Origin of the sequence: Pseudomonas sp. C32 (assembly GCF_030417915.1) — a bacterium.
Classification (GTDB): domain Bacteria; phylum Pseudomonadota; class Gammaproteobacteria; order Pseudomonadales; family Pseudomonadaceae; genus Aquipseudomonas.
This window is the reverse complement of the sequence record NZ_JAUHUK010000029.1, coordinates 1-56,474: the sequence shown is the minus strand read 5'-3', so window position 1 is coordinate 56,474 and position 56,474 is coordinate 1. Positions and strand designations below refer to the sequence as shown.

At 58.1% G+C, this 56,474-nt stretch carries 52 protein-coding genes and 2 pseudogenes; 32 read left to right on the top strand and 22 right to left on the bottom strand.

All coding sequences use genetic code 11. From position 1 onward, the window contains the following. Nucleotides 1–336: 336 nt before the first annotated feature. The 3 genes from QYH43_RS25145 to sthA all read left to right on the top strand — a co-directional run bounded on the left by QYH43_RS25145 (nt 337) and on the right by sthA (nt 4,609). A complete protein-coding gene (locus QYH43_RS25145; protein WP_095061161.1) occupies nt 337–1,800 on the top strand; it encodes a glyceraldehyde-3-phosphate dehydrogenase in 1,464 nt (487 codons plus the stop codon). A 262-nt stretch (nt 1,801–2,062) separates the two neighbouring features. Then, on the top strand, nt 2,063–3,007 hold the full coding sequence (locus QYH43_RS25140; RefSeq protein ID WP_256580387.1) for an FAD:protein FMN transferase: 945 nt from the start codon (nt 2,063–2,065) through the stop codon (nt 3,005–3,007). A gap of 207 nt (nt 3,008–3,214) precedes the next feature. Next, on the top strand, nt 3,215–4,609 hold the full coding sequence (gene sthA, locus QYH43_RS25135; RefSeq protein ID WP_095061165.1) for a Si-specific NAD(P)(+) transhydrogenase: 1,395 nt from the start codon (nt 3,215–3,217) through the stop codon (nt 4,607–4,609). 42 nt (nt 4,610–4,651) lie between these two features. Here sthA and QYH43_RS25130 read toward each other — a convergent pair whose 3' ends face one another. Together QYH43_RS25130 and QYH43_RS25125 are read right to left on the bottom strand one after the other, a co-directional pair. Beyond that, the gene (locus QYH43_RS25130; protein WP_095061167.1) at nt 4,652–5,374 is read right to left on the bottom strand and encodes a glycerophosphodiester phosphodiesterase; all 723 of its coding nucleotides are present in this window, start codon (nt 5,372–5,374) and stop codon (nt 4,652–4,654) included. Between the two features lie 14 nt (nt 5,375–5,388). Beyond that, entirely contained in the window at nt 5,389–5,970 is a 582-nt protein-coding gene (locus QYH43_RS25125; protein WP_095061169.1) for a PilZ domain-containing protein, read from the bottom strand. 94 nt (nt 5,971–6,064) lie between these two features. Here QYH43_RS25125 and QYH43_RS25120 point away from each other — a divergent pair, with 94 nt between their 5' ends. The 3 genes from QYH43_RS25120 (at nt 6,065) to QYH43_RS25110 (ending at nt 9,317) form a co-directional block, all read left to right on the top strand. Next, a complete protein-coding gene (locus tag QYH43_RS25120) occupies nt 6,065–7,315 on the top strand; it encodes a lipoprotein-releasing ABC transporter permease subunit (protein ID WP_095061171.1) in 1,251 nt (416 codons plus the stop codon). A 7-nt stretch (nt 7,316–7,322) separates the two neighbouring features. After that, nucleotides 7,323–8,006: a lipoprotein-releasing ABC transporter ATP-binding protein LolD gene (gene lolD / locus QYH43_RS25115; RefSeq protein WP_301158346.1), complete on the top strand. Its 684-nt coding sequence runs from the start codon at nt 7,323–7,325 to the stop codon at nt 8,004–8,006. A gap of 66 nt (nt 8,007–8,072) precedes the next feature. Next, complete coding sequence (locus QYH43_RS25110; RefSeq protein WP_095061175.1) at nt 8,073–9,317, top strand: lipoprotein-releasing ABC transporter permease subunit; 1,245 nt, start codon at nt 8,073–8,075, stop codon at nt 9,315–9,317. A 93-nt stretch (nt 9,318–9,410) separates the two neighbouring features. Here the strand turns inward: QYH43_RS25110 and QYH43_RS25105 are convergent, their stop codons facing one another. Both QYH43_RS25105 and QYH43_RS25100 read right to left on the bottom strand, forming a co-directional pair. After that, on the bottom strand, nt 9,411–10,760 hold the full coding sequence (locus QYH43_RS25105; RefSeq protein WP_301158345.1) for a heavy metal sensor histidine kinase: 1,350 nt from the start codon (nt 10,758–10,760) through the stop codon (nt 9,411–9,413). Continuing rightward, nucleotides 10,760–11,440: a heavy metal response regulator transcription factor gene (locus QYH43_RS25100; RefSeq protein ID WP_095061177.1), complete on the bottom strand. Its 681-nt coding sequence runs from the start codon at nt 11,438–11,440 to the stop codon at nt 10,760–10,762. Before QYH43_RS25100 ends, QYH43_RS25105 begins: the two co-directional genes overlap by 1 nt. Before the next feature lie 155 nt (nt 11,441–11,595). On the opposite strand from QYH43_RS25100, the gene QYH43_RS25095 reads away from it, so the two are divergent. Further along, nucleotides 11,596–12,132, top strand: coding sequence for a plastocyanin/azurin family copper-binding protein (locus QYH43_RS25095; protein WP_095061179.1), 537 nt, complete (start codon nt 11,596–11,598; stop codon nt 12,130–12,132). Nucleotides 12,133–12,193: 61 nt separating this feature from the next. Then, complete coding sequence (gene queF / locus QYH43_RS25090) at nt 12,194–13,024, top strand: NADPH-dependent 7-cyano-7-deazaguanine reductase QueF (protein ID WP_301158344.1); 831 nt, start codon at nt 12,194–12,196, stop codon at nt 13,022–13,024. Between the two features lie 109 nt (nt 13,025–13,133). Here queF and QYH43_RS25085 read toward each other — a convergent pair whose 3' ends face one another. Then, a complete protein-coding gene (locus QYH43_RS25085) occupies nt 13,134–13,397 on the bottom strand; it encodes a DUF4404 family protein (RefSeq protein WP_008053327.1) in 264 nt (87 codons plus the stop codon). A 109-nt stretch (nt 13,398–13,506) separates the two neighbouring features. After that, the gene (locus QYH43_RS25080; protein ID WP_095061183.1) at nt 13,507–14,127 is read right to left on the bottom strand and encodes a phosphatase; all 621 of its coding nucleotides are present in this window, start codon (nt 14,125–14,127) and stop codon (nt 13,507–13,509) included. Nucleotides 14,128–14,326: 199 nt separating this feature from the next. On the opposite strand from QYH43_RS25080, the gene QYH43_RS25075 reads away from it, so the two are divergent. Then, the gene (locus tag QYH43_RS25075; RefSeq protein ID WP_095061185.1) at nt 14,327–15,016 is read left to right on the top strand and encodes a VacJ family lipoprotein; all 690 of its coding nucleotides are present in this window, start codon (nt 14,327–14,329) and stop codon (nt 15,014–15,016) included. Nucleotides 15,017–15,076: 60 nt separating this feature from the next. Here QYH43_RS25075 and QYH43_RS25070 read toward each other — a convergent pair whose 3' ends face one another. After that, complete coding sequence (locus QYH43_RS25070) at nt 15,077–15,376, bottom strand: PilZ domain-containing protein (protein ID WP_301158343.1); 300 nt, start codon at nt 15,374–15,376, stop codon at nt 15,077–15,079. Between the two features lie 276 nt (nt 15,377–15,652). Here QYH43_RS25070 and rssB point away from each other — a divergent pair, with 276 nt between their 5' ends. Next, a complete protein-coding gene (gene rssB / locus QYH43_RS25065) occupies nt 15,653–16,834 on the top strand; it encodes a two-component system response regulator RssB (RefSeq protein ID WP_301158342.1) in 1,182 nt (393 codons plus the stop codon). Further along, a complete protein-coding gene (gene rssC / locus QYH43_RS25060; RefSeq protein ID WP_056857042.1) occupies nt 16,834–17,316 on the top strand; it encodes an anti-sigma factor antagonist RssC in 483 nt (160 codons plus the stop codon). The genes rssB and rssC overlap by 1 nt, the downstream gene beginning before the upstream one ends. Nucleotides 17,317–17,525: 209 nt before the next feature. On the opposite strand, the gene tal is transcribed toward rssC, so the two are convergent. Together tal and QYH43_RS25050 are read right to left on the bottom strand one after the other, a co-directional pair. Next, on the bottom strand, nt 17,526–18,452 hold the full coding sequence (gene tal / locus QYH43_RS25055) for a transaldolase (protein ID WP_301158341.1): 927 nt from the start codon (nt 18,450–18,452) through the stop codon (nt 17,526–17,528). Nucleotides 18,453–18,638: 186 nt separating this feature from the next. Beyond that, nucleotides 18,639–19,604 carry a cellulase family glycosylhydrolase gene (locus QYH43_RS25050; protein WP_301158340.1) on the bottom strand — a complete coding sequence of 322 codons (966 nt, stop codon included), beginning with the start codon at nt 19,602–19,604 and terminating at the stop codon, nt 18,639–18,641. Nucleotides 19,605–19,892: 288 nt separating this feature from the next. Here QYH43_RS25050 and QYH43_RS25045 point away from each other — a divergent pair, with 288 nt between their 5' ends. From QYH43_RS25045 to QYH43_RS25010, 8 genes are read left to right on the top strand one after another with little or no spacing between them, the layout of a single operon-like run. After that, a complete protein-coding gene (locus tag QYH43_RS25045) occupies nt 19,893–20,333 on the top strand; it encodes a low molecular weight protein-tyrosine-phosphatase (protein WP_095061197.1) in 441 nt (146 codons plus the stop codon). A gap of 39 nt (nt 20,334–20,372) precedes the next feature. Beyond that, nucleotides 20,373–22,598, top strand: a complete 2,226-nt coding sequence (locus QYH43_RS25040) for a polysaccharide biosynthesis tyrosine autokinase (RefSeq protein ID WP_301158339.1) — start codon at nt 20,373–20,375, stop codon at nt 22,596–22,598. Between the two features lie 40 nt (nt 22,599–22,638). Next, nucleotides 22,639–23,721: a glycosyltransferase family 4 protein gene (locus tag QYH43_RS25035; RefSeq protein WP_301158338.1), complete on the top strand. Its 1,083-nt coding sequence runs from the start codon at nt 22,639–22,641 to the stop codon at nt 23,719–23,721. Nucleotides 23,722–23,736: 15 nt separating this feature from the next. After that, on the top strand, nt 23,737–24,849 hold the full coding sequence (locus tag QYH43_RS25030; RefSeq protein ID WP_301158337.1) for a polysaccharide pyruvyl transferase family protein: 1,113 nt from the start codon (nt 23,737–23,739) through the stop codon (nt 24,847–24,849). Further along, complete coding sequence (locus QYH43_RS25025) at nt 24,846–26,075, top strand: polysaccharide biosynthesis C-terminal domain-containing protein (protein ID WP_095061205.1); 1,230 nt, start codon at nt 24,846–24,848, stop codon at nt 26,073–26,075. Before QYH43_RS25030 ends, QYH43_RS25025 begins: the two co-directional genes overlap by 4 nt. Further along, nucleotides 26,066–27,169: a hypothetical protein gene (locus QYH43_RS25020; protein ID WP_095061207.1), complete on the top strand. Its 1,104-nt coding sequence runs from the start codon at nt 26,066–26,068 to the stop codon at nt 27,167–27,169. The genes QYH43_RS25025 and QYH43_RS25020 overlap by 10 nt, the downstream gene beginning before the upstream one ends. A gap of 12 nt (nt 27,170–27,181) precedes the next feature. Continuing rightward, nucleotides 27,182–28,219 carry an acyltransferase family protein gene (locus QYH43_RS25015; RefSeq protein ID WP_301158336.1) on the top strand — a complete coding sequence of 346 codons (1,038 nt, stop codon included), beginning with the start codon at nt 27,182–27,184 and terminating at the stop codon, nt 28,217–28,219. A 27-nt stretch (nt 28,220–28,246) separates the two neighbouring features. Then, entirely contained in the window at nt 28,247–29,413 is a 1,167-nt protein-coding gene (locus QYH43_RS25010) for an SGNH/GDSL hydrolase family protein (RefSeq protein ID WP_301158335.1), read from the top strand. A gap of 70 nt (nt 29,414–29,483) precedes the next feature. Here QYH43_RS25010 and QYH43_RS25005 read toward each other — a convergent pair whose 3' ends face one another. Together QYH43_RS25005 and galU are read right to left on the bottom strand one after the other, a co-directional pair. Further along, nucleotides 29,484–29,900, bottom strand: a complete 417-nt coding sequence (locus QYH43_RS25005; protein WP_301158334.1) for a mannose-1-phosphate guanylyltransferase — start codon at nt 29,898–29,900, stop codon at nt 29,484–29,486. A gap of 47 nt (nt 29,901–29,947) precedes the next feature. Further along, nucleotides 29,948–30,781, bottom strand: a complete 834-nt coding sequence (gene galU, locus QYH43_RS25000; protein ID WP_301158333.1) for a UTP--glucose-1-phosphate uridylyltransferase GalU — start codon at nt 30,779–30,781, stop codon at nt 29,948–29,950. Between the two features lie 386 nt (nt 30,782–31,167). On the opposite strand from galU, the gene galE reads away from it, so the two are divergent. From galE to QYH43_RS24970, 6 genes are all read left to right on the top strand, one after another. Then, the gene (gene galE, locus QYH43_RS24995) at nt 31,168–32,184 is read left to right on the top strand and encodes a UDP-glucose 4-epimerase GalE (RefSeq protein WP_095061219.1); all 1,017 of its coding nucleotides are present in this window, start codon (nt 31,168–31,170) and stop codon (nt 32,182–32,184) included. A 232-nt stretch (nt 32,185–32,416) separates the two neighbouring features. Then, complete coding sequence (locus QYH43_RS24990) at nt 32,417–32,653, top strand: hypothetical protein (RefSeq protein ID WP_095061221.1); 237 nt, start codon at nt 32,417–32,419, stop codon at nt 32,651–32,653. 144 nt (nt 32,654–32,797) lie between these two features. Further along, a complete protein-coding gene (locus QYH43_RS24985; RefSeq protein WP_095061230.1) occupies nt 32,798–33,859 on the top strand; it encodes a polysaccharide biosynthesis/export family protein in 1,062 nt (353 codons plus the stop codon). Between the two features lie 14 nt (nt 33,860–33,873). Further along, complete coding sequence (locus tag QYH43_RS24980; RefSeq protein WP_095061223.1) at nt 33,874–34,539, top strand: YjbF family lipoprotein; 666 nt, start codon at nt 33,874–33,876, stop codon at nt 34,537–34,539. Next, nucleotides 34,536–35,297 carry a capsule biosynthesis GfcC family protein gene (locus QYH43_RS24975; protein WP_301158332.1) on the top strand — a complete coding sequence of 254 codons (762 nt, stop codon included), beginning with the start codon at nt 34,536–34,538 and terminating at the stop codon, nt 35,295–35,297. Before QYH43_RS24980 ends, QYH43_RS24975 begins: the two co-directional genes overlap by 4 nt. Beyond that, nucleotides 35,294–37,372, top strand: a complete 2,079-nt coding sequence (locus tag QYH43_RS24970; protein WP_301158331.1) for a YjbH domain-containing protein — start codon at nt 35,294–35,296, stop codon at nt 37,370–37,372. Before QYH43_RS24975 ends, QYH43_RS24970 begins: the two co-directional genes overlap by 4 nt. Before the next feature lie 608 nt (nt 37,373–37,980). Here the strand turns inward: QYH43_RS24970 and QYH43_RS24965 are convergent. The 3 genes from QYH43_RS24965 to QYH43_RS24955 all read right to left on the bottom strand — a co-directional run bounded on the left by QYH43_RS24965 (nt 37,981) and on the right by QYH43_RS24955 (nt 41,425). Continuing rightward, entirely contained in the window at nt 37,981–39,375 is a 1,395-nt protein-coding gene (locus QYH43_RS24965; RefSeq protein WP_095060985.1) for an undecaprenyl-phosphate glucose phosphotransferase, read from the bottom strand. 377 nt (nt 39,376–39,752) lie between these two features. After that, the gene (locus tag QYH43_RS24960; RefSeq protein WP_095060982.1) at nt 39,753–40,412 is read right to left on the bottom strand and encodes a winged helix-turn-helix domain-containing protein; all 660 of its coding nucleotides are present in this window, start codon (nt 40,410–40,412) and stop codon (nt 39,753–39,755) included. 272 nt (nt 40,413–40,684) lie between these two features. After that, complete coding sequence (locus QYH43_RS24955) at nt 40,685–41,425, bottom strand: winged helix-turn-helix domain-containing protein (protein WP_095060981.1); 741 nt, start codon at nt 41,423–41,425, stop codon at nt 40,685–40,687. Between the two features lie 550 nt (nt 41,426–41,975). Here QYH43_RS24955 and QYH43_RS24950 point away from each other — a divergent pair. After that, nucleotides 41,976–42,812, top strand: a complete 837-nt coding sequence (locus QYH43_RS24950; protein ID WP_095060979.1) for an undecaprenyl-diphosphate phosphatase — start codon at nt 41,976–41,978, stop codon at nt 42,810–42,812. Nucleotides 42,813–42,867: 55 nt separating this feature from the next. Here QYH43_RS24950 and dusA read toward each other — a convergent pair whose 3' ends face one another. Beyond that, the gene (dusA, locus tag QYH43_RS24945; protein WP_095060977.1) at nt 42,868–43,863 is read right to left on the bottom strand and encodes a tRNA dihydrouridine(20/20a) synthase DusA; all 996 of its coding nucleotides are present in this window, start codon (nt 43,861–43,863) and stop codon (nt 42,868–42,870) included. A 210-nt stretch (nt 43,864–44,073) separates the two neighbouring features. Here dusA and QYH43_RS24940 point away from each other — a divergent pair, with 210 nt between their 5' ends. Beyond that, nucleotides 44,074–44,292 carry a hypothetical protein gene (locus QYH43_RS24940; RefSeq protein WP_095060975.1) on the top strand — a complete coding sequence of 73 codons (219 nt, stop codon included), beginning with the start codon at nt 44,074–44,076 and terminating at the stop codon, nt 44,290–44,292. A gap of 90 nt (nt 44,293–44,382) precedes the next feature. Here the strand turns inward: QYH43_RS24940 and QYH43_RS24935 are convergent. The 5 genes and pseudogenes from QYH43_RS24935 to QYH43_RS24915 form a co-directional block, all read right to left on the bottom strand. Next, a pseudogene (locus QYH43_RS24935) lies at nt 44,383–44,754 on the bottom strand (copper resistance protein CopD); the annotation flags it as partial. Nucleotides 44,755–44,757: 3 nt separating this feature from the next. Then, nucleotides 44,758–45,140 (bottom strand): annotated as a pseudogene (gene copC / locus QYH43_RS24930) (copper homeostasis periplasmic binding protein CopC). Between the two features lie 52 nt (nt 45,141–45,192). After that, a complete protein-coding gene (locus tag QYH43_RS24925) occupies nt 45,193–46,080 on the bottom strand; it encodes a copper resistance protein B (RefSeq protein ID WP_095060973.1) in 888 nt (295 codons plus the stop codon). Between the two features lie 10 nt (nt 46,081–46,090). Further along, nucleotides 46,091–47,758 (bottom strand): copper resistance system multicopper oxidase, encoded by a 1,668-nt coding sequence (locus QYH43_RS24920; RefSeq protein ID WP_301158330.1) that lies wholly within the window; start codon nt 47,756–47,758, stop codon nt 46,091–46,093. A gap of 105 nt (nt 47,759–47,863) precedes the next feature. Continuing rightward, a complete protein-coding gene (locus QYH43_RS24915) occupies nt 47,864–48,565 on the bottom strand; it encodes a murein L,D-transpeptidase catalytic domain family protein (protein ID WP_095060969.1) in 702 nt (233 codons plus the stop codon). 81 nt (nt 48,566–48,646) lie between these two features. Between QYH43_RS24915 and QYH43_RS24910 the strand changes: the two genes are divergently transcribed. From QYH43_RS24910 to QYH43_RS24895, 4 genes are all read left to right on the top strand, one after another. After that, entirely contained in the window at nt 48,647–50,401 is a 1,755-nt protein-coding gene (locus tag QYH43_RS24910; protein ID WP_095151821.1) for a L,D-transpeptidase family protein, read from the top strand. A 123-nt stretch (nt 50,402–50,524) separates the two neighbouring features. Next, complete coding sequence (locus QYH43_RS24905; RefSeq protein WP_301158329.1) at nt 50,525–52,096, top strand: GGDEF domain-containing protein; 1,572 nt, start codon at nt 50,525–50,527, stop codon at nt 52,094–52,096. 269 nt (nt 52,097–52,365) lie between these two features. Continuing rightward, nucleotides 52,366–53,160 carry an exodeoxyribonuclease III gene (locus QYH43_RS24900; RefSeq protein WP_095060965.1) on the top strand — a complete coding sequence of 265 codons (795 nt, stop codon included), beginning with the start codon at nt 52,366–52,368 and terminating at the stop codon, nt 53,158–53,160. Nucleotides 53,161–53,273: 113 nt separating this feature from the next. Then, entirely contained in the window at nt 53,274–54,104 is an 831-nt protein-coding gene (locus QYH43_RS24895) for an arylamine N-acetyltransferase (RefSeq protein ID WP_095060963.1), read from the top strand. Between the two features lie 55 nt (nt 54,105–54,159). Here the strand turns inward: QYH43_RS24895 and QYH43_RS24890 are convergent, their stop codons facing one another. Further along, nucleotides 54,160–54,465 (bottom strand): BrnA antitoxin family protein, encoded by a 306-nt coding sequence (locus QYH43_RS24890; protein ID WP_095060961.1) that lies wholly within the window; start codon nt 54,463–54,465, stop codon nt 54,160–54,162. 3 nt (nt 54,466–54,468) lie between these two features. Then, nucleotides 54,469–54,696 (bottom strand): BrnT family toxin, encoded by a 228-nt coding sequence (locus tag QYH43_RS24885; RefSeq protein ID WP_256580385.1) that lies wholly within the window; start codon nt 54,694–54,696, stop codon nt 54,469–54,471. 114 nt (nt 54,697–54,810) lie between these two features. On the opposite strand from QYH43_RS24885, the gene QYH43_RS24880 reads away from it, so the two are divergent. Next, entirely contained in the window at nt 54,811–56,340 is a 1,530-nt protein-coding gene (locus QYH43_RS24880; RefSeq protein WP_095060957.1) for a nucleobase:cation symporter-2 family protein, read from the top strand. Nucleotides 56,341–56,474: the final 134 nt, after the last annotated feature.

The window sequence follows — 56,474 nt, the reverse complement described above, 5'->3', positions numbered from 1 at the left end:
AAAGTCGGTAATTGTAGCGGCCTAGGGTGCCGCCTGTCAGTTGCAGACTGTGTCTATTACGAAGGTTTGGCGAAATGTAGTGGTAAAGACAAAAAAGCCCGGTTTTTTACTGAAAAAACCCGGATATGTAGTGGTAAAACGAACGGGTGTTACGGAGGGTTACGGATACGGTGACGCCGCCTCCAAAAAATTGACTGTGCTGAAAGCCCCGGTTTTATTGGGCTTTAGCGCGGCGTAACTTTTTTGAACGGGGATTTGTTACGGATTGCACGACAGGCGCGCATTGCTACACGGGTCACAGGGCGGCATAATGTAGCCCCTTTTTTCTGCCCCTACATGTGGAAGGTTCCCGTGACTCAGAAGCCCGACCAGTGTCTTGGTGAATGGATCGACCGTGAAGCACTCGCAGAAGCGATGATTCCGCTTATCGGTCAGCTCTACCGCAATAACAACGTGGTGAGCTCGATCTATGGCCGCAGCCTGATCAATCGTTCAGTCATTGCGATTCTCAAAGCTCACCGCTTTGCTCGTCACCGTCAGTCCGACGAAAGCGAGCTGTCCGTCCACGAAACATTCCCGCTGATCAAAGCGATGAGCGAACTCAAGCTCGGCGCCGCTTCGGTGGACCTGGGCAAGCTGGCGGCCAAATTCAAGGCCGAAGGCAATGGCCGTACTGCCGAGCAGTTCGTCCGTGAAGAACTGGCTGACGTGGTTGGCCAGCAGAACGCTTCCGCCCGCAAAGGCACCGACGTTGTCCTCTACGGCTTCGGTCGTATCGGCCGTCTGCTGGCGCGCATCCTGATCGAGAAAACCGGTGGTGGCGACGGCCTGCGTCTGCGCGCCATCGTCGTCCGCAAGGGCGCCGACAACGACCTGGTCAAGCGCGCCAGCCTGTTGCGTCGTGACTCGGTTCATGGTCCGTTCGATGGCACCATCACCATTGATGAAGCCAACAACACCATCACCGCCAACGGCAACCTGATCCAGGTTATCTACGCCAAGAGCCCGGCCGAAGTTGACTACACCCAGTACGGCATCGAAAACGCGCTGATCGTCGACAACACCGGTGTATGGCGTGACGCCGACGGCCTGGGCCAGCACCTGGCCTGCCCGGGCGCTGCCCGCGTGATCCTCACCGCACCTGGCAAGGGCGCGCTGAAGAACATCGTGCACGGCATCAACCATGGCGACATCACGCCTGATGACAAGATCATCTCGGCGGCTTCCTGTACCACCAACGCCATTGTGCCGGTGCTCAAGGCAGTCAACGACAAGTTCGGCATCATCAACGGCCACGTCGAAACCGTTCACTCGTTCACCAACGACCAGAACCTGATCGACAACTTCCACAAGGGCAGCCGTCGTGGCCGCGCCGCGCCGCTGAACATGGTCATCACCGAGACCGGTGCCGCCACTGCCGCCGCCAAGGCACTGCCAGTGCTCAAGGGCAAGCTGACCGGCAACGCGATTCGCGTTCCTACGCCAAACGTGTCGATGGCCATCCTGAACCTGAATCTGGAAAAGGCCACCACTCGCGAAGAGATCAACGAGTACCTGCGCCAGATGGCCATGCACTCGGATCTGCACAAGCAGATCGACTACGTGAGCTCCCAGGAAGTGGTTTCCACCGACTTCGTTGGCTCGCGCCACGCAGGCGTTGTGGACGCAGAAGCGACCATCACCCAGGATAACCGCGTTGTACTGTACGTTTGGTACGACAACGAGTTCGGTTACAGCTGCCAGGTGGTTCGCGTGATGGAAGACATGGCCGGTGTAAACCCGCCAGCTTTCCCGCGCTAAGCCTTAGCACAAACAAAAACGCCCCGACTTTGGTCGGGGCGTTTTTGTTTGTGTGATGCTAAAACGATCAAGATCAAAAGATCGTCCGAACGCGGCCCGAACCTTCGGCAGCTCCTACAAAGGTATGCAATCCTGTAGGAGCTGCCGAAGGCTGCGATCTTTTATCAGGGCATCAGAAAAGGTGAGATTGTTTTTGAGCGGATGGAAGTTTTTATTTCTGGCGCTGATAGGAGGGGTGTCCGGCTGCGGCAACAGCGGCGCCATGGAAAGCTTCGGCGGCCCGACCATGGGCAGCACGTACTCGATCAAGTACGTCCGTCACGCCGATCTTCCCGCTCCGGTCGAAGTTCGGGAGGCAGTGGAGAAAATCCTCGCGGATGTCGACCGGCAAATGTCGACCTACCGCAGCGACTCGGACATCGAGCGCTTCAACGCCATGCCCGCCAACCAGTGTCAGATCATGCCCGCGTCAATCCTTGAATTGGTTCGCGTGGGCGAGCAGTTGTCTGTGCAAAGCGAAGGCTCTTTCGATTTGACGGTCGAGCCGCTGCTCAATCTCTGGGGCTTCGGTCCGCAGGCACGCGAGGAAAAAGTGCCGTCTGCCGAAGCGCTCACCGAGGCGCGCCAACGTGTCGGCTACACCCACCTGCGCATCCAGGGTGATCAGCTGTGCAAGGACGCCGCCGTCGAGGTCGACTTCAACAGCATTGCCGCCGGTTACACCGTTGATACGATTGCCGCACGGCTAGAGGAAAAGGGCATCCACGACTACCTCGTCGAAGTCACTGGAGAACTCAAGGCCGCGGGCAGCAAACCCGACGGCTCGTCGTGGCGCATTGCCCTGGAAGAACCTCGGGATGACCGCCAGGTGGCTGAGCGAATCATTGCGGTCGACGGCTACGGCGTTTCCACTTCGGGTGACTACCGCAATTATTTCGAGCAAGGAGGGCGGCGTTTTTCCCACACCTTCGATGCCCGGACCGGTTCACCGGTCTCACACACTCTGGCGTCGGTCACGGTGATTCATCCTTCAGCGCTGATGGCCGATGGCTTGTCGACGCTGTTGCTGATTCTCGGCCCGGAGCGCGGTTGGGACTACGCAGAGAAGCACGATGTCGGCGCGTTTTTTGTGATTCGTGCCGATACAGGTTTCGTCACACGCGGCAGTCACGCTTTCGAGCGCCTCAGTGGCGAAAAAACCGAATGAATTCGGCAATTTGAGCATTGAAAACTGGCGTTGTAGTGCAGGCAAAAGTAGCCTACGACGCGACCAAGGGTTAATGTGCGCGGCGTTGACGCTTCTATAGACTGTGTCCGGGTTCTGCACTGACCCCAAATTGTTCCTTCACGCCACAGATTGGTGTGATTTAGCCGCAGGTGCCGAGAGTGCCGCGGCCTGTTCTGAGGAGTACGCATGGCTGTCTACAACTACGACGTGGTGGTGTTGGGTTCCGGCCCGGCGGGGGAAGGCGCGGCAATGAACGCCGCCAAGGCAGGGCGCAAGGTGGCGATGGTCGATAGCCGTCGCCAGGTCGGCGGCAACTGCACTCACTTGGGCACCATCCCGTCCAAGGCACTGCGTCACTCGGTGCGGCAGATCATGCAGTTCAACACCAATCCGATGTTCCGGGCCATTGGTGAGCCGCGTTGGTTCTCGTTCCCGGACGTGTTGAAAAGCGCCGAGAAAGTCATCGCCAAACAAGTCGCTTCGCGTACCGGCTACTACGCCCGTAACCGCGTCGACGTGTTCTTTGGCACCGGCAGCTTCGCCGACGAACAAACCATCGAAGTGGTCTGCGCCAACGGCGTGGTCGAAAAGCTGGTGGCCAAGCACATCATCATCGCCACCGGTTCGCGCCCGTATCGTCCGGCGGACATCGATTTCCACCACCCGCGTATCTACGATAGCGACACAATCCTCAGCCTGGGCCACACCCCGCGCAAACTCATCGTTTACGGCGCTGGCGTGATCGGTTGCGAATACGCTTCGATTTTCAGTGGTCTGGGTGTGCTGGTTGAACTGGTGGATAACCGCGGTCAGTTGCTGAGCTTCCTCGACTCGGAAATCTCCCAGGCGTTGAGCTACCACTTCAGCAACAACAACATCACCGTTCGCCACAACGAAGACTACGACCGCGTCGAAGGCGTGGACAATGGCGTGATCCTGCACCTCAAGTCCGGCAAGAAGATCAAGGCCGACGCCTTGCTCTGGTGCAACGGCCGTACCGGTAACACTGATCAGCTGGGCCTGGAAAACATCGGCGTGAAGGTCAATGGTCGTGGCCAGATCGAAGTCGATGAAAACTACCGCACCGGCATCCAGAACATCTATGGCGCTGGCGACGTAATCGGTTGGCCAAGCCTGGCCAGTGCTGCTCACGACCAGGGTCGTTCGGCCGCTGGCAGCATCGTCGACAACGGCAGCTGGCGCTTCGTGAATGACGTGCCGACCGGCATCTACACCATTCCGGAGATCAGCTCGATCGGCAAGAACGAGCAGGAGCTGACCCAGGCCAAAGTGCCGTACGAAGTGGGCAAGGCCTTCTTCAAGAGCATGGCGCGTGCGCAGATCGCCGGCGAGCCGCAAGGCATGCTGAAGATCCTGTTCCACCGTGAAACCCTGGAAGTGCTGGGCGTTCACTGCTTCGGTTATCAGGCGTCGGAGATCGTGCACATCGGTCAGGCGATCATGAACCAGCCGGGCGAACTGAACACGCTGAAGTACTTCGTCAACACCACGTTCAACTACCCGACCATGGCCGAAGCCTACCGGGTAGCGGCATACGACGGCCTCAACCGGCTTTTTTGAGTGGCTCCGGCCGGTGGCCTGAGCCGGCCGGGGAGACCGATTTCAGCAATTCTCGAGCGTGGCAGTGGCCAAACCGGGAAAGTCTGTAATCAGGCTGTCAACGCCGAAGTCGGCGAGCCTGCGCATCAGCGCAGGTTCGTTGACTGTCCACACCGACACATGCAGCCCCTGACGCTGCGCCTTCTGCAGGCGTTCCGGCGTGCACAGGGTCCAGTTCAGCGCCAGAATTTCACAGCCATAGCTTTGCGCGACTTTCAGCGGGTCGAGCCAGGCATATTCGGCCACCAGTCCGCGGGATACGTCCGGCACCAACTCCAGCGCAGCCTTCAGCACTTCACGGGAACTTGAGGTGATGGTCACCTTGTCCATCAGGCCGTGACGCTGCGCCATTTCACGAATCGCCAGCACGGTGGTCGCGGCACGCATCCTTGATGCGCTTTTGACTTCCAGTTGCCAGTGATCGAAATCGCATTTCTCGAACAGTTCTTCCAGCGTCGGAATCGGGCATGGCTTGATCCAGCCAGGTCCCCCTTTGCGCGCATCGTAAGTCACAAGATCGGCCGCCGCGTGCTCGACGACCTTGCCGCGACGGTCGGTGGTGCGCTTGAGCGTCGGGTCATGGATGACCATCAGCTCGCCGTCCATGGACAGGTGCAGGTCCAGCTCGCAGCGGCGCACGCCGTGCTTCAGACATTCCTGAAAACTGGTCAGGGTGTTTTCCGGTGCTTCGCCCTTGGCGCCGCGATGGCCGTAGATGAGGGTCACGGTTCTTCCTTAAATTAAATGCCTGAGTCGATTTGTTCGCGGGCCAGACGTCGTTCCTGTGCCTGCTTCTGCAAGATGTAGCGGGCCAACAGCTGCCGTTGCGCATCGGTTGGGTGTTCGAACTCGGTGCCGATGTCATAACCATCGCCCTTGCGGTCGCAATGGGTGACCCGTGCGCGCAGCAACAGGCCCAGGGCTTGCGGCATCAGCACCAGCTTGACCGATAGACGTGATTCGGCGGCAATGGGGGTGGGGTGCTGAAAGTCGAGACCGCCTTCGGAGATGATCACCGGTTGCGGTTGGCCAATCTGCCCGAGCGCGGTGATCGCGACCACCTGGCTCAACAAATCGATGCGTTTGTTCTGGGATTTCAGGAACGCCGCGAGGTTTCGGTCGCGTTCGCTGATCTGGCGCAACAGGTGCTGCGACTCGAATTCGCTCAGGTGCAGTTCGCTGAGCAAGTTGAAGAGCGGGGAAGCATCCTGCAACACTTCCTGGCCTGTGGCTTCGGTAGCGGACAGGGGCCGAATTTCCAGTGCGATCGTGTCCTCGATACGGTAGTATTCGCGGCGATCTTCTTCATCTAATGTCGACATGGCGAACCCATGGTAGCGGCGGTGGTCTGAGTGTAAAGCTGGTTATCGACCCCCGCCACAAGGACGTTCCTTTTCCCTCCGAACAAGCCCCGACATGTTCAGACCTCTCTTCGTATTTATCGGCACGCGTTACACCCGTGCAAAGCGTCGCAATCATTTTGTGTCATTCATTTCCCTGACTTCGATGATCGGGCTCGCCCTTGGCGTGGTCGTGATGATTGTCGTGCTGTCGGTGATGAACGGCTTCGATCATGAGATGCGTACCCGCGTGCTGGGCATGGTGCCCCACGCGACCATCGAGTCAAGCGAGGCCATCAGCGATTGGCAACGCCTGGCCACGAAGGTCAAGCAAAACCCGCAGGTGACGGCCGTTGCGCCGTTTACGCAAATGCAGGGTTTGCTGACCAACAACGGCAAAGTCTCGAAAGTCCTGCTCAATGCCATCGACCCGGCGCTCGAACGCCAGGTGTCGATCATTGATAACTTCATGACGCAGGGCAAACTCGACGACCTGGTGCCGGGTGAATTCGGCATCGTCATCGGCGACAAGGCCGCGGCGAAACTCGGTGCGGCGGTTGGCGACAAGCTGACTTTCGTGGCTCCGGAAGTCACCGTGACCCCGGCCGGGATGTTCCCGCGCATGAAGCGCTTTACTGTGGTCGGCATCTTCCACGTCGGCGCTGGCGAGCTGGATGGCTACCTGGGCATTACCAACCTGCAGGATCTGGCGCGTTTGCATCGCTGGAAGCCGGATCAGGTCCAGGGCCTGCGCCTGAAGTTCGACGACCTGTTCCAGGCGCCACGCACCGCGTGGACCATCGCCCGCGACCTCGGCGAAGACCGCTACTACGCTCGTGACTGGACCCGCACCCACGGCAACCTGTACCAGGCCATCCGCATGGAAAAAGCCATGATCGGCCTGTTGCTGCTGCTGATTGTTGCCGTCGCAGCGTTCAACATCATCTCCACGCTGGTGATGGTGGTGAACGACAAGAAGGGCGACATCGCGATCCTGCGCACACTGGGCGCGACGCCGGGCACGATCATGCGCACGTTCATGGTGCAGGGGACGGTCATTGGCGTGGTCGGCACGGCGATCGGTGCCGTGGTCGGGATCTTCGCCGCGTTGAACGTCAGCGCCGCGATCGCAGCGCTGGAAGGCCTGATCGGGCACAAATTCCTCAACGCCGACGTGTACTTTATCGATTACCTGCCGTCGCAGGTGCAGAGCCAGGATGTGGTGATGGTCTGCTGTGCGGCGTTGGTCCTGAGTTTCCTCGCCACCCTGTATCCAGCCTGGCGTGCTGCGCGCACCCAGCCTGCGGAGGCGCTACGTTATGAGTGAGTCGGGCATGAGTGATAAAGCAATCTTGAGCTGCCGCAGCCTGGGCAAATCCTACGAGGAAGGCCCTGAATCGGTGGAAGTGTTGGCCGGCCTGCAGTTGGAGCTGCATCCGGGTGAGCGGGTGGCGATTGTCGGCAAGTCCGGCTCGGGCAAAAGTACCTTGCTCAACCTGTTGGGCGGCCTCGATACGCCGACCACGGGCAGCGTCTGGCTCGACGGTGAAGAGCTGTCGGCACTGAGCGAGAAAAAGCGCGGCCTGCTGCGTAACCGTGCACTTGGCTTCGTGTACCAGTTTCACCATTTGCTGCCCGAGTTCACCGCGCTGGAAAACGTCTGCATGCCGCTGTTGATCGGCAAGACCGCAATCCCGGAAGCGCGTCAGCGTGCGACCGCATTGCTGGAACGGGTAGGGCTGGGCCATCGCCTGGAGCACAAACCGGCCGAGCTGTCCGGTGGTGAACGTCAGCGCGTGGCCATTGCCCGTGCGCTGGTGAACAACCCGGGCCTGGTGATGCTCGACGAGCCCACCGGCAACCTCGATTCCCACACCGCCCAAGGGATCCAGGACTTGATGCTGGAACTCAGCACCTCGATGCGCACGGCGTTCCTGGTGGTGACCCACGACATGAACCTGGCCCGCCAGATGGACCGCGTCCTGCATTTGCAGGACGGTTGCCTCACGCCTATCTGATGGGTTGAAACCCGACGAAGCTGAAAAGCACGTCGGGTCTTTTATTTTTATACGGTGCCCCAGCGAATGTTCAGACCGTTATCGATCTTTATCGGCACGCGCTATACCCGCGCCAAGCGCCGCAATCGCTTTGTTTCCTTCATCTCGATGACCTCGATGATCGGCCTCGCCCTGGGCGTGCTGGCGATGATTGTGGTGCTGTCGGTGATGAACGGCTTCCAGCGCGAAATGAGTTCGCGCATTCTCGGCATGGTGCCGCACGCCACCATCGTCGGCGTCAATCCGATTGACGACTGGAAGCCCGTGGCAGCGGCTGCGATGAAAAACCCGGAAGTGACGGCGGCGGTGCCGTTCACCGAGATGGAAGGCATGCTGTCCTACAAGGGCACGATGCAGCCGATTCAGGTCAGCGGTGTCGATCCGGCGCTGGAAGGCCAGGTGTCGATCGTCGCCAAGCACATTGTTCAGGGGAGCCTCGAAGCCCTGAAGCCGGGTGAATTCGGCGTGGTGGTCGGTGAGATCACGGCGCGGCGCTTTCGCTTGAATGTCGGCGACAAGATCACCCTGATCGTTCCGGAAATCAGCACCGCACCGGGCGGGATTACCCCGCGCATGCAGCGCTTGAACGTGGTCGGTGTGTTCAAGGTTGGCGCCGAGCTGGACGGTTCGATGGCGCTGATCCACGTCGCCGACGCCGCGCAGATGCAGCATTGGGAGCCGAATCAGGTGCAGAGCGTGCGCCTGGCGGTGAAGGATTTGTACGCGGCTCCGCAAGTGTCGAGCGACATCGCCACCGGCCTGGGCGCTGCGTACAAGGCTGACGACTGGACCCACACCCAGGGCAGTCTGTTCAGTGCGATGAAGATGGAAAAAACCATGATCGGCCTGCTGTTGCTGATGATCGTCGCCGTGGCGGCGTTCAATATCATCGCGACCTTGATCATGGTGGTGAACGACAAGGGCGCGGACATCGCGATCCTGCGCACCATCGGCGCCACACCGCGGCAGATCATGGCGATCTTCATGGTGCAGGGCACTGTGATCGGCATCGTCGGCACTTTGATTGGCGGTGTGCTAGGTGTGATTGCCGCGCTGAATGTCAGTCAGATCGTCGGCTGGATCGAGCGGGTCAGCGGGCAGCACATCTTCAGTTCCGACGTGTACTTCGTCAGTAACCTGCCGTCGGAGTTGCAGGGTGCGGATGTTGCGTTGATTTGCTCGGCGGGGTTTGTGTTGAGTTTCCTGGCCACTATTTACCCGGCTTGGCGGGCGGCGAAGATTGAGCCGGCTCACGCGTTGAGATATTCGTAAACCTCTTGACCGCAATCGCTAGCAGGCTAGCTCCCACAGGGGGGTTGGGAACGACTAGCTAGCCTGCTAGTGATGAGGCCGGAACGGCAGGCCTCAATCCTTCTTGGGTAACTCGATCACAAACCTGGTCCATCCATTGTCCGATTCGCAATGAATCTGCCCGCCATGGGCGCGGATGATCGACTGGGTGATCGCCAACCCCAATCCTGCATGTTCGCTACTGCCTTCCCGGCGAGCCGGGTCAGCCCGGTAAAACCGGTCAAACAGGCGTGGCAATAGATCTTCGGAAATCGGTTCGCCGGTATTTTCAACGGTCAGGCGCAACGCGTTTGGCTGTTCGAGGATTCGCACCCGAACCTCGCCAGCGATCGGCGTAAAGCGCAAAGCATTGTCCAGCAGGTTCGACAGTGCGCGCCGCAACATGCTGCGGTCGCCCTCTATACGCGCGTCACCTTCACGGCTCAGTTTCACCTGCGCGTCTTCAGCCAGCGGCGCAAAAAACTCCAGCAGCAGGTCCGTTTCCACTGCCAGATCCAGCGTTTTACGCTTGGGCACCAACAGCCCGTGATCAGACTTCGCCAGGTACAACATGTCGTTGACCAGTTGCGCCATCCATTGCAGTTCTTCGAGGTTGCTGTGCAACGCTTCGCGGTAATCCTCGAGGGGGCGAGGGCGGGTGAGGGTGACCTGGGTGTGCGTCAGCAGGTTCGACAGAGGCGTGCGCAGTTCATGGGCGATGTCGGCAGAGAAGGCGGACAGGCGCTGAAAAGAGTCGTCGAGGCGTCCGAGCATGGCGTTGAAGTGGTGGGCCATTTCCGCGAGTTCCGGCGGCATGTGTTCTTCCGGCAAGCGGGCGTTGAGCGATTGCGCCGACACGCCTCTGGCGACCGCGCTCATGCGCCGTAACGGCCGCAAACCGCTACGTGCGGCCCAGGCACCCAGCAGGGCGGTCGCCAGGGCCGACAAACCCACCGTCAGCCAGATCAGGTGCTGCATGCGCTGCAAAAAGTGCTGGTGATGGGTGATGTCCAGCAGCAGGGTCAGTTGTGGCGAGTCCGGCTTGTCGGGAAACAAAGGCGCATTCAGCACACGGTAATCGGTGCCGTTGTTATTGATCGTCGAGAGTCCCGACTGTTGCGGGAGTTTGTCTGGCACGCTCGTTGTGCTGTCATACCAGCGTCGGCCATCGCTGCCGGTGATGCGCAGCGACAGGTCGGCTTGCCGGCTCAGTTCTTCGGCCAGTTTGATTTCACTGTCGTTTGATTGAAGGTCCTGCAGGGCACGCCGCAAGCCAATCAACTTGCCGTCCAGCAATTGCTGATCAAGCTCGACGAAGTGCGCCTCGCTGGCGCGGCTGAACAATACGCCGGCAAACAACGACACCACGGCGGTGCACGCCGCAAACAGCAGCGCCAGGCGGCTGCCCAAGGACATTCTTCGCATCAGGCTGAGCGCTCTTCGAGGACGTAACCCATGCCGCGCACGGTGTGGATCAGTTTGTTGGGGAATTCGTCGTCGATCTTCAGGCGCAGGCGCCGGATCGCGACTTCGATGACATTGGTGTCGCTGTCGAAATTCATGTCCCAGACCTGGGAGGCAATCAGCGATTTCGGCAGGACTTCACCCTGGCGCCGCAGGAGCATTTCCAGCAGGGCGAATTCCTTGGCGGTGAGGTCGATGCGCTGGCCGCCGCGTTCGACCCGGCGACGGATCAGGTCCAGACGCAAGTCGGCCAGTTGCAAACTGGTTTCCTGGGGGGTCGTGCTGCCACGGCGCAACAGGCTGCGAACCCGGGCCAACAGTTCAGAAAAAGCGAAGGGTTTGACCAGATAGTCGTCGGCGCCCAGTTCGAGGCCGTGAACCCTGTCCTCCACGGCGTCTCGGGCTGTCAGAAAAAGTACCGGTGTATCCAGGCCCGCACTGCGCACCGCTTGCAGAATCTGCCAGCCATCACGACCTGGCAGCATCACATCGAGAATCAGCAGGGCATATTCACCGCTGAGGGCCAATTGCTGGCCGGTGTTGCCATCAGCCACCAGTTCCGTGTTGAACCCGGCCTCGGCCAGGCCCTGGCGCAGGTAATGGCCGGTTTTCGGTTGGTCTTCGACGATCAGCAGTTTCATGGGCGACTCATGGCAAGTGGAACGAACGCTTTATACCGTGGACGGCGTTCATACAGGCCAACCTGACAAAGTTGTAATCTGGCTGTCAGGTTGCGGGCAGTGGCAGCAGTTTAGAGTTTTTCACACACTGAGCCCTATCTTGTTGGAGCATGACCATGTTTTTACGCAAATCCCTGGTACAAGTCGCTTGTTTGCTGGCGCTGAGTTCGACGGCGTGGGCGAGTCCGGCGCATACCTACGAATTCGGTCAACCTGCATCGGCAGCCAAGGCGACCCGCAGCGTGGAAGTGGTCTTGGGCGACATGTCTTTTAACCCGAAGACGATCGACGTCAAGGCTGGGGAAACCGTGCGCTTTGTACTGGTGAATAAAGGCCAGTTGCTGCACGAATTCAACCTGGGCGATGCGGCGATGCATGCCCGGCATCAGCAGGAAATGTTGCAGATGCAGCAAAGTGGCATGCTCACGCCTACTGCCGTCAAGGAAATGGACCACGGCAACATGGCCGGTATGGATCACGGTTCGATGGGGCACGGCATGAAGCATGACGATCCGAACAGCGTGCTGGTGCCGCCGGGCAAGACGGCCGAGTTGACCTGGACCTTCAGCAAGGCCACCAACCTGGAATTTGCCTGCAACTTCCCCGGTCATTACCAGGCCGGCATGGTCGGCAAACTGACTGTCAGTCAGTAAGCACTCAAAGGCGGGAGCAAAGGCTGATAGAATCCGCTGATTCTTCAGTCAGGTTTCCGCCATGCATCCCGCAGCCGAACACTCGCCGCTGGGCAAATCCAGCGAATACATCGCCACTTATACGCCGTCCCTGCTGTTCCCGATTCCGCGCACCGCGAAGTGGGCAGAACTGGGCCTGACGGCTGAAACCCTGCCGTACAAGGGTGTGGATTTCTGGAACTGCTTCGAGTTGTCGTGGCTGTTGCCGTCGGGCAAGCCCGTGGTAGCGATCGGTGAATTCACCATCCCGGCGGATTCGCCGAACATCATCGAATCGAAGTCGTTCAAGCTGTACCTCAACTCGCTGAACCAGACGCCGTTCGACGATACGGCGAGCCTTGAGGCGACGCTGGCCAAAGACCTGTCGGCCGCTGCCGGCAAGCCGGTCGGCGTGCGCATTCGCAGTTTGAAGGATGTCGAGGCCGAAGGCGTCGTGGCATTGCCTGGCGTGTGCATCGATGATCTGGATATCAGCGTCAGCAACTACGAGCACCCGCGTCCGGAGCTGTTGCGTTGCGACGACTCGCGCATTGTCGAGGAGAGCGTGCACAGCCATTTGCTCAAATCCAATTGCCCGGTCACCAGTCAGCCGGACTGGGGCAGCGTGGCGGTGGAGTACCGTGGTGCGGCGCTGGATCATGCGAGTTTGCTGGAGTACATCGTCAGCTTCCGCCAGCACTCGGACTTCCATGAGCAGTGTGTTGAGCGGATCTTCCTGGACCTTCAGCGGTTGTTGAAACCGGAGAAGTTGACGGTGTATGCGCGCTATGTGCGTCGTGGCGGGCTGGATATCAATCCGTATCGCAGCACTGAAGAGGTGCAACTGCCGAACCATCGTCTGGTCCGTCAATAAAGATCCATTTTTGTAGGAGCGAGCTTGCTCGCGATTGAGTGTCAGCTACCTTGGCGTCGACTGACACACCATCGCGAGCAAGCTTGCTCCTACAAAGGCTTTTGCGGGCTCAGATCCCCATGTTGGCCAAGGCCTGCCCGATGTTGCGCAGTGTCCCGGCCAGGGTCGGGTGTTCGAGCTCGAAGCGTTCGACGGCCAGGTTGACGCCATCGGCGAGGCTGGAATCCTGGGTTTTGGTTTCGAGCTCAAGCTTCAACTCGATCTGTTGCATCAGTTCGTGCAGTTCGGCGCGTTCAGCTTCGGACAGTGGAGGATTCTGTTCCAATTGCTCGCGCAGGGCATTGAGCTGTTCTTGCAGTTCGCGGGCAGGCATGGCGTTCTTCCTTCTCTCGATTGGCACTGGCATAGACCGCAGCGGTTCGCCAAAGGTCTATGGCTGACCTTTAGATTAATCCACTCCTGCCTAACCTGCATGATCTCGATCAGGGCTTTTCGCCTTTGAAGCGACGCAACTGGATGTCAGCCAGACAGGTGTCGAGCTCTCCGAGGTGGTCGATCACCGAATGCACGCCCAGGCCAAACAGCTGCATCGTCGCCTTGCCTCGTTTGATATCGCGCTCCTGTGGGGCCAACGCCTGCCAGGCCTCAGGTGCCAGTCCGCACAACGAGCCGCAGGACGCCAGGCCGATGGTCCACAACCCGGCATTGAGGCCCGATTGCAGCAGTCGCGGTTCGCCACTGACCAGTACACAGCCGTCCAATCGCTCAATGCCTAAATTCATCAATGCCTGCCAGCACGCGTCGGGCGCGGGCCAAGGGTTGATTGTTGCGGGATGTTGCGCATCTTTGATCCATTCTGGCAGGGCAGTGGCCATGGAATGGCAGAGCGCCGGAGGCAGTTCATCAAGCCAGGCGCAAGGGATTTTCTGCCGCTGCAAACTCTGCAGGGCGTCCAGTGCTCCGGGCGTGGTCTCGGCAGGTTCGGCCAGAGGGCTGTCGTGCCGGTGCGTGCGCGCGCCGAAGTCCACCAGACAGCCACTGAGGCCGAACAACACGGCGGTCAGATTCAGAGCGGTTTGGGGCAATGTTTCGGCGTGCGACATGTGAACGTCCCTGAAATAGCCTGAGGCTAAAGGTCAACAGTGACAGTTGAGTGACATTGCTGTGAAACGCTCACAGTCAGGCTGAATCCTTACCATGCACATATCGTAATGTGTCTAAAGGACTATTTACGCCTTATACTCGCCATCTTATTGCCCGGGCCAAGCGCTCGAGCCGGTACCGTCCAAGGAGTTTTTTTCTATGCGCTGGAGCAATCATCTAGCCCAGATTTGTGTGTGTGCCAGCCTGTTGCTGGTTCCGTTCGTTGCCCAGGCAGCTACGGAAGATGATCCTTGGGAAAGCGTCAATCGCCCGATTTTCAAATTCAACGATGTCCTCGATACCTATGCCCTGAAGCCTTTGGCCCAGGGCTATCAGTTTGTGACGCCGCAATTTCTTGAAGACGGCATTCACAACATGTTCCGCAACGTCGGTGATGTCACCAACCTTGCCAACGATATTCTGCAGGCCAAACCGGCTGCCGCGGGCGTCGACACAGCACGCCTGATTTTCAACACCACTTTCGGTCTGCTGGGCTTCTTTGATGTCGGCACGCAAATGGGCCTTAATCGCAATGACGAAGATTTCGGCCAGACGCTCGGTTACTGGGGCGTTGGCAGTGGCCCGTACGTGATGCTGCCGCTCCTTGGTCCAAGCACCTTGCGTGATGCACCCTCGAAGTACGTCGATGGCTACACCGGTGCGTACCACTACATCGATGACGTGCCAGTGCGTAATTCGGTGTTCGGTCTGAACATCGTCGACACCCGTGCCAGCCTGCTGTCGAGCGAAAAACTGATCAGTGGCGACAAGTACACTTTCATCCGGAACGCGTACCTGCAAAACCGCGAATTCAAGGTGAAAGATGGCCAGGTAGAAGACGATTTTTAAATCCTGACCGATAAAACAGAAAAAGCGGCCTTCGGGCCGCTTTTTTCGTCTGGTGCCGGGTCAATGCATCTTGAGGATTGTAAGGCCGAGTTTCTGCTTGCCGTCGTCCTGTTCTCTCACCCAAACCACCTCGGTGTCGGCCTCAAGGCCTTTCAACGCCGTATGGTCGGAATCGAGCCGTACTTGGAGTCGGTCGCCAACCTTGAATAATCGCGGCGCCTGGACCTGCATACCGCTGCTGGAAAGGTCGATGCAGATGGCGGGCACCTGATCGCCTTGATGAATCATCGACACATCGGCATCGACCCGCATGCGGATGAAATCGCGCTTTTCGCTGTAGTCCCGACGGGTTTGACTCATGGGCTTGATCCTTCGATTGGGTTACGGTTTTGATTGTTCTTATAACTCCCGGTGATTTGCAGAGTGTAGACGTCAAGCGACCATCGGCATGAGCTTGAAACACCTCGCGGATGGGAGTACCGTCTGCGCCTTAGAAGGGCACCTCTGGTGTACATGCGTGTAGGGCAAATGCTCGAAAGTGGTGCGACAGAGAGGCTAGAAAGCGAATCCAGTAGTGTGAGCCGGGACCCGTTCCCCGCCAGCTACGCCAACCTAATTCTGGCGCCGTTTGCCCACATGCCAAAAACCAGTGCCACGCTGCTGATAATCGATGATGACGAAGTAGTGCGCGCGAGCCTCGCCGCCTATTTGGAAGACAGTGGTTTCAGCGTCTTGCAGGCCAGCAATGGTCAGCAAGGTCTTCAGGTATTCGAGCAAGACAAGCCCGACTTGGTCATCTGCGATCTGCGCATGCCGCAGATGGGCGGACTCGAACTCATTCGCCAGGTCACCGAGCGGTCGCCGCAGACGCCAGTGATCGTGGTGTCGGGCGCCGGCGTGATGAACGACGCGGTCGAGGCCCTGCGCCTGGGTGCGGCGGATTACCTGATCAAGCCTCTCGAAGATCTGGCAGTGCTTGAGCACTCTGTGCGTCGGGCCCTGGATCGTGCGCGTCTGATGGTGGAAAACCAGCGCTACCGCGAGAAGCTGGAGAAGGCCAACCGCGAGCTCGCCGCCAGCCTGAACCTGCTCCAGGAAGACCAGAACGCCGGTCGTCAGGTGCAGATGAACATGCTGCCGGTCAGCCCCTGGTCCATCGACGAGTTCAAATTTGCTCACCAGATCATCCCGTCGCTGTACCTGTCGGGTGATTTTGTCGACTACTTCCGGGTCGACGAGCGTCGGGTAGCGTTCTACCTGGCCGACGTATCCGGTCATGGCGCCTCTTCAGCCTTCGTCACGGTGCTGTTGAAGTTCATGACCACGCGCTTGCTGTTCGAATCCAAGCGCAGCGGCACATTGCCGGAGTTCAAGCCTTCAGAAGTCCTTGGTCATATCAACCGGGGCCTGATCAGTTGTAAGCTGGGTAAACACGTCACAATGGTCGGTGGAGTCATCGACGAGGAGACAGGTTTGTTGACCTATAGCATCGGCGGTCATCTGCCGTTGCCGGTGTTGTACACACCCGACAGTGTCAGTTATCTGGAAGGGCGCGGTCTGCCCGTAGGCCTCTTCAACGAAGCGACCTACGAAGATCACGTACTGGAGCTGCCGCCGACGTTCAGCCTGACGCTGATGTCTGATGGCATTCTGGACCTTTTGCCAGAACCCACACTCAAAGAAAAAGAGGCGGCGTTGCCCCAACGGGTCAAGGCTGCGGGCGGCACCCTGGATGGGCTGCGGCAGGTTTTTGGATTGGCCACGCTAGGGGAGATGCCGGATGATATCGCCCTGTTGGTGTTGAGCAGGAATCTTTGATGAGTACCGGTAGAATCCAGTTCGCCGAGCAGGACGGCACCTTCGTCCTGAAGTTCGTCGGTGAAGTTCGCCTGACCCTGTGTTCGGCGTTGGATGCGACTATTGATCGGATCTTCACCGCGTTGAATTTCAACGCGATCGTGATCGACCTGACTGAAACCCGCAGCATCGACAGCACCACCCTTGGCCTGTTGGCCAAGTTGTCGATCCTGTCGCGGCAGAAGGTCGGCCTGTTGCCGACCGTCGTCACCACGCACGAAGACATCACCCGTCTTCTGCAGTCCATGGGCTTCGAGCAGGTGTTCAACATCGTTGACAAGCCTGTGCCGTGCCCGGAATGCCTGGACGACCTGCCAGATCAGGATCAGTCCGAAGAAGTGGTGCGGATCAAGGTGCTCGAAGCGCACAAGATCCTCATGGGCCTGAACGACTCCAATCGTGAAGCGTTCCATGATCTGGTGAATGCGCTGGAACGCCACTGATTTCCTGAGCCGATGGTGCTTGTCCAGGCGCCATCGCCAGCAAGCCGGCTCCTACAATTGAACACATCGATTACCCTGTAGGAGCTGGCTTGCCAGCGATGGCACCCGTTGAACCACTGCAAAAACCGCGCGCAGCCAACCGAGTCAAACAGCCACAAAAAAGGGCGAACCCACCAGGGTTCGCCCTTTTTGCATTTCGCTGAATCAGATCACAGCTTGGCCTGCAACAACGCCTCAAGCTTCTCCTGGTCGCGAGCGAACTGACGAATGCCTTCGGCCAGTTTCTCGGTCGCCATCGCGTCTTCGTTGGACAACCAGCGGAATTGCGATTCGTTGAGGCTCAAACGTGCTTCACCAGCATGGCCTGGGGCGAGTTTGCGCTCCAGCTTGCCGGTGTCCGCCGCCAGCTTGTCGATCAGGTCAGGGCTGATGGTCAGGCGATCACAGCCGGCCAGGTGCTCGATCTGGCCCAGATTGCGGAAGCTCGCGCCCATGACCACGGTCTTGTAGTCATTGGCCTTGTAGTAGTTGTAGATGCGCGTCACCGACTGCACGCCCGGATCGTCCGCGCCGGTGTAGTCGTTGCCGTTGGCTTTCTTGTACCAGTCGTAGATACGGCCCACGAACGGCGAAATCAGGAACACCCCGGCGTCGGCACAGGCGGCTGCCTGGGCAAAGGAGAACAGCAGGGTCAGGTTGGTCTGGATGCCTTCTTTTTCAAGGATCTCGGCAGCGCGGATGCCTTCCCAGGTGGAGGCGATCTTGATCAGCACGCGGTCACGGCCGATGCCGGCTTTTTCGTACAGCTCGATCAGACGATGCGCACGCTTGAGCATGGCGTCGGTGTCGAATGACAGGCGCGCATCCACTTCGGTGGAAATGCGACCCGGGATCAATTTGAGGATCTCCTGGCCCACGGCAACGCCAAAACGGTCGCTGGCCAGGCCTATGTCGCCCTTGCAGTCGCTGACGCTCGCGTTCAGCAGTTCGGCGTACGCGGGAATCGCTGCGGCCTTGAGCAGCAGGGAAGGGTTAGTCGTGGCGTCCACGGGTTTCACGCGAGCGATCGCTTCGAAGTCGCCGGTGTCGGCAACCACGGTTGTCATTTGTTTGAGTTGTTCCAGCTTGGAAGTCATGGGCGTGCTCTGTCCTATGGATCTGATGACATTACCCGAGCGCTGACAGCCACTCAAGGGCGGGTACGTGTATCGACGGTCCCTGCGGCAACAACCGGAGTACGGCTGTTTGAAAGGCGGGGCGTGCTATCGGTAAATACGATGCCAAAACGCGGCACAGGTTCAAAGCAACTGACCGTCAGCGACCTACTCTGGATTCAACCGGGTCGAGGCCGCCATGCTCGCCGGTTTCGGTTGACCATCAGCGGTCAGCAAACCGAAATTTCTCTCCCGGTCATTGCTGCCCGTTTCACTGTTTTTCCACTCGTAGATTGAGGTCAGCGGGATGTCGAGCTGTTTGACGTCCGCAATGAACGCGCTGATTTTGCTGGCCTGCGCTTCAATCCCGCCGTTGGATCTGAGCGAGGGAACGCCCCATTCACTGATGACGCCCGGTAGATGGAAGTTCTGTTGAATGAACGCCTGGGCCTTGCTGATCTGCGCGCCGGACATGCCATAAGGGTGATAGGAGATTGCGCTGAGGCACTTGGGGTATTCGCGGACGATGCTGTCCAGCGCCACGGTCGATGCGCTGCCGGCACTTGGCGGGCGGGCGAAACCAAAGCCGATCAACGGCGTCGATGGCGCTGTGTCCTGCAGCGACTTGCACATGGCACTCATGAACGGCACAAACGTCGTGTCGAAATGTCGGGTTGGCCAATACTTCGCCAGGTCCGGCTCGTTCCATATCTCAATGGCGACCAGTTGCGGGCCGTAGGATTTCTCCAGGCTCATCACCGCGTTGGCGAACGACTCGCTGGCAGCAGCGAGTTCTCCGGTGTCGTCAGGCGTAGTGGTCAGCGCCTTGGTCGAGCGTACGGTCATCAATACCGGCAGCCCGGCGGACTTGGCGGCAGCGAACGCATCGCGTATCTGCTTTTGATAGGCCGTGCCGCCGAGGCTATTGGTCCACACGCCAAAGCGCACGAAGCCGAATCCAGCGGTTTTGATCTGTTTGGCATCAGCGGGGGAGAAGGTCTGGATCTTCACCTGGACACCGATGGTCTTGTCGGCAGTCAGCGCCGGGAATAAATCGCTGGCGTGAACCTGGCTGGCCGCACCGAGCATCAACAGGGTGACGGTCGCGAACCTTTTGAAAGGCGCTGAGTTCATGTGTGCTCTCCCGATTAAATGAAATTGGCCAATCGTTAACTGGTTATTTTAATTTCGATAGTTGCGAGGGTGCTAAGTGCACGAATGTTATTTTTTGTCAGAAAACCAATACCGGAAAATCACAGTTATTTTTGGTCCGGTAATTCTGGTTGGGTGACTTTTGAGGGCTGTGGTACTTAATGCACTTGTATTAACAGGGCGAATCTATTTCTGCGTGCCGCAAGGTCTTGTGGGTTCACTAAAGCCCACTCGCATATTGGCCTATTGATATTACACAGGAAAGTAACCTTGTTCAGAAAGATCCTTGTCGTCTGCGTGGGCAATATTTGCCGAAGTCCGACAGCAGAAACGTTGCTGCGTAACGCGCTGGCCCCTTCAACGATCACGGTCACCTCGGCGGGCCTTGCCGCACGGGTTGGCGAGGCCATGGAACCGTCGGCCCTCCAGGTACTGGAAGATCACGGGCACGACGCCCAGGGGTTTAAGGCGCGGCAACTCACACCCGACATCGTTAATGAATCAGACCTGATTCTGGTCATGGAAAAAGAGCATGTAAAACAAGTCTTGAATATTGCCTCTCATGCGAGGGGCAAAGTATTTCTGCTCGGCAAGTGGCAGAGCGAGCGAGAAATACAGGATCCGTATCGTCAAGGAAAGGCCGCGTTTATTCATGCCCACGCATTGATTGAAGATGCTGTTTGCTCATGGGCACAGCGCCTCGGACATTGATGAATATCCTTCAGATCAGTGAATGGTAAGAACAGACTTATGCAGTTACCGTCAGTAATCGGCACCCGGGACAATGATCAAGACAGTATTGATCTTCTCGGCATTTTTGGCTCTTTGGTTGACCAGAAATGGTTAATAGGCGCGCTCACCGGTGCGTTCATGATGACCGGCGTTGCCTACGCGGTGTTGTCGACGCCGGTGTACATGGCGAATGCGCTGGTGCAGGTCGAGCCGAAAAAGAACGACATGCTCGGTTTTTCCGACCTCAACAGCATGCTCGGCGGGCAATCGCCGTCGGTGACCGAAATCGGCATCATCAAGTCCCGCGCGATAATCGGCAAAACGGTCGATGATCTTCGCCTTGATATCGACATCACCCCCAAAACCTTCCCGGTCATAGGTGGCTTTCTCGCCCGACGTTATCGCGGCGAGACCGAGTTCAGTGTCGCGGCGCCGCGTTTCGGCCTGAACAGCTACGCCTGGGGCGGTGAGCGCCTGGAGTTCGCCCGGCTCAATCTGCCGAAGGAATTGTTGGGCAAAAAACTCACGCTGATCGCCGGCGAGCAGCATCGATTCCAGCTCTTTGATGACAACGATAATCTGCTGGTGGAAGGCGTTGCCGGCAGTGCCTTTGCGCAAGGCGGCGTGGAAGGGATGATCGCTCATCTGGAGGCGAACCCCGGCACCCGTTTCGAAGTGGTGCGTAATCCACGGATTGTGACCATCCAGAAATACCAGGATGCGCTGGAGATCACCGAGCAAGGCAAGGAGTCGGGCATCATCCGTCTCGCCCTGGCCAGCACCGATGCGGCCGAGGCGGTGAAAATCCTCAATAAAATCGCTTCGTTGTATGTGCAGCAGAACGTGCAGCGCACATCCGCCGAAGCGGCGCAGAGCCTGGAGTTTTTGCAAGGCCAACTGCCGCAGGTCAAACGTGATCTGGCGAAGGCCAGCGATGCGCTCAATGGTTATCAAACCCGCGGCAAGACGGTCAACATTTCCCTCGAAACCCAATCGGTGCTGGAACAGGTTGTCAGCCTGGACACCCGTATCTCCGAGCTGAAAATGCAGCAGGCGGAGCTGGATCGCAAGTTCACCAAGCAGCATCCGGCTTATCGCGCATTGATGATGCAGATCGGCGAACTGACCCAGCAACAAAAGACACTGGAGAGCAAGGCCCAGGACCTGCCTGCGACGCAACAGGAACTGCTGAACCTGACCCGCGACGTGGAAGTGGCATCGCAGATCTACACGCAACTGCTGAACAAATCCCAGGAGCTGGACATCGTCCGGGCAGGGGCGGTGGGCAACGTGCGGTTGATCGACACCGCCGATGTCGACCTCACCAGCCCGGTCAAACCGCGCAAGCCCCTGATCGTGCTGATTGCCACCTTCCTCGGCGCCTTTTTCGGTGTTGCCCTGGTGTTGTTGCGCAAATCCATGAGCCGTGGACTGGAAGGGCCGGAGGCCATCGAGCAACTCGGTTTGCCGGTGTATGCATCGATCCCGTACAGCGCACTGCAGCAGGAAGAAGACAGTAAAAAAGTGCGCAAGGATGCGACGGAGAAACCGGCGTATCTGCTGGCGTTGCGTAACCCGACGGACTTGTCCATCGAGTCGATTCGCAGTTTGCGCACGTGCCTGCATTTTGCCGGGCTGGATTCGACTAACAACCGGATCATGATTTCCGGCCCGAGCCCGCAGGTCGGCAAGACCTTCGTTTCTTCCAACCTCGCGGCAGTCATGGCGCAGAGCGGACAGCGGGTGGTGCTGATCGACGCCGATATGCGCAAAGGTCACCTGCACAAGACGTTGAATACGCCGATTACCAATGGCTTGTCGGACCTGTTGGTCAAGCGCTGCAGCATCGAGCAGGCGATCAATACAGTCGAAGTCGACAACCTGCATTTCATCAGTCGCGGCCAGGTTCCACCCAATCCTTCAGAACTGCTGATGCACGCCAATTTTCGTGAACTGCTGGCGCAACTCAGCGAGCTGTATGACGTGGTGATCATCGACACGCCACCGTTGCTGGCGGTGACGGATGCGGCAATTGTCGGTCGAGAAGCAGGCATCAGCCTGATTGTCACGCGCTTCGGGGTGAACCCGGCCAAGGAGATCGAACTGACGATTCGTCGGTTCGCGCAAAATGGCATCGAGTTGAAGGGCGCTGTGTTCAACGGCGTCGAGAAGCGTGCAGCCAGCTACTACGGCAATGGCGGCTACGGCTATTACAACTACGAATACGCGTCCGACAAATCCTGAGTGTCAGCGATTGTCCTTTCCTGTTTGAAGTGGGTGAGTTGTGAAAAAAATACTGCACGTGGCAGAGACGATCAAAGGTGGCGTCGCGACGGTGATCCGTACGATTTCGGCTTCGCCCGAAGGCGACGCGGCAAACTATGAACGGGTCTATCTGGTTCCGCAGGATCAGGAAAAAGAACTGCACGGGATTGCCGGGCATCAGATCCGCACCTTCGCCCGGACCGGCCGCAATGTGCCGTCGTTGCTGCGCTTCGCCTGGCGACTGACCCAGGTGATGCTCAAGGAAAAACCCGATGTCGTGCATTTGCACAGCACCTTTTCCGGCGTCATCGGGCGTTGCGTGTGCGTGCTGTTGCGACCTTGGCGCAAGCCGAAAATCGTTTACTGCCCGCATGCTTTTTCGTTCCTGATGGAAAGCTCGCCGACCAAGCAGAAAGCCTATGCGTGGATCGAGCGGGTATTGCAGAAGGTCACCGATGTGATCATCTGCGTCAGCCAGTACGAGCTCGACAAAGCCGCGCAGTTCGGCATCGAACGCAAGCGCATGACGCTGATCTACAACGGCATCCATCACAAGGATGACGCGCCGAAAACCACCAGTCCCGAGCCCATTCATCTGCTCTTCGTCGGCCGTCTCGATTATCAGAAAGGCTTCGACGTGTTGCTCAAGGCGTTCGCCAGCGTGCAGCGCAGTGACTTGAAGCTGACGGTGGTGGGCAGTGCGGTGAACGAGGATTCGGTCGAGTGTCCGCCAATGGAAGGGGTTGAATACCTGCCGTGGGTGACGCCGAGCGAAGTCCAGGCGCTGTACCGGAAAGCCGATGCGCTGATCGTCCCGAGTCGCTGGGAAGGCTTTGCCATGGTGCCGCTCGAAGGCATGGCCATGGGCTTGCCGGTGATTGCCAGCGACTGTACGTCGCTGCCCGAGTTGGTCACTAACGAGGTGTCCGGCTACGTCTTCCCCAGCGGCGACCACCAGGCGCTGGCCGATGTGCTGAAGAAAATCCAGAAGCCGCGGTTGCTCGACCTCGGCAGCGAAGGGCGCAGCATCGTCCGAGAACGCTTCAGCGCTGCGTTGATGATCCGCCAGACCTATGACCTGTATCGCGCCCCCACTTTTTAAGTAGAACTCAAGCTTATGAACGTAACGATTTTGCATGGCTACAGTGCGTCCAACTCCGGTGACGGCCTGCTCGTGGATCTGGCCATTGCCCTGGTGCAACGCAACTTTGGGGAAGAAACGTCGATCAGTGTCGTGGCTTCCGATCCGGAGTCCTTCAACTACTTGCCGTACCCGCGTTTTGACGCACCGGTGATGGCAGCCAAGGGCTTGGGTCGGGTCAAGCAAGCGGTGTTTCTCAATCAGTCCTACGCGGGGCTGGCTGATCTGCTGAAGAAAACCGATTTGATCGTCGGCGTCGGTGGCGGCTACATGCGTTCCAAAAGCGCCTTCGAACACATCAAGTTGAATCTGGGCCACGCCAAGCAACTGGAAACCGCGATTCTCAGCAAAGTCCCGTCGGTGTACCTGCCGCAAAGCATCGGCCCGTTTCATGGCGAGAGCCGCAAGATCGTCGAACATTACGCCAGTGCCGACGCCGTGTTTGTGCGCGACAACCGCTCCTCGGCGATTTTCGATGCCTGTGAAAATGTCTACCGCGCGCCGGATCTGGCGGTCCAGTCATTGGCCAGCAAAATCCTCATGCAACCCAAGTTCACTCGGTGCGCGTCTTCACCGGCCACGGTGTGCGTGGTGCTGCGCAAGCCGCCGGAGTGGAGCAAGGAGAAGAAGGTCGCTTACGTGGCCAACCTGAAGTTGCTGCTGCAGCGCTTGAAGAACAAAAGCAAAGTGGTTTGCGCCGTCCAGAGCGCGGTGCGTGGCAACGATGACGGTGCGTTCTATCGGGAGTTGGGCATTACCGAAGACTTGCTGCCGTTGAAGGCGACGATCGCCAAGTATCAGCCGGACCTGGTGATTTCCGTGCGCCTGCACGGCGCCATCGAATCGCTGCTGTCCGGCGTTCCGGCGTACCACATCAGCTATGAGCGCAAGGGCTTTGGCGCCTATCAGGACATGGGCGTGGAAGACTGGGTGATCAACGGCGGCGATATCGATGTCGACACCATCATCAACACGGTTTACGCGCCGAACGCACTGTCGAATTTCGGCAAGCGCCTGACCGACACCTGCCGCGAGATCGAAGCCAAAACGGTGGCCATGGACGAGATCATCAAAGGCATCGTTCGATGATATTCCGGTTGTTGCTCCGGGGCGGGGCGTTAGGCGCGAAGTTTTTGCTGGTGCTCGCCATCACCCATTACCTGGGGTATGACGCGCTGGGCTTTTACGGCGTGGTGATGGCGGCTTCGTTGATCGCCTCGAAGTTTTACAGCGTCGGCTTCAGTTCCGAAATCAATCGGCTGATCAGTGTCGAAGCCAGTTCGCGGCGAGTCGTCGACAAGGTGCTGCTGTTGTACCTGGCCGTGGGGCTGCTGTTGTCGGTGGCGACGGTGCTGATCTATTCACTGTTCCAACAGGTTGAAGCACCGACCGCGCTGATCCTCTGCGTGACGCTGGTACTGCTCACCGAGCACCTGTCGTTCGAGATCAACTCCTTCGTGTTTTCCGCGCAGAAAGCCACGGCGGGTGCGCTGCTGTTTTTCATCAAGACCGGCCTTTGGGCGATGTTGGCGGTGGGCGGAATGATGCTCGGCTGGGTATCCGGGATCGCCAGTGTGCTGTGGTTGTGGGTTGCGGCCAACGTGCTGGTGATCGTGGCCGGTTACCTGATTGTGGTGAACGTGCACAAGGGGCGAGTGAGCGGGACGCTGGCCACGGCAACCGTGTGGAAAGCCGGGTTGCCGTTCTATCTCGGCACAGGGTTGATCGCGCTGAGTCAGTACGCCGAGCGCTTTCTGATTATCGACATCGAACCCTACGCCAGCCTCGGCAAGTACGTGTACGCCTGGTCGGCGGCCAATACCTTGCAAGCGCTGTCCTACGCGGTGGTGGCGGTGGTGGGTATTCCAGTGCTCGCCAAGCGTTTTCAGGCGGATCAACAGTCGTTCACGGTCCGGCACTTGTTCGTGAATAAATGGGTCATGCGTTCGCTGATGGTTTCCGCAATGGTGGCGGTGCTGATTTATCTGTTCTTCAACGTTGTGCTCGATTACGTCGCCACGAGCGTTCCGCGTCCGGACAACGCGATTCTCGGTGTGCTGATTTTTTCCTTTGCCCTGCGTGCGGTGGGCGACATCGTTTGGGGCGGTTTGATTGCCTCGAAAAACAGTCGTGTATCACTCGCCAGCGCGGCGATCTGCTTGTTGGTTTCGGTGCCGGTCAGTTACCTGCTGATCAAGCACTATTCGATTTACGGCGCCGCGTGGGGCAACGTTTTTGCGATCATCGTGCAGCTGGGCGTGATTGCCGTGTTGACCCGTGTAACCCGGCCGAAAGGGGCGCTGGCATGGGGTTGAAACTGCCGTGCATCGAGTTTCGCGGCAAGAAACTCGATTCCTCGATTTCGTTCCTGATCCTCTTTACCGGGTTGTTTCTGTCGGTGGCCATGCCGCTGTTGATCCCCCGCGATCCGGGGCCGGATGCCATGACCTTGTGGTCGTCCTACGCCCGTGCCGACAACTGCAATTTCTGGAACCCGTTCTCGCCGGATCGTTCTTCCTACGAGTGTTCGGCGTTTCTGCTGCGGCCCACCGGGATCAATCTGACCAATGCCTGGGCCTATGGCATGTTCTGCAATTTTTTTCTTACGGCGATTCCGGTGGTGGTCTTCCGGCGCATGCCGCTGACGATTTTCGGCACGCTGTGTCTGTGGGGCGTCGTTCGCTCGTTTTTCCTTGAAAACCTGACCAAGGAAATCATTGTGTCGGTGGCGGTGTTGAGCATTTTGCTCAGCGCTTTGACGCGCAAATATCGCGGCGGCTTTTTCTTCTCGGCGGTGATCTACGGCGTGCTGATCCGGCCCTACTGGATTCTGTTTTCACTGTCCTGGGTCGGCGTCTGCGTGATGAAGAAGTACGTCTCGCGCCTCACTTTCTTCCTGATGCTGTTCCTGTTCTACCTGGCGGTCGCCACGGCGATCCAGGTGGCGCTCGGGTTTCCGGTGTCGTCGATTCGCGCCAGTAACAACGAACTGCGCACGGCGGGCGAGGAAGGTTCCAAGTCGTTGATCGTCTCGTGGCTCAGCGGCAGCGACTTCGTTTCCCAGGCGCTGGACTCGATGATCATCTTCTTCCGGTTGTCGTTCCCGGTGGAGCTGATTTTGCTGTCGGGGCCGGGGCAGGTGATCTTCGTGGCGTTGATGATCATGACCGCGTTGCTGCTGTTCAAAGTCATCACCTCGACCGATTACAAAGGCGCGACGATCCAGACCAAACCCAAGGAACTGATCGCGATTCCGTTGGCGTTTCTGCTGGTTCAAGGCCTGTTCGAGCCGGACTTCGGCTCCTTCGCCCGGCACTTCTCGATGGTGGTGCCGGTGTTGTTCGTGGGCCTGGGCTTGATGTTGCGGGCGAACAAGCCGGTGCAGGTTGAATCAAGAATTTTGAATTGAGGCAGGTGCTTTATGTCGAGCAAGAAAAAGTCCCTGGAGATTGAAACCCTGCGTGGTCTGGCGTGCCTGTTGCTGGTGCTTTATCACGTCATCGGCCCGTTGGGCGGCGGCTTGAAAATAGACCTGGGCTCGCCGTTCCGGGTGATCGCCGACTCGATGGTGTATGTGCGCATGCCGCTGTTCACCTTCATCTCGGGCTACATCTATTCCATCTACAAAATCCGCGGCAATGACTTTTCGGCATTCTTCTCCGGCAAAGTCCGGCGGTTGATCGTGCCGCTGTTTTGCGTCGGGATTCCGTTCTCCGTGTTGCAGGCGGTGGGCCCGGGCGTGAACAAGGACGTCGGTGTGATCGACGCATTGCTGTCGTTCTGGGTGCCGATCAACCACTTCTGGTTCTTGCAGGCGGTGTTCATCATTTTCATGTTCGTCGGCCTGCTGGAATGGCGTGGCCTGTTGCGCACGGCGACTCGGTTGTACCTGCTGTTTGCGTTTGCGGCGGTGGTGTTTTTGCTGCCACCGTTCAAGGTCGATGCGTTTGGCATCAACGGGGCGATTTACCTGCTACCGTTTTTCGTGGCGGGGATGATTGGCCAGGAAAAGGTTGGCGCGTTGAAGCAATCGCTCAGGGTGATTGGCCCGCTGGTGTTCGTGGTGATATCGCTGACGCTGCTGTATGTGGCGGCAGTGGATCGTGAGTTGATCGTCGATCGCCGCAGCCTGATCGGTTTGACGGTGGGTTGCGTGTCCTGCATGGCGTTGCTGTCGAGTGACATGCGCTCGAAGTGGCTGACCTGGCTCGGCGGGTATTCCTATGCCATTTTCCTGTTCCACGTGTTGTTCGCCGCGACTTCGCGGTTTGTGCTGGGGCGCCTGGGCGTGAAAGACGAAAGCCTTCTGGTGCTCGGTGGCGTGACGTGTGGCTTGTTGGGGCCGGTGGTTCTGTCGATGGTTTTCAGTCGATTCAACTTCACCTCCGTGCTGTTTCTGGGTGAGCGTGCGGCGGCTAAAAAAACGCCGGTAAACGTCGCCCCGGTGCCCCAGACTTGATGTTTGTCCGAGGGAAGGAAGCGATGCATGTTGGCAGTTGATGACGTCCAGCCTGTTGCAGCATCAGTGGTCGAGATTGGTGACGCTCGCGAACGGTTTGGTCAGTGGCGCGAAGGGAAGGCGGGGAAGGTTCTGTCCATCTCGGTGATTGGTGACAGCTACAGCGCCGGGCAGGATTTCTATCTGAACAAACTGGTGCAGCGGCTGGCTGGGGAAGCGGGTTTTGCAGGCCCCGGTTATGTCGGCTTCAACCACGGCGCGGCACTGGGCGGCACCCATTTCAAATACACCCGCAGCAGCGAAAAGTACTTCGGCGGTGATTGGCAGGTCTCCGCGCTTGGACAGGCCAGCCCCGACAGTCGCACCCTTACCGGCCGGACTGGCGCCTGGCTGCAGATCGATGCCAATCCGACACCGGCCATCAACACGGCTGTCACCCAAGCAAAACTGCTCTACCTCGGCAATGGTGAACCCAACGAGGTGCGCTACCGCTGGAACCCTTCGCAAAACTGGCAGCCATTGACGCTGGCGGGCGAGGGTGTGCAGGAAGTGCCACTGCCAGGCACATCGGCGGCGACAGACTGGGCGTTCCGGTTGGAGGTGGTAAACGGCGCGCCAACGTTGTTCGGCCTGTGGATGAGCAACGATCAGGGCGGCGTGCGGGTATCCAAACTCGCAGCATCTGGCGCAACGTCCGCTGACTTCTACCGCAGCGATAGCGGCTGGCAGGCGCAGTGGAAGTCGGTGGTGTCGAAGATTCCCGCAGACGTCTACCTGATCATGCTGGGCGGTAACGATCAGGGTTTCGGCGTGAAACCCGAGCAATACCTGAAGAACATTCAAGGGTTGGTGGGGATGGTCCGCGAGATTCAACCGACGGCGAGCATCAACCTGATCCTGCGTCAGGACACGACGCGTTCCAGCGCTTACCCGATGTCGGCCTATGCGCAAGTGCTGGAGCCCTGGGCCCGCGAGCAGCATCTGGGTTACGCCAATCTGCAATGTGCATTCGGCACCGACGTCAAACGCTACACCGCCACCATGATCGGCCCGGACAAAATTCATCCGGTTCCGGCCACGGGTGGGCGGGTGATCGCTGATTTCTTTTATCGTCTGATCGTCGGTGACAACACCGGGCTATCAGCACAGGACACCTGTAGGAGCAAGCTTGCTCGCGATGGTCGTCAACGATAACGCGCGAATCCTGAAGAATTGCGGTGTCATTGAGTTTTTCGTCGGAACGCCGCCCGGAGCAAGCTGGCTCCTACAGGGTCGCCGATTCGAAGTGCTCCAGATGAGCGAGCAGCTCTGCGGTTTTAAGCGGCATCAGTTGCGTAGCGCAGCGGGTTTCCACGTTGATGATGATGGCCGGGTCGTTACAGCAAATGCGCACCCGGAATCGCCAATCGCTGAAAATCACTTTCAGTCCGTCGCGGTCATCGATTTCCAGTGCCTGCCCGCGGTAGAGCTTTTTCAGGTGAGCGAGGAGGGGATAGGGGTCGAGCATCGGCCGGCGGATGTCTCCGGAAGAGGGAAACATGCCGATTCGCTCCACCAGCAGCGTGGGGCCGAGCCAGGATTCGTTGGCGCTCGGCAACCGCTGATGTCGCGATACGGAGGACATCACCCCGAGGTTGCCCACCTCCATTTCAATGAATGCCGAGAGTTTTCCAATGTTCATGGTTGGCCTGCCTGAATGAAGAGTGGGCGTCGGGTGCTGGAGCCGCCTCAGCGGCCCTTGAGGTACACGTTGTCGTAGCAGAAGTTGGTCGCCTGCAGGTAACCCTCGGCATCGCCGCAATCGAAGCGCAAACCCTTGAACTTGTAGGCCAGCACACAACCGTTCTGCGCCTGTTTCATCAGCGCGTCGGTGATCTGGATCTCGCCACCTTTACCCGGTTGGGTGTCGGCGATCAGGTCGAAGATATCGGGCGTCAGAATGTAGCGGCCGATGATCGCCAGGTTCGACGGGGCGTCTTGCGGGGTCGGTTTTTCCACCATGTTGTTGACCCGGTAGAGGCCGTCGGAGATCAGCTCGCCGGCAATCACGCCGTACTTGTGGGTCTGGTCGCGCGGTACTTCCTGGATGGCCACGATCGAGCAGCGGAATTTCTTGTAGAGCTGGATCATTTGCGTGAGGACGCCGTCACCTTCCAGGTTCAGGCACAGGTCATCGGCCAGTACCACGGCGAAGGCTTCGTCACCGATCAACGGGCGACCGCTGAGGATCGCGTGACCCAAGCCTTTCATTTCGATCTGGCGGGTGTAGGAGAACGTGCAGGTGTCGATGAGCTCGCGGGTCCCGGCCAGGAACTTCTCTTTCTCGGTGCCGCGAATCTGGTGCTCGAGCTCGTAGCTGATATCGAAGTGGTCTTCCAGCGCGCGTTTGCCCCGGCCGGTCACGATCGCCATGTGTTGCAGGCCGGCGTCCCGCGCTTCTTCAACGGCGTACTCGATCAATGGCTTGTTGACGATCGGCAGCATTTCCTTGGGCATGGCTTTGGTTGCCGGCAAGAAACGCGTGCCATAGCCGGCAGCGGGGAACAAGCATTTACGAATCATAAAAATATCCTGGACAGTCATGGAACACAGCGGGTGCGCGCAATAACGAGTGATTGCAAGTTTCAATGATTATTGAAGGCTTACTTTAATACATGAGTTGTGCCATTAGTGGCAAATAGCAATGTGCGGATAACGCAACAATGTTATGAGATGTCGGGTTGATAGTTATTGGTTATTTTTAGTCGGCATCTGTTGATAGTGGTGAGTGCAGCGGAGTGCTAATAAGTATCCCGCAATACAGTTTGGCCTGAAAAAATATTTATTGCCAGTCGTTGAACTAATTTTGTTTTGGGTTGTTGTCGCTCTTATTTGTGTGGATTGGCACGCATCTTTAATAAGAGGAGCTTGACACGCCACTTTGCACTTTTCCCACTATGGACCGCGCTATGAAAATTCTGGTAACGGGTGGAGCTGGATATATCGGTTCGCACACCACGCTCGCGCTGCTTGAAGCAGGCTATGAAGTTGTTGTGCTGGATAATCTTTGCAACAGCAGCGACGCGGCACTGAACGCGGTGGAAGCCATTTGCGGCAAAAGTGCGCTGATGATTCGCGGTGATGTGTGCGACCGGGCTTTGCTGGACCGGATTTTCCAGCAGCACGCCATTGATGCCGTCCTGCATTTTGCCGGGCTCAAGGCTGTGGGCGAAAGCGTGCAAAAACCGCTTGAGTACTACCAGACCAACGTCAGCGGCAGTATCACGCTGTGTCAGGCGATGGCCGCTGCCGGGGTGTTCCGCCTGGTATTCAGTTCATCGGCCACGGTATACGGCGCGCCGGAGCAGATGCCGATCCGCGAGGACTTCCCCACGGGCAATCCCACCAATCCCTATGGCCAATCCAAGTTGATCGTGGAAAACGTGCTGCGCGACCTGAGCCTGGCCGAACCGCGCTGGAGTATCGCGCTGTTGCGTTACTTCAACCCGATCGGTGCCCACGACAGCGGTCATATGGGCGAAGACCCCAATGGCATTCCGAATAACCTGGTGCCCTACATCAGCCAGGTGGCGGTCGGCAGTCTGCAAGAGTTGTCGATCTTCGGTAACGATTACCCCACGGTCGACGGCACTGGTGTGCGTGACTACATCCACGTCGTGGACCTGGCGGACGGCCATCTCAAGGCTTTGCAGTCCATCGCCGGGCGCTCCGGCGTTCATACCTGGAATCTGGGCACGGGCGATGGTTACAGCGTGATGCAAGTGCTGCGAGCGTTCGAGCAGGCGTGCGGTCAGCCGGTGCCTTATCGGATGAAACCGCGTCGCTCAGGGGATGTCGCCGAGAGCTGGGCCGACCCCTCCAAAGCGGCGAAAGAGCTGGGCTGGAAAGCCACACGCAACCTTCAGGAAATGATGACCGACACCTGGCGCTGGCAATCCAGTCATCCCAAGGGTTACCTCGGATGATGTCGTTTTGACCTAATGTTATTTCCAGTCAGGTTGTTAGATATCGTCGGGAAAATACACTGGCTATGCGTTTTGCAAGCCCGTAGATATAAACCTGCCGTTTGACTTTTATCAGTTGGGTAAGACTGTGAAAGAACAACGGATCTTGTTCGCACTTTTCGCGGACTTGAACTCTACCACCTCTAACGTAATGCCTGATGTCTATCAGGTTGAATGTTAGAAAGGAGTTGATATGAAGAAAGTGATGGCAATCGCCCTGTTGACGATGTTGAGCAACTGGGCGTCCGCGGTAGAAGCGCCGCTTACTGCGGCGACCAATGTATTGGGGAATGTGGCGGCGACTCAAGCCACTGCTGCCAGTACTGCAATGGTCGCCAGTGCTGTAGCGGCGTCCAACAGTGGTGGAAGTGCAAACGGCGGTACCACCGGTACGACGGGTACCACCGGTACAACCGGTACGCACAACTAACTGAAATACCTGTTGGTGCAGTACAAGGTCGCCCGACGAAAGTCGGGTGACTTTGTTTTTAGATTCGCCCTTGAATAGCGTAGTGCCATTATGACTCGTAGTTTTTCTCTTTTAATGTTGGCAAGCATCGCTTTACAAGGTTGCATGTTTTCCCCCGGCCAATACCTGAGCACCAGTGATATCACGCGCGAGGGCGCCAGCGAGAGCAGTCGGGTCGAGCTCATTCCGATCACGCCCAAGCTCATCTCCATGAACCGGGCCACGTACAAGCGCGAGTCCGTGCCGAGCGAGTTGTTGACGACCCCGGCCGAGTACCGCATCGGCAATAACGATGTGTTGTACATCACGGTCTGGGACCACCCGGAGCTGACAGCCCCCTCCGGCGCGCAACAGCAGATCGATGCCAACGGCCGTCTGGTGCGTGCCGATGGCACGCTCTATTACCCGTTCATCAAAGAAGTTCAGGCGGCCGGCAAAACGATCCAGCAACTGCGAGCAGACATCGAACAACGACTGTCGGCTTTCATCGCCGAGCCGCAAGTGGATGTCGCCGTGTTGCGTTTTTCCAGTCAGAAAGTCGTGGTGACGGGCGCCGTTTCGAAGGCCGGTCCGCAAGCGATTTCCACCAATCCGCTGAGTGTGGTCGAGGCCCTCGGTACGGCCGGTATCGATACGGCGAGTGCTGACTTGTCCGGCCTGATGCTGACGCGAAACGGGCGGGTGTACACGCTCAATCTCGACACGCTCAATCAGCAGGATTCCGAGTTGCAGAATGTCTACCTCAAGGGTGGCGATCAGCTGTATCTGCCGTACAACGACAAGAAGCGCATCTACGTGATGGGCGAGGTCAATCAGCCTCGTGCACTGAGTTTCAAGACCGCGACCATGAACCTGTCCGATGTGCTGGGTTCGGTGGGTGGATTGAGTCAGACCACCTCCAACGGCAACGCCGTGTACGTCATCAGAGGGGTTGAAAACCTCGATGTGGAACCGGCAAAGGTCTATCAACTGCAAGCCGAATCACCGACCGCCATGGCACTCGCCACGCACTTTGAAGTGCGTCCCCAGGACGTCGTTTATGTCGGTCCTGCCAACGTGACTCGCTGGAACCGCTTCATCAGCCAATTGGTGCCGTCGGCATCCATTGTCGGTACGGGCGCGTCCGCGGCGAAGAACATGAGCGAAGTCAGCAGCAACAGCAATTAAGGCCGGGTCCGATCGTGAGAACGTTGAATGTTGGCGTCTGCTTGATAGCGGCCTTGATGTTGTGTGGCTGTAACCCGCTGATGGTCGCCTCGTTGACCAACCTCAAGTCGGCGGTGGTGGGGCCGGATGAACTGGACGTGACCGCGGCCCAGGTGGCGGATGTCCGCTATCCGCAACTCAAGCTGACCACACCGTCCGGCTCGGGTGTGCTGGCGCTGGTGCGCGAGCGCGACGACCTGCAGTTCTGGGTCGCGTCCGGCAAGCAGGTGCTGCTGATGCGCGATGGCCTCGCGGTGCGCAGCGTCGGTCTGGGCCTGGAGGGCGATCTGGACGGGACGCGTCTTACTGACGCTTCGCCGTTCAAAAAAGGCCTTCATCAAGTGCCGGATGGTTACACCAGCCAGCGCTGGATCGATCTGTATCAAGGCCAGGAAGTCGGCGTGACGTTGAACAGTCGCTTCTCCCGCAGATCCATGGAAACCCTCGAAATCCTCAACAAGGAATACACCGTGCTACGTGTCGATGAGCAGATTGACGCCCCGGCCATCGGCCTGCGTGCGACCAATCGTTATTGGGTCGATCCCGTTGACGGTTTCATTGTGCAGAGTGAGCAGCAATTGACCTCGCAGTTGCGGGTCAAGATTGTGCAACTGACCCCTGACCGCAGGCATGTCCCTTGAAGCGGGTCAGGGCGCTATCGGCGTGCCTGCTGTTGATCACCGGCATCAGCCAGGCAGCGGTCACCGTCAGCGGTGACGTTGCCCACCCGGGCGCGGTCGACCTGCCAGCGGGCGGGCGCTTGCTCGACGTGATCAGCGTGGCGCAACCCAATGCCGAGAGTTACTGGTTGGCGGGCGTCTTGCTGCGGCAGTCCCTGGTTGAAGAACAGACCCGACTCAAGGCCGGCGTGCTGTTTGATCTGGACGTGTTGCAGCGCATGGCGATGCTCTTCGGCAGACCGAGCCGGGCTGCCCTGGCGTTGCGTTTGGCCGAGGACGTCAGGCGCATGCCGGTCACCGGGCGCCAGGTGGCCGTTCTGGACCCGGTCGCCGTGGAAGTCGGGTTCGCCCGCAACATTCGCCTGGACGACGGTGACCGTCTGATCTATCCGCTGCGGGTCGATGAGGTCGAGGTGCTTGGCGCTGTCGCCGAACCTTGCCGGTTGCCCTATCAAGCGCTGCAAGAGGCCCGCGAGTACCTGCAAGGCTGTGCGCCGCTCGAGGACGCTGACGCGGATTACCTGTGGTTGATCCAGCCCAACGGCGTCTCCCGGCGAGTCGGCATCGCGCACTGGAATCGCGAGAGCGGGCAGATACCGGCCGCCGGCAGCAGGATTCTGGTCCCGGTCAAAAACGATGACCTTGATCCGCCTATCCCTGAACTGAATCAGCAGTTGGCCGAATTTATTGCCACGCAGCTGGCTGAGGTGGTTCGTTGAATTTACGTTTTGCAGCCGTATTGTTGTTTCCGTGTGGTTTGGCCTATGCAGAACCGCGTATTACCCAGAATGATTTCGGTGGCGCTGGCCTGTTGCAAACGCCGACGGCGCGGATGGCGCCGGCCGGTGAGTTGAGCCTGAACGCCAACCGCACCGATCCCTACAGCCGTTACAGCGTTTCACTTCAGCCACTTGAATGGCTGGAAGGCTCGTTTCGCTATACCGCGATCACCAACCGGCCTTACGGCCCCGAATCGCTGAGCGGCAGCCAGAGCTATAAGGACAAGGCGGTCGACCTCAAGGCCCGCGTCTGGGAAGAAACCCATTGGGCGCCCGAAGTGGCCGTGGGCTTCCGGGACATCGGCGGTACAGGCCTGTTCTCGAGTGAGTTCGTGGTGGCCAACAAGCGCTACGACAACCTTGATTTCAGTGCCGGTATTGCCTGGGGTTACCTGGGCAATCGCGGCGACTTTGAAAACCCGCTGGGCTCTATCGATGAGCGCTTCAAGACCCGACCGGACAGTGAAGGGACCGGTGACGTTAACGCCGGTGCGTACTTTCGCGGCAGCCCTTCCTTTTTCGGCGGTGTGAGCTATCAGACGCCTTGGGATCGGCTCAGTCTGAAACTCGAATACGAGGGCAACGATTACAAGAACGAACCGAAGGACAACGAGATCAAGCAGGACTCGCCGATCAACCTCGGCGCGGTGTTCAAAGTGACTGACTCGATCGATGTCAGCGCGGCGTGGGAACGTGGCAACACGGCGATGTTCGGCGTCACCTTTCACACCAATTTCGTCAGCCGCAAGGCACCGGCGAAGACGTTCGATCCACCGGCCGAACCCTTGCCTGCGAAGGCGCCGAGCACCGAGATGGATCAGGTCAACTGGGCCGATGTGTCCCGACGCCTGCAGCAAAATGCCGGGTACAAGATTGAGCGCATCAGCCAGCGCGATTCCGAGTTGATCGTGTATGGCGAGCAGCAGCGTTACTTCCATTCCGCCAAAGCCGTAGGCCGCGCGAGTCGGATTCTGGACAACAGCGTCAACGACGAGATCGACTGGTTCACCGTGGTGAACAAGCGCTACGACCTGCCGCTTGAAGAAACCAGCGTGCCTCGGCAAACCTTCCGCGAAGTGATCAACAACGAGGAGCCGCTGCAAACGCTGCACCGCACGACTGAGATCAATCCGGCGATGCCACACAACGAGAAAACCCTCTACACCGAAGCGATGCAGCCATTCGCTTATGGCGTCGGGTTGGGCTTCAAGCAGAACGTGGGCGGCCCTGATGGCTTGCTCTATCAATTCAGCGCCGACGCGGACGCCGAGTACCGGTTCAACCGCAACACCTGGTGGAGTGGCTTGCTCAGTGCCAACCTGATCAACAACTTCGACAAGTTCACCTATGACGCACCCAGCGGCTTGCCGCGTGTGCGCACGGACTTGCGCCAGTACATGACCACCTCCGATGTCACCATGCCGCTGTTCCAGGTCAGCCATGCCGAGCAGTTGGACAAAGACCTGTATGGCATGGTGTACGGCGGCTATCTGGAGTCGATGTTTGCCGGTGTCGGGGGCGAGGTGCTGTTTCGTCCGACCGGTGAACGCTGGTCGTTGGGGGCGGACCTGAACTACGTCCGTCAGCGTGAGTTCGACCAAGGGTTTGGTTTGCGTGATTACTCGGTGGTGACCGGTCACATCACCGGCTACACCGACTTGCCCCACGATACGCTGGCAGCCATCAGCGTCGGGCGTTACCTGGCCGGCGACTGGGGCGGCACGCTGGACATCTCGCGGGAGTTTTCCAACGGCGTACGGTTTGGTGCCTGGGCAACCATCACCACCGCAACCGGCGCGGAATACGGCGAAGGTAGTTTCGACAAAGGCATCTACCTGTCCATTCCGTTCGACGAACTGATGAGCATGTCGACCATGCGCCGCGCCAACCTCGTCTGGTCACCGCTGACCCGGGACGGCGGCGCACGGCTCAATCGCAGCTACCAACTGCACTCCATGACCGACAGCCGCGACGACGACATGTTCTACCGCAACTTCGGCAAGATCACCGAGTAACCTGTAGGAGCGAGCCTGCTCGCGATGGCGCCAACACATTCAGCATTGATGTCGACTGACCCAACGCCATCGCGGGCAAGCCACGCTCCTACAGTGTTTTTTTGGAAAACCGAAGATCCAGGCAATCCCCCAATCCCCTGTAGGAGCGAGCTTGCTCGCGATGGCGCCAGTACATCAGCATTGATGTCAACTGACCCAACGCCATCGCGGGCAAGCCACGCTCCTACAGTTTTTTTTTGGCAAACCGAAGATCCAGGCAATCCCCCAATCCCCTGTAGGAGCGAGCCTGCTCGCGATGGCGCCAGCACATCAGCATTGATGTCAACTGACCCGACGCCATCGCGGGCAAGCCACGCTCCCACATTGGTTCTTTGGCCAACCGCAGATTCTGAAAAAACCCCAATCCCCTGTGGGAGCTAGCCTGCTAGCGATGGCGTGGTTAAATCCAGCATTGATATCGACTGACCCGACGCCATCGCGAGCAGGCTCGCTCCTACAGTGTTTTTTTGGCGATCCAGAAATCCCGGCAGACCCCAACCCCCAAATCACACCCACAAAAAAGGGGACTCACGTCCCCTTGCGGTGTTGCCTTGTGCAGGCCTAAACCATCAGTAGATGTCCTTCGACAACAACGTGAACGGCGTCTTCACCAGGATCTTCAGGTCCAGCCACAACGACCAGTTGTTGATGTACTTCAGATCGATTTCGACACGCTTCTGCATCTTGTCGATGGTGTCTGTCTCGCCCCGGCAACCGTTGACCTGCGCAAGGCCGGTAATACCCGGTTTGATTCGGTGACGCGCCATGTAAGCGAGAATTTTTCCGGAGTAGTAGTTGTTGTGCGCGATGGCGTGAGGACGCGGGCCGACCAGCGCCATGTGCCCTTGCAGCACGTTGAACAGTTGCGGCAACTCATCCAGCGAAGTGCGACGGATGAAGCGCCCGACCGGCGTGATGCGCGAGTCGTTACGGCTGGCCTGCTTGACCTCGTGATCATCGTGCACGCGCATCGAGCGGAACTTCCAGACCTGAATCACCTTGCCATTCCAGCCGTGACGGTCCTGCTTGAAGAACACCGGGCCGGGCGAGTTGAGTTTTACCGCCAGCGCAATGACCAGCAGAACCGGGCTCAACAGGATGATAGCCAGCAGCGCCACGCTTTTTTCCACCAGGCTTTTACTGAGCGCGGCAGTGGGGCGACTGGTCAGCGGACTTTCGTTCAAGTAGATCGCTGGCAGGCCGTCCACGACTTTCACCGAGTGATTGAGCAACGTCAGGCTGTTCAAGTCCGGCACCCAGACCACGTCAACGTTGGCACCCAACAAATCGACGTACATGGCTTCGATCTTTGCCGCTTCCGACAGGGGCAGGGTGATGTACAAACGACGGATGTCATGGGTTTTGATCAGTTCCAGCAGATCCTCCTGGGCGCCGACGATGCGCGGTGCACCTGGTTCCAGATTGGGAAGGGCGCCGTTGCTGACCAGACCCACCAACGGCAGGTTCTCGAGGTTGCTCAGCTTGTGCGCCAACCCCAGCGCCAGTTCGCCGGTGCCAACGATCAGGGTTTTATGCTCGCTTTTGCGTGAGCGCTGGTAGAACTTCGAGAACGCATGCAGTGGCGCATACAACAACGCCTGACCGAGGAACCCGTACACCGCCCAACCAAGGATCACTTGCCGCGAAAACAGCTCATCAGCCTTGCAGACAAATGCGATGCAGGCCAGTGCTGCCATTGTCATGGTCCAGCCCATGAACAGGCGCCCCAGCCCGGTCAGATAATTGTCTCTTTTTCGATATACACCGCTAAATGTATAAGCCGGGACCGAGGCCAGTACGGCGAGTGTTGCGCACATGCGGTAGTAGAACTCGACCGCTCCCGTGTGCTGTTCAGCAAGTATGAACAACAATGAAACTACAAAGCCTTGCGCCAGCGCCCATTGCCCCCAAAAGGTCAGTCCCTTGAGGCCGGTGTTTCGATTGATACTAAGAGTAAGATCCATACAATATCCCCAAAAGACGTCCATTCAGGTTTCGACAGTTGAAAACCGAGTTGTTAAGTAGGCTTATTATTGTTATTGGAGCGAGTGTCCTGAGGTAACAACGTCGATATGCCGAACTGTCGTCAGTCAATAGACTAAGTTATTGGCAGGGATGCTGTCTGACGAGTTCTAACAAGGTGGCAAAGTGCCAATCATGCAAGTTTGTAAAAGTGCGGGCGTTAGAAAAGGTCGAATAGGAAGGGGTGAATAGTGGGTGTGGTATTTGGTACTGTAACAGGGAGGGAGTAAGAGAGTCGCAGTAGCGGGGGTCGTCAAACAGAGTGCTCTTTTATTATTGTGATCGCACTTTTCTGTTTGTTCGTTCAGGGAGGACTTGCTTACGCCAAGACTTCCTGGATCAGGCAATAGCCACGGTTGCGCACGGCACGAAACAGACGTTCGCCATTACTGGCGCTTTTGAATTTGTCTTGCAGGCGACTCAGGCACATTTCCAGTCCGCGATATTGCTCTGGCTCTCTGCCGATGCTGAGGATCAGATCGTCTCGACTGACGACACGCTCCTCGTGGTGCAACATTTTCTTGATCAGCGTGGCCTCCAATCCGGTCAGGTTGATCTCGATACCCTCTTTGACCAATGCACTTTGATCATTGTCGAGTTGCCAGGCTTCGCTGCAAACAGCGTCGTTCGCGATTTTTCGGGGGGCGTCGCTTATTTCACCCGTTATTGCCGGTACGTTATGGAATGGATTCGCGGATTGTGCCGCCAGCCATTCGGACTCAAGTGTGGCGAGGATTCTTTGTGTATCGTGTTCGATACTGCGCGCGACATTTTTCCTTGAAACGCTCGGGTAAGTGAACCCCATCAGCACTGGAGCGGAAGAGGGCGAAGCAACACCTTCAATAAACATTTGTGCCTGGGACGTGCCAAACGAATTGAAGCGCTCACTGGACAGGATGGTCTCGAGTTCACGCTGCGACGTTGTGCTATGAGTCACGACGACAAAGTATTTTCTTGGGAGGGTTGTACTAATTTCCATGTCTCTCTCCTAACGTACACACCAAATTTGGCTAAAAAGATGATCGGCAGGGGAGTAACGACTCCCACGGAAGTAATCGAAAGGCAGGGTTTGGGCCCAAAATGGCCCTCGATAGGTTCCACTCGATCTTGCTATAGAATAAAACTTTTATTGTTATGGTTCGATGTTGCCACCGTCATGTAATCGATAAATCACCAACTCGGATAAACGATGAGTCGATAGGGTTGATGGCATTCGGCTAGTTGATATCAAAAGGCCTTGAACTCTTTGAGTCAGGGCGTTGAGATCAGCCCCCTCATCAGGCGGTATCCATGCCCCCGAATGCTCTGGATCGCGTTTGTACCATACATGTCCTTGATTTTTCCACGAAGACGACTGATCGACTTTTCCAGGGCTCTGGGGTCATAAAAGTTGCTGTTCAACCCCATGATGGTGGCAATTTCATCATGGCTTAGTATGTGGTTGCTGGTGTGTGCAAAGGCTTCCAGAATCTTCATTTCTGCAAAGGAAATGTCCAGTTTCTTGCTGGTGCCCAGTAGGCAAATGCGAGTAGGGTCCAATATCAGATTGATATCTCTTTGCCATTCTTCACTACTAAAGAATTCGGCAAGCAGCGCCGAGCTTTCATCAGAAAGAGTAGTCAGCTTGATACAAAAGTCGGCCCCTGCCAGATAGTACTTTATCTTGTTGAAGGCGCCGCGACCCGTGATGACCGCACAAATGATGGGTTTCAAGTTGCCGGTGCGCAGGTTTTCCACTAGCGCGAGGCTTTCTTCGAGGGCTTGGGGGCTATCGATGATGATGAAGATGGCTCGATACGAACCAGAGCGTTCATTTGTCTTATATGAACTAGTGTAGGCGTTGGCCTCTAGAGCCATATCGGTCCGCACATGCCTTGCGACTAGCGCTCTAAAATGTTCAGCCACGCCACGGGTACGACCCAGAGTGAGGACTCCGGGTTCATCGTTTGTCTGGCGCTGGCTTCTAGTCGCTAAGTTCCCTGTAAGCATCATGCATTGACTCGAATAGGTGCTGACATCGGGATGTTAAAGCACCGGTTCTCATCTGTGACTGACAATTGGTAACATTTACGCGGATTTTAGACGTGGCTCCCGAGTTTTCTAACAATAACTAAGCTTTTCAAGCTTTTAGTTGATTTTCTCGGCTGGCTGAACTAGTGGAATAACGTCGTTAGATGGTGGCAATATGGAATTGTGCCACTATTTTGAATCGGTGGCGATTTGTTTTTATGTCCTTTTGCCACTGTTTTCATCAGTGGGTGCCATCACTCATGACAGAAGGCTTAGTCCCGTAGAAATACAAATAGTGTGAGCACGGTCACACTTAATAACGACTGAGACTTTTTCTGTCGAGCACTAAATTTCTTCCGGACGTATTCGTAGGCGGACGATTATTAACATGGCTTGAGTGTGTCTTTTGATAAGACATATTCTCCCTCGCCAAATCGGGTGATGGATGTCGCTACACCGATTGCTTTTCAGCATCTCAATATCTGAGTGCAGTTGACGGGCCATACTCAAAAAATGGTCTGACGGAGGATTAATGGATTTCTGGACCCTGTTCACGGTGTTGATTTTAGGTGCGGTAGAAGGCTTGACCGAGTTTTTGCCCATCTCAAGTACGGGCCACCAGATCATTGTTGCAGACTTGTTGGCGTTTGGCGGGGAGCGCGCCATGGCGTTCAATATCATTATTCAGCTGGGCGCCATTCTCGCTGTCGTTTGGGAGTTTCGCCCCAAGATCTTCGCAATCATCAAAGGGTTACCGAGCCAACGCAATGCACAGCGTTTTACTCTCAACTTGCTGATCGGATTTCTTCCGGCCGTTGTGCTGGGGGTGTTGTTCGCTGACAAGATTCATGAATATCTATTCAATCCGATCACCGTAGCCGTCGCATTGGTCCTCGGTGGTGTCGTGATGTTGTGGGCCGAACAGCGGGATCATGTGGTGCATATCGAACATGTTGACGACATGCGCTGGCCAGATGCGCTGAAGGTGGGGTTTGCGCAATGCCTGGCGATGGTGCCGGGTACTTCCCGCTCTGGATCGACGATCATCGGTGGCTTGTTGTTTGGTCTATCACGCAAGGCTGCCACCGAGTACTCGTTCTTTTTGGCGATGCCAACGATGGTCGGTGCTGCGGTGTATTCAGGCTACAAGTACCGGGACCTGTTCCAGAGCAGCGATCTGCCGGTTTTCGCGCTGGGTTTCGTGACAGCGTTTTTCTTCGCCATGATCGCCGTACGCGGCTTGTTGAAGTTCATTGCGAACCACAGCTATGCGGCATTCGCCTGGTACCGGATCGTGTTCGGATTGTTGATCCTGGCCACCTGGACGTTCGGCTGGGTGAACTGGACGGCGGCCGCAGCCGCAGGCTGACAGCAGAGCCAGGCGGATCAAACCGCCTGGCCGAAATGGCGAGAGCGACCGGGCATTAACGCCCTTCAAGCAACTCGGCAGCTTGATCGAGCAAGGCCAAAGGCTCTTTGGCCTTGTGAATATCCACCGACAACAACTGACGAAACTTCCGCGCTCCCGGGAACCCGGTGCCCAGTCCGAGCACGTGGCGAGTGATGTGGTGCATCGATCCACCCGCATCAATGTGTGCCGCGATGTAAGGCCGCAACTGCGCCAGCGCCTCGGCGCGGCTGATGACCGGTGCCGTGCTGCCAAACAGCTGCTGATCGACTTCGGCCATCACATAAGGGTTGTGATACGCCTCGCGACCCAACATCACGCCATCGAAGGTCTGCAAATGCTCGTGGCAGGCTTCCAGCGTCTTGATCCCGCCGTTGAGTATGATCTCCAGCGCCGGAAAATCAGCTTTCAACTGTGCTGCCACGTCATATCGCAGGGGAGGAATGTCGCGGTTTTCCTTCGGCGACAACCCCTCCAGAATCGCAATCCGCGCATGCACGGTAAAACTCGTGCACCCGGCATCCCGCACCGTACCGACGAAATCACACAACTCTGCGTAACTGTCTCGCCCGTTGATCCCGATCCGGTGCTTCACCGTCACCGGAATCGACACCGCATCCTGCATCGCCTTCACGCAATCGGCCACCAGCTGCGGATGCCCCATCAGGCACGCGCCGATCATATTGTTCTGCACCCGATCACTCGGGCAGCCGACATTCAGATTCACCTCGTCGTAACCATGCTCCTGCGCCATGCGCGCACACGCCGCCAAATCCAGCGGAACACTGCCACCGAGTTGCAGGGCGAGCGGGTGCTCGGCCTCGTTGTGCCGCAGGAAACGCTCGTGATCACCGTTGAGCAAGGCACCGGTGGTGACCATCTCGGTGTAGAGCAGGGCGTTTTTCGACAGCAAGCGCAGGAAGAAGCGGCAGTGGCGGTCGGTCCAATCCATCATGGGTGCCACGGAAAAGCGGCGGGAGAGCGGGGCGGGTGTAGCGTTGGTTACGGACATGGGGGATCTGGAATCGGTGAGGCTGGGAGGTGGGGGAGTTTATCAGGAATGGGGCTGTGGAGTTTGGGTGCGTCGGGATACGCCCAGGCTCACGCGCAACCTGAACATTCACTGTCGCCTCGCCACATTTCATGATCCCCGGCACAGACCAGGCATAGCATGCCCACCAAAGGTCTTGTCCCCCACGCCTCAACCCACAGGAATCAAAAAATGATCGCAAACCTCGTCAAAGTCTCGCTGATTTCCGGTGCTTTGTTGTTGAGTGCCTGTTCGGGTGTGAGCTCACATCGCGATTATTCGGCTGACTCGGTGCAGCCTGCCGGCTTCGGCCCGGGGCCGACCAGCAACCCCGACCAGATGAATTTTCATGGCAGTGCGCTCGGCAATAGCTACGGTGAATACGGTTCAGGTTTGTTGCACGACGACTGATACGTACTCCGCACAAAAAACGATCCGTTACTTGGCGCCAGGCACCGTCAGCCACAGATCCACGTAGGGAGAAATGTTCTCCTGTGTGAACAACCACATTCCGTAGAGGCTGGGTAAAACCTCATCGAGCTTTGGCCTGACGATGAACAGGTAGTTCACCACGCCCGTGACGGTGATGCCCACGACGATCAGCGCACCGACAAGCTAAAATCGCCTGACGGCACGAGCCAGCAACCGTATGTATGCTTCGGTTTGCAGGGCGCGGGGTTGTGCCATCAAGGCAAGCGCTAGCAGTGGGCCGAGCCCGGCTGTTGCCATCAACAACCGTCGAAAGGGCAGCACTGTTCCGGATAGCCGTTCCTGTCCCTTGAAGCTGTAGAGCCCGAACAGCGCGACGCCCAACAACAGCATCAAATCCACATACAACACAAACCGCAGCACGACGTTGGCCGAGTCGCTTATCGATCATTTCACTTTGAAGATGATGTTGCCGGTGATCGGGTGGGTGTCCGAAGACACTGCGCGCCATTCGACCTTGTAGGTGCCGGTAGTCAGGGGTGATGTCGGGATGATGAACATGGTCTTCGGGTCAGTGCCGCCACTGACTTTGGCCTTGACCGGCATCGGGGCGTGGGCCATGCCGGCCATTTCGGTCATCAGCAGTTTTGCGCCGGAAAACTGGGTGACGAGGTTTTCGGAAAAATGCAGTTCGATCTTTTCAGGTGATGCACCTTCTACGCCTTCCGCCGGGGTGGAGGAGAGTAGTTTGGGGGTGCTTGAGCGAGGGTGCTGACAAGCAGGCCACTGAGCAACGCGATTGCGACGGCGGTGGGTTTGATGATGCGCATGCAAGGTCCTTTACCGCTCGAAGCGGTTGTTGTTGGTTTTGGGTGAGTCTGTTCAGAACCACATCCGAATACCGAGCACGAGGCGAGTTTCGCTGCGGTCCTCGCCTTCGTCGTTGGCGTAGTCGGCGGTGTTGCCGTAGGTGCGGTTCCAGGTCACGCCGAGGTAGGGCGCGAATTCCCGGCGGATTTCGTAGCGCAGGCGCAAACCTGCTTCGGCGTTGGACAGGCCGGAACCGATGCCGCGTTGCGGATCGTTTTTGCCGTAGGCGTTGAGTTCTGCGGTCGGTTGCAGGATCAGCCGATTGGTCAGCAGGATGTCGTAGTCGCCCTCCAGCCGCACGGCGCTCTGGCCGCCTTCGCCGATGAAGGCCGTGGCTTCGGTCTCGAAGTTGTACAGCGCCATGCCTTGCACGCCGAGCGCGGCCCAGGTTTGTGGGGCGCCGGGTTTAAAGTCCTGGCGAACGCCGCTGACGACGTCCCACCATGGACTGATCGCGTGGCCCCACAGGGCCTGGATTTCCGCGTCCTCGGTCACGCCGGTGCTGCGTTCGCCTTCTGAGCGCAGCCACAGGCGATCAATGTCACCGCCGACCCAGCCGGACAAATCCCAGGCCAGGGTGCTGCCGTCATCGGCGTCCTGCCATTCCAGTTTGTCGGCAAGGAAAAAGGAATTGAACGTGCGGTCATGTACCTGGTGACCGGCGGGATCGACATACACCGCCGCGTGATCGGCATCGGTCAGCACCGGGATCGGCGTGCGGCTTTCGCTAGGCGCGGCGGGCTGCATCTGGCCGTCGTCCATGCCTTGCATCTGACCTTCGACCATGCCTTGCATTTGGCCGTGGTCCATCTGGCTGTGATCCATGCCTTGCATGTCATTGCTGACGGCCATCGCCGTCGAGGTCGCGAGGGCCAAAAAAAACGGGGTGAATCGAATCATGGGATGCGCCTCATTCTTCCACGCGAACTTCACGGAACATGCCCATTTCCATGTGGTACAGGAGATGGCAGTGATAGGCCCAACGGCCGAGCGCATCGGCAGTGACCCGATAGGTGCGCCGGGAGCCCGGTGGCATGTCGATGGTGTGTTTGCGCACCATGAACTGGCCGTTCTCGTCCTCGAGGTCGCTCCACATGCCATGCAGGTGGATGGGGTGCATCATCATCGTGTCGTTGACCAGTACGATCCGCAGTCGCTCGCCGTACTTGAGGCGCAGCGGCTCGGCATCCGAAAACTTCACGCCGTTGAACGACCAGGCGAATTTCTCCATGTGACCGGTCAGGTGCAACTCGATGGTGCGGCCAGGCTCGCGGCCGTCCGGGTCTTCGAAGGTGCTGCGCAGGTCGGAATAGGTGAGCACGCGGCGGCCGTTGTTGCGCAGGCCCATGCCGGGGTCGGCGAGTTTCGGTGAGGTGGACATGGCCTGCATGTCCACCAGCGGGTTGTCGGTTTCCGAGGTCGGGTGGGACTGCATGCCGGGCATGTTGCTGTGATCCATGCCCGCCATGCCCATGTCGTCCATAGTCACCAGCGGTCGTGGGTCCAGTGGTGGTAACGGCGCCGACAAACCGGCCTTCACCGCAAGGGTGCCGCGGGCGTATCCGCTGCGATCCATGGCTTGGGCGAACAGGGTGTAGCTCGCCTCGGTCGGCTCGACGATCACGTCAAAGGTCTCCGCCACGGCAATGCGAAACTCGTCGACGCTCACCGGTTTGATGTGCAGACCGTCCGCCGCGACCACGGTCATTTTCAGGCCGGGAATGCGCACGTCGAAGTACGTCATGGCGGAGCCATTGATGAAGCGCAGGCGCAGCTTTTCACCCGGGCGAAACAGACCGGTCCAGTTCGTGTCCGGCACCTGGCCGTTCAACAGGAAGGTGTAAGTGGCGCCACCGACGTCGGCCAGATCGGTGGGGTTCATCTTCATCTCGGCCCACATTTTGCGATCGGCGACGGTCGCTCCCCAGCCTTTTTCGCTGACGTCGTGGATGAAGTCGCCCACGGTGCGTTTGTTGAAGTTGTAGTAATCGGATTGTTTTTTCAGGGTCTTCATCAGGCTGGCCGGGTCTTGGTCGGTCCAGTCGCTGAGCATCACCACGTAGTCGCGGTCGTACTGAAACGGCTCCGGCTCCTTCGCGTCGATGATCAGCGGGCCATAGACACCAGCCTGTTCCTGAAGCCCTGAATGGCTGTGATACCAGTAGGTGCCGTTCTGCCGCACCTTGAACTGATAGACATACACTCCGCCCGGTTCGATGCCTTTGAAACTCAGCCCCGGTACGCCATCCATGTTGGCTGGCAGCAGGATGCCGTGCCAGTGAATGGAGGTGCTGTCCTTGAGTCGGTTGCGGACGCGCAGCGTAACGGTGTCGCCTTCACGCCAACGCAGCAGCGGGCCGGGGAGGCTGCCGTTGATGGTCATCGCCGTGCGCGGGTTGCCGGTGAAGTTGACCGGAGTTTCACCGATGAGCAGGTCGAAATCGCTGCCGGCCAACACCTGCGGTTCGCCGGGGCTGGTGATCGCCCAGACCGGCGTGCGCCACAGCCCGAGGCCGGCAAAGAGCCCGCCAACGGCCAGGCCTTTGACGAAGGTGCGTCTTGATGTGGGGGTATGCATCGGTTTATCCGCCGTCAGCCTGTTGAACGTGTCGACGAGGCTAACGGTCGGTGCCTTTCAGCAAACTGAGGCGGGGATTACAGTTTTGACAGGTAGATGCGTTGTTTACTGGCGCGACGTGGTCTTGTCCGAAGACGCCACGGTGTTGCCACCGCAATTGATATAAGAAGACGATTTCAACCAGCGCTGGTCCGGGTAATAGGAAAACAACAACTGCCCGTCTTTCATCGAGTCGATCAGCTTCTGCGCAATCGCCGGTCTCACCGCCGGGCAACCCAGGCTTCTGCCGATCCGGCCGTTGGCGCGGGCCAGTACCGGGCTGACATAAGGGGCGCCGTGAATGACGATGGCCCGGTCAAATGCGTTGTCGTTGAAGCCTGGTTCCAGGCCTTCCATGCGCAGGGAATAGCCGTTCTGGCCGCGATAGCTCTGTTGCGTGCGAAACAGGCCGAGGCTGGTGGCGTGGCTTTCGTTCTTGTTGGAAAACAGCGTGGCCATGTTTTCGCCGCTGTTGCGGCCATGGGCAACCAGTTCGTGAAACAGCAGCTTGCGGCGTTTAAGATCGAACACCCACAGGCGTTGTTCGGTCGAAGGCAGGGAATAATCGATCACTGCCAGCCTTTGGGCAGCAGGCTTGCCTTGGGCACGGCTGCATTGCGAGGCGCGGACGGCGAGGGCAATCACTTTAGCGTTGGCGTCTGGTGCAGCTTTGACCAGCGCGTTTTCAAGCGAATCGGCGTAGGCTGACGTTACTGAAAGGCTCGTCAGTAAAATGGCAAATAAAAGGCCAGAGCGGATTAGCGCCATAGTCGGGTCTCATCGTGATAATTTCGAGTCTAGCAGCGAGCAGGAAGCAAGCCGTTTGAAACGGGAGATTAAGGATTATCCATGGTGCAATTAACAAGGTTATTCGTCATAAGCCGCATGTTTTTTATGGGCTTTCTGATCAGCGGTGCAGCGATCGCGCAAACTTCGCCGATTGTGCCGGTATCTCCGGCAAGCAACGAAATTGATGCCGCGGCGCCGAATGATGCTATCGGCCAAGCGATCCAGGCAACGCTGGAGCCACTGCGCACGGCGTTTCCGCCGGTGCTGACCTCCAAACGCCATCAGCGCGTGGATGTCGATCGGGTGGTCATGGATTTTTACATGCATCGTCACTATCGCGCCGCGTGGACGGATGACCGCGATGTGACGCAGTTGCTGAAAAGCCTCAACGACACCCAGATCGACGGCCTGAACCCGGCGGACTTCCGCATCACGGAGTTGGCGCAGGCCCATGAAGCGCTGGTGGCGGCCATGCCTTCGACGTCGCAACGGGCGATGTTCGATATGGCGGCGACCCGCACCTTCATTACCGCGTTGCTTCAATTGCGCCGGGGCAAAGTCGATCCGTCGCGGCTGGATATCCACTGGAATTTCGACCCGGCCGGTGTTGATCCCCGCGAGGACATGAACACCCTGTTCGCCGCCCTCGATGCCCATGATGTGGCACGTGCATTTACCCAGGCGCCTCCCCAGGAAATGATTTACCGCGACCTGCGTGAAGGGCTGGCGAAGTTGCGCCAGGTTCGCAGTGCCGGTGGCTGGCCAAAAGTGACCGAGGGCCAATCGCTCAAGCCTGGCATGGAAGGGCTCGCGGTCGGACAACTCCGTGCGCGCCTGGTGGCGGGCGGATATCTGGCTCCTGGCGTGTCGAAAAAAGCCCTCTATGACGACAACGTCATCGCCGCGGTGAAAAAGTATCAGACCGAGCAATACCTGGGCGCCGACGGCGTGGCGGGGGCGGCGACACTGGCGGCGTTGAACGTGCCCGTCGAGGCGCGGATCGATCAGGTGCGGGTAAACATGGAGCGCGCGCGTTGGCTGCTGTACAAGCTGCAGGGCACGTTTGTCATTGTCGATATCGCCGGGTACAAAGTGGCGATGTATCGTGATGGTCTGCCGATCTGGCGTTCGCGGGTGCAGGTCGGTAAACCGGTACGCAGTACGCCGGTGTTCCAGGCCGAGATCACTTACATCACGTTCAATCCGACCTGGACGGTGCCGCCGACGATCCTCAAGCAGGATGTGATTCCGAAAATCCAGAACGACCCGGGCTATCTGGCCGCCAATCGGATTCGTGTGCTGGATCGGGAGGGCAATGTGCTCAGTCCGTCGAGCGTCGACTGGAGCAATCCGCGGGGCATCAGCCTGCGTCAGGACGCCGGGCCCGACAGTTCGCTGGGCCAGGTCGTCATCCGCTTCCCCAACGACTATGCGATTTACCTGCATGACACGCCGCATCGCGAGTTGTTTGCCAAAACCGTTCGGGCCACCAGCTCGGGCTGCATTCGGGTGGAAAACCCGTTGCAACTGGTTGAGTTGCTGTTCAACGACCCGGTCCGCTGGAACAGTGCAGGTATTCAGAAGCAACTGGCCAATGGCAGGACCGAAAACATTCGGCTACCGGTGAAAGTGCCGGTGCTGTTGGCTTACTGGACCGTAGACCTGAGCAACGAGGGGCGGGTGACATTCAAGCCGGATATCTACGATTACGATGCCCGGGTGCTGAAAGGGCTGAATGGTCCGACCCGATTGCCGGCACTGGACCTGCGTCGCACTGAAGCGCCGCTGGCGGTAACGGGGGAAAACAGGCAATAGGGCGCGAACAGCGGGCGCCACCCGGCAAGTGGTCGGCTTTTATCCCGGATAACCCCGTAAACTAGGCTCACACCGAGGGATTTGGGTTTTCGCCCATGCCTTGCCCCCAACAGGATGAGCTTTTTGCCTACACGCCTTCACGACTCGCACCACACCCCCGGTGTTGCATTGAAACGCATACCGCTACGCAAGGCGGCGGTGTTGTTCATTGCCACGGTGTGTCTGTGCCTGTGCGGGCTGCTTTACCTGCAGTTGGAACAATCCCGGCGACATGACCTGAGCCTGGCGCAAGTGGCATCGTCGAACCTGACGCGGGCCATGGCACAACAAGCCGAAGACACGTTCATGAAGGCTGACCTGGTGTTGAGCAGTCTGGTGGACTGGATTCAGCTGGACGGTTTTGGTCCGGAACAGCGGTCGCTTTTGCAGAAAACTTTCGCCCGGCGAGTGCTGGCGCTGAAGCAGCTGCACGGCATCCTGCTGTTCGATCAGAAAGGGCAATGGGTGATTAGTTCGTTTGAAGACCTGCCCCGTGGCGCCGGGGTCGCAGATCGCGATTACTTCAAGTTTCACCAGCAGAACGTGACGTCCTTGGTGCACATCGGCCCGGCAATCCGCAGTCGGGAAAGTGGCGAGTGGATCATTCCGATTTCCAAGCGGATCAACGACAAGAACGGTCACTTCCAGGGCGTGTTGATGGCCGGCATCAAGATGTCGTACTTCGATCAGTTTTTCAAAAGCTTCAGCCTCGATGACAAGGGTTCGATGTTTCTCACCCTGACTGATGGAACGTTGCTGGCGCGTCGTCCTTTTGTCGAGGCGCAGATCGGAACGTCATTGGCGCAGGGCGATATTTTCCAGAAGTTCCTGCCGCTGTCGACCGCCGGCCATGCGACGTTCACTTCCATGATTGATGGCGTCGAGCGCCTCTACGGCTATCGACAACTGGAAACGTATCCGCTGGTGGTTTCGGCGGCATCGTCCCTGGATGCCATTCTCGCCGGCTGGTACGACACCGCGTTTCGCTCCAGCCTCATCGTTGCCTTGGTATTGCTGGGGGTGGGGCTGTTCGGTTGGGTGTTCATTCAACAGGTGCGGGTCGGCGAACGGGTCGAGGCGGATCTGCGTCGCGCGCAGGAAGCGCTGGAGTTGATCGCCACCCATGACAGCCTGACCGGTTTGGCCAACCGTCGCTTGTTCGAGCGGGCGCTGGACGTCGAGTTCGGTCGCGGCGCTCGTCAGGCCAGCCCGCTGAGCCTGATCATGCTCGATATCGATTACTTCAAACGCTACAACGACACCTATGGCCACGTGGTGGGGGATCACTGCCTGGCCGAAGTGGCGCGGGCGCTGAAAAGCTGCTGCCACCGCAAGGCTGATCTGGCGGTGCGTTACGGCGGTGAAGAGTTCGCCGTGTTGCTGCCCGATACCGACATCCATGGCGCCATGACCATTGCCGAGCAAATCCGCCGCAATGTCATCGACAAAAACATCAGCCACACCGGCTCGCCACATGGCTATGTGACGATCAGCCTCGGTTGCTATTCGTTTGTGCCGAGCGGGCGTGACAGCATGGACGTGTTCATTGAGCGGGCGGATGCGGCGTTGTACCGGGCCAAGCATTCGGGTCGCAACTGCACGGCAACGTTGTTGAGAGAGGTGGGCGTCGAAACGCTGATGCGTTCCGACCGTTGAAGGCTTTTCGACGGTGTTTCACTGGCTTGACACCCGGCCCAAAGGTCCGTTTAACCTGACCATGCGTTTGTACGGGCCGAAGCTTGATGCGTTGAACGGTAAATGGAACCCGGCACCGGTCAAACAACTGTGAATCCTGGGTAAGAAAGCAGCCGATAGCGCTGGATTCAGTTGAGGCGCCGCACGTAGCCTGGACAGGGCAACAGACGCAACCACCGAAAGGGTCAAGTGTCAGACATTGGGCATCTCGTCCTCAGGAGAGTCCGTCCATGAAGAAGCTGCGTATCGCGACGTTCAACGTCAATGGCATACGTGCCCGGTTGCCAAACCTGTTGGCGTGGCTTGAACGCGAAAAACCCGACATCGCCTGCTTGCAGGAGCTGAAATCGGTCGACAGTGCGTTCCCTGTCGCCGAACTGGAAGCGGCCGGTTATGGCGCAATCTGGCACGGTCAGGCGTCCTGGAACGGCGTAGCGATTCTGGCGCGTGAGGCGCAGCCGCTGGAGAGTCGGCGAGGCCTGCCGGGCGATGAAGGTGACAGTCATAGTCGCTATCTGGAAGCGGCGGTGCATGGCGTGTTGGTCGGCTGCCTGTATTTGCCTAACGGCAATCCACAACCGGGGCCGAAGTTCGATTACAAACTGGCCTGGTTCGAGCGGTTGATCCGCTATGCCGAGTCACTTCAAAGCAGCGAGCATCCGGTCGTGCTGGCCGGTGATTACAACGTCGTGCCCACCGACCTGGACATCTACAACCCGCGCTCCTGGCTCAAGGACGCGTTGTTGCAACCGGAGAGCCGCGAGTGCTACCAGCGCCTGCTGGACCAAGGCTGGACCGACTCGTTGCGCCACGTGTATCCACACGATCGGCTCTACACCTTCTGGGATTATTTTCGTCAGCATTGGCAAAAGAACTCCGGATTGCGCATCGATCACCTGTTGCTCAATCCCGCCTTGAGTCCTTATCTGCAAGAGGCCGGGGTCGATGCGTGGGTGCGCAACGAACCCCGTGCCAGCGACCATGCGCCGACCTGGATACAGTTGAGCTCGCGCAAGCTGCGTTGAGTTTTTCATGCAGGGCAATTGGCTAAATCAATTGTCGGCGGCACCGGTTCATCCCTTATACATAGCGCCCATTGGCGGAAAGATCCGCCGCTTGCGTGCAAAAGGATTGAACGATGAGCGAACCACGCCTCACACACCTTGCGTTATACCTGCAACGGCTGGGCTTCGATGAGCCGCCAGCGCCGACCCTGGAAAACCTGCGACGGCTTCAATTGCGCCACACTGGCGAATTCCCGTTTGAAAACCTCACCACGCTGTCCGGCGAACCGGTGCTCATCGATCTGCCGTCGATCGAGCAAAAAGTCCTGCACGACGGTCGTGGGGGTTACTGCTACGAACTCAATAATCTGTTCCTGGCCTTGCTCCAGGAATTGGGCTACGACGCCCGCGCCATCAGTGGCCGAGTGGTGATGGGGCAGCCGGAGGGGGCGTGGACGGCGCGGACTCATCGCTTGAGCCTGGTCATCATCGATGACATTCGATACATCACCGACGTCGGCTTCGGCGGCATGGTGCCCACCGCTCCACTGCTGCTGGACTCTCGCGTTGAACAGCTCACGCCTCACGAACCGTATCGCATCGAACCGCACGTCGACGGCTACACCCTGCGCGCTCTTGTCGGTGACGAGTGGCGCGCCATGTACATCTTCGATCTGCAACGCCAGGAAGACATCGATTTCACGGTCGGCAACTGGTACGTCTCGACCCATCCCGAGTCTACTTTCACCCGGCAGCTGATGGTGGCGCGCACCGGGGAGGGCTGGCGACGCACGCTCAACAACGGTAGTTTCGCCATTCACCGTGTCGGCGAGGACAGCGAGCGGCGGCAGGTAAGTGATGTGCAGGCCTTGATTGCGTTGCTGCAGACCGAGTTCGGCATTCGTGTTCCGGGCCATGCGCAGTTGCAGCAGACGCTCGAACGATTGATCGAGGTGCCGAAGTAGGCTCAGCGTTGTAAACACCTATCGGGCTGATCTGATTGATCGGCCCGTTTTCGTTTCAGGGCTGAACGCTCGGCTCGATTACGCGTTGAATTTCTCGAAGCGCTTCTGTCAGTTTTTGCTGGAGGTTTTTCAGTTCGTCAGCCGTGATGTCTTTTTTGAGCAGGCCTGCTTTGTCGCCACCGAGCAATGCCTGGCGCAACGTGTTGTTGATCACCGTCTGGTAACCGTATCCCTCGCTTTCTGCTACTGCCCGCGCGGCCTCGATGACAGCGTCATCAAGCATGATGGTGATGCGTGTCTTGCCTTTGCTGGTGGCCATCGCCCCACGCTTGGCATCGCTGAATTCGTATTCATCTTTCATTGTTCATGCCTCCAGATATTGATGGCGCTCGCGTATACAGGCTAGACACGCGGAATTGATTCGTACGAAATTCGGGTCGCGGTAGATGTGCGGAACGACCAGCAAAGGACCTTTTGCATCCATTCCCATGGTGATCCAGCGCTGCTCGTCGTGGTGGTTGTCCTCAATGGTCAGTGCTCGCTCGTCATGAAATACCGCTTCGGTTTCGGCGAGGCTGACGCCTTGATGCATGACAAATGGACCGGTATCCATTTTGTGACTGACAAGTTGTATACAACTCTATAGACATTTGTCCCGTGTCTTGCATACAGTGTGCGCATAACAAAAACCAGGGAACCCCCTAACATGAAAACGCCCCATGTTTCACACAAACGGCCCGAGGACGAAAACCTAGGGATCGGCGCGAATATGGCTTACGGCCTGCAACATGTTCTGACCATGTACGGTGGCATCGTCGCCGTGCCTTTGATCGTTGGTCAGGCTGCCGGGCTGTCGCCGGCGGACATCGGTTTGTTGATTGCTGCTTCATTGTTTGCGGGGGGGTTGGCAACGCTGCTGCAAACCCTGGGTCTACCGTTTTTTGGTTGTCAGTTGCCGCTGGTTCAGGGCGTGTCGTTTTCTGGCGTCGCCACCATGGTGGCAATTGTCAGCAGTGGCGGGGAGGGTGGCTTCCAGTCGATTCTGGGGGCTGTCATCGCGGCGTCGCTGATAGGTTTGTTGATCACGCCGGTGTTCTCGCGAATCACCAAGTTCTTTCCACCGTTGGTCACGGGGATCGTGATCACCACCATTGGCTTGACGCTGATGCCGGTGGCCGCTCGCTGGGCCATGGGTGGCAACAGCCATGCGCCGGACTTCGGTAGCGTGGCGAACATCGGTCTGGCAGCGGTGACGCTGGTACTGGTGCTGCTGTTAAGCAAAATCGGCAGTGCGACCATCTCGCGTCTCTCGATTCTGCTGGCCATGGTCATCGGTACCATCATCGCAGTGTTCCTCGGCATGGCGGATTTTTCCTCCGTTGGCGAAGGTCCGATGTTCGGCTTCCCGACCCCGTTCCACTTCGGTATGCCAACCTTCCACTTCGCCGCGATCCTGTCGATGTGCATTGTGGTGATGGTGACGCTGGTGGAAACGTCCGCCGACATCCTGGCGGTGGGCGAGATCATCGACACCAAGGTTGACTCCAAGCGTCTGGGCAACGGCCTGCGTGCCGACATGCTGTCGAGCATGATTGCACCGATCTTCGGCTCCTTCACTCAGAGTGCCTTTGCCCAGAACGTCGGGCTGGTGGCGGTCACCGGGATCAAGAGCCGATACGTGGTTGCCACTGGCGGTGTATTCCTGGTGGTCCTGGGCCTGTTGCCGTTCATGGGACGAGTGATCGCTGCGGTGCCGACTTCGGTGCTCGGTGGTGCCGGTATCGTGTTGTTCGGTACGGTCGCAGCCAGTGGTATCCGTACCCTGTCCAAGGTCGATTATCGCAACAACGTCAACTTGATCATTGTCGCCACTTCGATCGGCTTCGGCATGATCCCGATCGCGGCACCGAACTTCTATGATCATTTCCCGAGCTGGTTCGCGACCATCTTCCATTCGGGCATCAGTTCTTCGGCGATCATGGCTATCTTGCTCAACCTGGCTTTCAACCACCTCACGGCGGGTAACTCCGACCAGCAGTCGGTGTTTGCGGCAGGTACCGAGCGGGTGCTGCGCTATCAGGATCTGGCAGCGTTGCGTGAAGGCGACTACTTCAGCGACGGCAAACTGCATGACTGCGATGGCAAGGAGATTCCAATTGTTGAGCCTGACCATGGGCATGGTCATGGTCATGGAGAGTCGCCAGCGCTGCATTCGAAAAGCAGTGAGCATGTCTGACGTTTACGTCGACTGAAAAAGGGCCGATCTGTTGAATAGACAGATCGGCCCTTTTTTGTAGATCAAAGGATCGCAGCCTTCGGCAGCTCCTACCTAAAACGTACCCGTGGGCTGCGATCCTTTGCTTTATGCGG

Bases quoted from the DNA above. Each gene is read 5' to 3' on its own strand.
- QYH43_RS25005 (WP_301158334.1), bottom strand. From the start codon at position 29,900: ATGAACATTGGAAAACTCTCGGCATTCATTGAAATGGAGGTGGGCAAC.
- dusA (WP_095060977.1), bottom strand. From the start codon at position 43,863: ATGTCCGTAACCAACGCTACACCCGCCCCGCTCTCCCGCCGCTTTTCC.
- QYH43_RS25110 (WP_095061175.1), top strand. From the start codon at position 8,073: ATGTTCAGACCGTTATCGATCTTTATCGGCACGCGCTATACCCGCGCC.
- queF (WP_301158344.1), top strand. From the start codon at position 12,194: ATGCATCCCGCAGCCGAACACTCGCCGCTGGGCAAATCCAGCGAATAC.
- QYH43_RS24940 (WP_095060975.1), top strand. From the start codon at position 44,074: ATGATCGCAAACCTCGTCAAAGTCTCGCTGATTTCCGGTGCTTTGTTG.
- QYH43_RS24920 (WP_301158330.1), bottom strand. From the start codon at position 47,758: ATGCATACCCCCACATCAAGACGCACCTTCGTCAAAGGCCTGGCCGTT.
- QYH43_RS25070 (WP_301158343.1), bottom strand. From the start codon at position 15,376: ATGAGTCAAACCCGTCGGGACTACAGCGAAAAGCGCGATTTCATCCGC.
- QYH43_RS24880 (WP_095060957.1), top strand. From the start codon at position 54,811: ATGAAAACGCCCCATGTTTCACACAAACGGCCCGAGGACGAAAACCTA.
- QYH43_RS24915 (WP_095060969.1), bottom strand. From the start codon at position 48,565: ATGGCGCTAATCCGCTCTGGCCTTTTATTTGCCATTTTACTGACGAGC.
- QYH43_RS25145 (WP_095061161.1), top strand. From the start codon at position 337: ATGTGGAAGGTTCCCGTGACTCAGAAGCCCGACCAGTGTCTTGGTGAA.
- rssB (WP_301158342.1), top strand. From the start codon at position 15,653: ATGCCAAAAACCAGTGCCACGCTGCTGATAATCGATGATGACGAAGTA.
- sthA (WP_095061165.1), top strand. From the start codon at position 3,215: ATGGCTGTCTACAACTACGACGTGGTGGTGTTGGGTTCCGGCCCGGCG.
- QYH43_RS24960 (WP_095060982.1), bottom strand. From the start codon at position 40,412: ATGGAAATTAGTACAACCCTCCCAAGAAAATACTTTGTCGTCGTGACT.
- QYH43_RS25105 (WP_301158345.1), bottom strand. From the start codon at position 10,760: ATGCGAAGAATGTCCTTGGGCAGCCGCCTGGCGCTGCTGTTTGCGGCG.
- tal (WP_301158341.1), bottom strand. From the start codon at position 18,452: ATGACTTCCAAGCTGGAACAACTCAAACAAATGACAACCGTGGTTGCC.
- QYH43_RS25100 (WP_095061177.1), bottom strand. From the start codon at position 11,440: ATGAAACTGCTGATCGTCGAAGACCAACCGAAAACCGGCCATTACCTG.
- QYH43_RS24950 (WP_095060979.1), top strand. From the start codon at position 41,976: ATGGATTTCTGGACCCTGTTCACGGTGTTGATTTTAGGTGCGGTAGAA.
- QYH43_RS25095 (WP_095061179.1), top strand. From the start codon at position 11,596: ATGTTTTTACGCAAATCCCTGGTACAAGTCGCTTGTTTGCTGGCGCTG.
- QYH43_RS25050 (WP_301158340.1), bottom strand. From the start codon at position 19,604: ATGAACTCAGCGCCTTTCAAAAGGTTCGCGACCGTCACCCTGTTGATG.
- QYH43_RS24885 (WP_256580385.1), bottom strand. From the start codon at position 54,696: ATGCATCAAGGCGTCAGCCTCGCCGAAACCGAAGCGGTATTTCATGAC.
- QYH43_RS25075 (WP_095061185.1), top strand. From the start codon at position 14,327: ATGCGCTGGAGCAATCATCTAGCCCAGATTTGTGTGTGTGCCAGCCTG.
- QYH43_RS25025 (WP_095061205.1), top strand. From the start codon at position 24,846: ATGATATTCCGGTTGTTGCTCCGGGGCGGGGCGTTAGGCGCGAAGTTT.
- QYH43_RS24990 (WP_095061221.1), top strand. From the start codon at position 32,417: ATGAAGAAAGTGATGGCAATCGCCCTGTTGACGATGTTGAGCAACTGG.
- QYH43_RS25120 (WP_095061171.1), top strand. From the start codon at position 6,065: ATGTTCAGACCTCTCTTCGTATTTATCGGCACGCGTTACACCCGTGCA.
- QYH43_RS24985 (WP_095061230.1), top strand. From the start codon at position 32,798: ATGTTTTCCCCCGGCCAATACCTGAGCACCAGTGATATCACGCGCGAG.
- QYH43_RS24895 (WP_095060963.1), top strand. From the start codon at position 53,274: ATGAGCGAACCACGCCTCACACACCTTGCGTTATACCTGCAACGGCTG.
- QYH43_RS24925 (WP_095060973.1), bottom strand. From the start codon at position 46,080: ATGATTCGATTCACCCCGTTTTTTTTGGCCCTCGCGACCTCGACGGCG.
- QYH43_RS25040 (WP_301158339.1), top strand. From the start codon at position 20,373: ATGCAGTTACCGTCAGTAATCGGCACCCGGGACAATGATCAAGACAGT.
- galU (WP_301158333.1), bottom strand. From the start codon at position 30,781: ATGATTCGTAAATGCTTGTTCCCCGCTGCCGGCTATGGCACGCGTTTC.
- QYH43_RS25125 (WP_095061169.1), bottom strand. From the start codon at position 5,970: ATGTCGACATTAGATGAAGAAGATCGCCGCGAATACTACCGTATCGAG.
- lolD (WP_301158346.1), top strand. From the start codon at position 7,323: ATGAGTGATAAAGCAATCTTGAGCTGCCGCAGCCTGGGCAAATCCTAC.
- QYH43_RS25085 (WP_008053327.1), bottom strand. From the start codon at position 13,397: ATGCCTGCCCGCGAACTGCAAGAACAGCTCAATGCCCTGCGCGAGCAA.
- QYH43_RS24900 (WP_095060965.1), top strand. From the start codon at position 52,366: ATGAAGAAGCTGCGTATCGCGACGTTCAACGTCAATGGCATACGTGCC.
- rssC (WP_056857042.1), top strand. From the start codon at position 16,834: ATGAGTACCGGTAGAATCCAGTTCGCCGAGCAGGACGGCACCTTCGTC.
- QYH43_RS25080 (WP_095061183.1), bottom strand. From the start codon at position 14,127: ATGTCGCACGCCGAAACATTGCCCCAAACCGCTCTGAATCTGACCGCC.
- QYH43_RS24965 (WP_095060985.1), bottom strand. From the start codon at position 39,375: ATGGATCTTACTCTTAGTATCAATCGAAACACCGGCCTCAAGGGACTG.
- QYH43_RS25020 (WP_095061207.1), top strand. From the start codon at position 26,066: ATGGGGTTGAAACTGCCGTGCATCGAGTTTCGCGGCAAGAAACTCGAT.
- QYH43_RS25030 (WP_301158337.1), top strand. From the start codon at position 23,737: ATGAACGTAACGATTTTGCATGGCTACAGTGCGTCCAACTCCGGTGAC.
- QYH43_RS25140 (WP_256580387.1), top strand. From the start codon at position 2,063: ATGGAAAGCTTCGGCGGCCCGACCATGGGCAGCACGTACTCGATCAAG.
- galE (WP_095061219.1), top strand. From the start codon at position 31,168: ATGAAAATTCTGGTAACGGGTGGAGCTGGATATATCGGTTCGCACACC.
- QYH43_RS24910 (WP_095151821.1), top strand. From the start codon at position 48,647: ATGGTGCAATTAACAAGGTTATTCGTCATAAGCCGCATGTTTTTTATG.
- QYH43_RS24890 (WP_095060961.1), bottom strand. From the start codon at position 54,465: ATGAAAGATGAATACGAATTCAGCGATGCCAAGCGTGGGGCGATGGCC.
- QYH43_RS25015 (WP_301158336.1), top strand. From the start codon at position 27,182: ATGTCGAGCAAGAAAAAGTCCCTGGAGATTGAAACCCTGCGTGGTCTG.
- QYH43_RS24955 (WP_095060981.1), bottom strand. From the start codon at position 41,425: ATGATGCTTACAGGGAACTTAGCGACTAGAAGCCAGCGCCAGACAAAC.
- QYH43_RS25010 (WP_301158335.1), top strand. From the start codon at position 28,247: ATGTTGGCAGTTGATGACGTCCAGCCTGTTGCAGCATCAGTGGTCGAG.